Genomic DNA, 55489 nt, shown 5'->3' with positions numbered 1-55489 from the left:
CTTGTGCAGGCGCTTGACCAGCCAGGACAGCGCGTAGCAGAGGATGAAATAGACCACGGCCGCGGCCAGGTAGGCCTCGATCGGGCGGCCATAGTTCTTGCCCGCGATCTCGAAGCCCTTGAGCATGTCGTAGGCACCGATGGCGTACACCAGCGACGTGTCCTGGAACAGGATGATGGTCTGCGTGAGCAGCACCGGCAGCATGTTGCGGAAGGCCTGCGGCAGCACCACTAGGCGCATGTTCTGCCCGTAGGTCATGCCCAGCGCCTGCCCCGCGAACACCTGGCCGCGCGGGATGGACTGGATGCCTGCGCGCATGATCTCGCTGAAGTAGGCGGCTTCGAAGGCGATGAAGGTCACCACGGCCGACACCTCGGCGCCGATGGGGCGACCGATGATCATGGGCACCAGCAGGAAGAACCACAGGATCACCATCACCAGGGGAATCGAGCGCATGCCGTTGACATAGATGGTGGCCGGCACGTCCAGCCACTTCTTGCCCGACAGGCGCATGAGCGCCAGCACCGTGCCCAGCAGGATGCCGCCCACGGTGGCGATCACCGTCAGCACCAGGCTGAAGTACAGCCCCTTGATCACGAAGTTGCTGAACAGCTCCCAGGTGAAGAAGGACCAATCGATATTCAGATTCATATCAGTGTCCTCCCCCGCCTGCGGCAATCAGGCCCGGCACCCGCGTGCGCTTTTCGATGAACGCCATGATGCGGTTGATGGCAAAGGCCGAGATGATGTACAGCGCCGTGACGGCCAGGTACACCTCGATGCCGCGTGAAGTCTCTTCCTGCGCCTGCATGGCAAACATGGTCAGCTCGGCCACCGAAACGGCAAACGCCACCGACGAGTTCTTGAACACGTTCATGGTCTCGCTGGTGAGCGGCGGGATGATGATGCGAAACGCCATCGGCAGCAGCACGTAGCGGTAGTACTGGAACGTGGTGAAGCCCAGCGCCATGCCCGCATAGCGCTGGCCGCGCGGCAGCGCCTGAATGCCCGAGCGCACCTGCTCGGCGATACGCGCCGAGGTGAAAAAGCCCAGCGCAAACACCACCAGCACGAAGCCCGGCAGCGACTTCATGGCCGGGAAAATCGACGGCACCACGTGGTACCACACAAAGATGTGCACCAGCAGCGGAATGTTGCGAAACAGCTCGACCCAGGCGTTGCCCAGGCGCACCGTCCATGGACGGCCTTCCAGCGTGCGCAGCGTGCCGACCAGCGAACCGACCACCAGCGCAACGGCCAGCGACAGCAAGGAAACGGATACCGTCCAGCCCCAGGCTGACAGCATCCAGTCGAGGTAGGTGATGTCGCCGTTCTTGCCGAAGCAGCTTTGACCGACCTCTTGGGTAATGGTGTCCTGGCAGAACACCTGCCAATCCCAATTCATAGGAGCACCCCTTCTATTCTTCGATCCGTGTTGCCGCGGCGGCACATGGCGGCGCTGGCGCAACAACAAAAAACGCCCCTTCGGGCCCAGAGGCCGAAGGGGCGATGCAATGCAAGCCGATTACTTGACTTCGTACGACTCCATGGGCTTGTCGTTGGGGTGGGCCCATGCGTTCTTCGTAGCTTCGGACAGCGGCAGGCCGATCTTCACGTTGGCCGGCGGGATGGGTTGCATGAACCACTTGTCGTACAGCTTGGCCAGGCTGCCATCTGCGATCTGGCGCTTGATGGAATCGTCCACGGCCTTCTTGAAGGCGGGGTCGTCCTTGCGCAGCATGCAGGCAATGGGCTCCACCGACAGCACTTCACCCACGATCTTGAAATCGGCAGGGTTCTTGGACTTGGAGATGTTGGCCGCCAGGATGGAGCCGTCCATGATGAAGGCGTCGGCACGGCCCGTCTCCAGCATCAGGAAGCTGTCGGCGTGGTCCTTGCCCATGACTTCCTTGAAAGTCAGGCCATCGGCGCGCTTGTTCTTGCGCAGCGTCTGCACCGACGTCGTGCCGGTGGTGGTGACGATGGTCTTGCCGTTCAGGTCCTTGATGCCGGTAATGCCCGACTTGGCGTTCACGGCGATGCGCACTTCTTCCACGTAGGTGGTCACGGCGAAGGCCACGTCCTTCTGGCGTGCGGTGTTGTTGGTGGTGGAGCCGCACTCGATGTCCACCGTGCCGTTGGTCACCAGCGGAATGCGGTTCTGCGAGGTCACCGGCTGGTACTTGATCTCCATGTTGGCCAGGCCCAGCTGCTTCTGGATGTCGGCCAGGATGCGCTCACCCATCTCGGTGTGGAAGCCCACGTACTTGCCGTTGCCCAGGGTGTAGCCCAGGCCCGAGGACTCGCGCACGCCCAGCGTCACGGCACCCGTAGATTTGATCTTGGCCAGGGTGTCGTTGGCCTGTGCGAACGCGCTACCAGCGGCCAGGACGGTAATGGCTGCGGCCAGCAAATGCTTCTTCATGAATATCTCCTTGTGGGTGAAGCGAAAAGCGAAGTGTATTGAAATCGAACGACCGTTCTGAGGAACCGATGGCGGTCAAGCCACACCCTGCGGCACGTTCAAGACAGGGGCGTATTGTGGGTTCAGAAGGGGACCTGATCGGTAGGGTATTTCCAGAAGTCCCGCAGCAGGTAGCTCACGGGCAGGTTCAGCGCACGGTGGGTAGGCGCAATGGGCTGCATGAACCACTTGTCGTAGATGGCGTTGATCTCATTGCTCACGATCAGGCGGCGCATCTCCTCGTCCACCAACTTCTTGAACTCGGGATCGTTCTTGGGAAGCATGATCGCCAGCGGCTCAGTGGTGACGAAGCGGCCCACCACCTTCAGCGCCTTGGGGTCGGGGCGGTTGGCCGCCAGGCCATACAACAGCACATCGTCCATCACGAAGGCGTCGGCTTGGCCCTTCTCCACCATGACCACCGCGGCCTCATGGTCGGGCGCCTCCACCAGCTGGATGCGCATCAGCCGTTCGCGGTTGGCCTGCTCGGCCGCTTTGTAGGGCGTCGTGCCTTTGGTGGACACGAGCTTCTTGCCTTCCAGATCCTCCATGCGCGTCACCGTGCTGGCCGCGGGCACCAGCAGGCGCGCACCCGTGATGAAGTGCGGAATGGTGAAGGCCACATCCTTGCGGCGCTCGGCGTTGTTGGTGGTGGAGCCGCATTCCATATCGGCCTTGCCGGTCTTCACCATCTCAATGCGATTGGCGGGTGTCACCTGCACCAACTGCACCGGCATGTTCTTCATGCCGGTCTTCTTGCGCACCACTTCGGCGATATGCAGGCACAGGTCCAGGGCGTAGCCCATGGGCTTGCCCTCGTGCACGTACGAAAACGGCACCGACGATTCACGGTGCGCCAGCACCAGCGGTCCGCCGCCGCGCACACGCTCCAGCACCCCTTGGGCTTGCGCGCCCACGGCGCAGCACAGCGCCACCGCGGCGCCCAGCGCCTTCCATCCTTGCTTGCAATTCATTCAGAGAATCTCCCTTGTGCATGGCTTAGCAATCTCCGCACCAGGTGCGCACCATGTTTCGGTGCGACCGTGCGTTGCCACATTTAGTTTCAAAGACTGTAATGTCGCGTGACCACGCAATCCAATGCCAGGGATGTGGGTTTGCATGCAAGACTCGCATGCCAAGTGTGGTGCGCTCGCGTCAGATGGGGTTCTGTCCGGCGCGCGTCTGCAGGTACGTCCACAGGGACTGGGCCAGGCCCTTGGCCGGCTCCTTGCGCGAGGGCTTTTCGCGGTAGGCGCGCACTTCCATCACCATCTGCAGGTCCTGCGCGTCGGGCGGCGCCGCGCTCAGGAGCTTGCGCGAACGCAGTTCCTTCTTCACCGCGCTATAGGGCAAGAAGGCGACGCCGTGTCCTTCCAGCGCCATGGCCTTCAGGCCTTCGGCCATATCCGTTTCGTACACGCGGTCCAAGTGGATGGCCGTCCCCGCCTGCTTGAGGATCAGCTCCGTCACGCGCCCCAAGTAGGCCCCTGGCGCATACCCCAGGTAGGGCAGCGGCTCGCCAGGCCGGCCCGGCAGGCAAAACAGCGGCTGACCATCCGCGCCCGCCTTGGCGTAGGGGGCCAGGACCTCCTGCCCCAGCGTCACCATCTCGTAGCGGTCCGGGTCCAGTTGCAGGGGCTGCGATGGATGGTGGTAGGAGATGAGCAGATCGCAGCCGCCCTCCACGAGGCGCATCACCGCGTCGTGCACGTTCAGGGCGATCAGTCGGCTTTTGAGCGGGCCGAAGTCCGCCCGCAGCGCCGACACCCAGGCCGGGAAAAAAGTGAACGCCAGCGTATGCGGCACGGCGAACTCGATCATGTCGGTGCCCGCGCTGGTGTGCGCGCGCAGCATGGCGCGCGTGTTCTGCAGCGCCTGCAGCACCTCCAGCGCCTGGTCGTACAGCGTGTTGCCCGCGGCCGTCAGCCGCGTGGGGTAGGAACTGCGGTCCACCAGATCGGTGCCGGCCCAGGCCTCCAGCGCCTGGATGCGCCGCGAAAAAGCGGGCTGTGTCACATGGCGCAATTGCGCCGAGCGGCTGAAGCTGCGCGTTTCTGCCAGGCTGACGAAGTCTTCGAGCCATTTGGTTTCCATGGCCCGCATTATCGATGCGCCCAGGCAGGCCTTCTCCCCCTGTTGAGCGCGACTGGGCCGCCCCAGCACCCTCCTGGGGAACACCCTGCGGCGGAGCACCGTACGTTTGATTGCAAAATAGGCCCTCTCGCGCCCACAGCGCAATCCTTCGACCAGGCCCCTGGTGCACAACACCGGAGGGCAGAGCGGCCAGCCTTTCATGTTCGACTTTTCTGTTCTCTGCCCCCATGTCCTCCCTACCTACCCCCGGGCCGGCCGACGATGCCGCCCCGGATGGCGCGCGCGTCTCTAGCGCCCCCGCCTCCAGCGAACCCCGTTCCCTGCGCATCGAGGACTGGCTCACCGTCATCGTCATGGCGCTGCTGGCGCTGATCACGTTTGCCAACGTGCTCGTGCGCTATTTCACCAATTCGTCCTTTGCCTGGACCGAGGAGCTCTCGGTCTTCCTGATGATCGTGCTGGCCCTGGTGGCTGGCTCTGCCGCCGTGGCGCGCGACCGCCACATCCGCATCGAATTCTTCTGCGACAGCGGCTCCGCAGCCCGCCGCCGCCGGTTGGCGCAACTTGGCGCACTGCTGGTGGCCGTGCTGTTCGCGGTGATCGCCGTGCTCAGCGTGCGCGTGGTCTGGGACGACTACCGCTTTGAAGAAACCTCGCCCGGCATCGGCGTGCCGCAGTGGTGGTACTCGGTCTGGCTGCCCATCCTCTCGCTGCTCATCACCTGGCGCGCCATTGGCCTGCTGATCCGCCGCACGCGCCAGCCGGACGTGGAGTTTCTCGGCAATGACGCAGACGACAACGGAGAGCGCCAGCCATGATCGCCACGCTGCTCTTCGTCGCCTTCCTGGTGCTGATGTTTGTGGGTGTGCCCATCGGTGCCGCCCTGGGGTTGGCCGGCGCCGCCGCCATTGCGCTGGCCAATGCCGAGACGCAATGGTTTGGCCTGCTCGCCGTGCCGCAAAACTTCTACGCAGGGCTGGGCAAGTACCCGCTGCTGGCGATTCCCATGTTCGTGCTGGTGGGCTCGATCTTCGACCGTTCGGGAGTGGCGCTGCGCCTGGTGAACTTTGCTGTGTCCATGGTCGGGCGCGGACCGGGCATGCTGCCGCTGGTGGCGATTGCCGTGGCCATGTTCCTGGGCGGCATCTCCGGCTCGGGACCGGCCAACGCGGCCGCCGTGGGCGGGGTGATGATCGCGGCCATGAGCCGCGCGGGCTACCCCGGCAGCTTCTCGGCGAGTGTGGTGGGGGCGGCCGCAGCCACGGACATCCTCATCCCGCCTTCGGTGGCGTTCATCATCTATTCGGTGCTGGTGCCCGGGGCCTCGGTGCCGGCCTTGTTCGCGGCGGGCATGGTGCCGGGCGTGCTGGCGGGCATTGCGCTCATCGTGCCGGCCGTGTGGATGGCGCGCCGCCACCGCATGGGCCACCTGGAAGCCGACATGCCCCGCCCGCCGTTCTGGCGCAGCCTGCGCGAAGCCTCCTGGGGCCTGGCCGCGCCGGTGCTGATCCTGGGCGGCATGCGCGCGGGCTGGTTCACACCCACCGAGGCCGCCGTGGTGGCCGTGTTCTACGGCCTGTTCGTGGGCATGGTGATCCACCGCACCATTCAGGTGCGCGACCTGTTCACCATCCTGCGCGAAGCGGGCGAGCTGTCGGCCGTGATCCTGATCGTGGTGTCGCTGGCGGGCATCTTCGCGTTCTCACTGTCCACACTGGGCGTGATCGACCCGGTGGCCAACGCCATCGTGAACTCCGGCCTGGGCGAATACGGCGTGCTGGCGCTTTTGATCCTGCTGCTCATCACCGTGGGCATGTTCCTGGACGGCATCTCGATCTTCCTGATCTTCGTGCCGCTCTTGCTGCCCATCATGCAGCACTACCAGTGGAACCCGGTGTGGTTCGGCGTGATCCTCACCCTGAAGGTCGCACTGGGCCAGTTCACGCCGCCGCTGGCCGTGAACCTGATGGTCAGCTGCCGCATCGCAGGCGTGCGCATGGAGTCCACCGTGCGCTGGGTCGGCCCCATGCTGCTGGCCATGTTCCTGGTGATGGTGGCCGTGATCGCCTTCCCGCAGCTGGCCCTGTGGCTGCCTGCCCAGCTGGGCTATTGATTCGTTCGCATTTTTTCCAAGGAGACCTGTCCCATGAAACTTCGCACTTTCCTCACTTCCGCCGTCGCCGCTGCTGCGGCCCTTGCCTTCGGCACACCCGCGCTGGCGCAGAACTACAAGAGCGAATACCGCATGTCGCTGGTACTGGGCACCGCCTTCCCGTGGGGCAAGGGCGGCGAGATCTGGGCACAGAAGGTCAAGGAGAAAACCCAGGGCCGCATCAACATCAAGCTCTACCCGGGCGTGTCGCTGATCCAGGGCGACCAGACACGTGAGTTTTCCGCGCTGCGCCAGGGCGTGATCGACATGGCCGTGGGGTCCACCATCAACTGGTCGCCCCAGGTGAAGGCGCTGAACCTGTTCTCGCTGCCCTTCCTGTTTCCCGACTACGCGGCTGTCGATGCGGTCACGCAGGGCGAAGTCGGCAAGAGCATCTTCCAGACGCTGGAAAAGGCCGGCGTGGTGCCACTGGCCTGGGGTGAGAACGGCTACCGCGAGATCAGCAACTCCAAGCACGCCATCAAGAGCCCCGCCGACCTCAAGGGTCTGAAGATCCGCGTGGTGGGCTCGCCCCTGTTCCTCGACACCTTCACCGCGCTGGGCGCCAACCCCACGCAGATGAGCTGGGCCGACGCGCAGCCCGCCATGGCCAGCGGCGCCGTGGACGGCCAGGAGAATCCCATCGCCGTGTACCAGGCCGCCAAGCTGCACACCGTGGCACAGAAGCACGTGACCATGTGGGGCTACATGAACGACCCGCTGATCTTCGTGGTGAACAAGGATGTGTGGAACAGCTGGACGCCCGCCGACCGCGAAGCCGTCAAGCAGGCCGCCATCGAAGCCGGCAAGGAAGAAATTGCCATCGCGCGCAAAGGCATGATCGAGGCCGACAAGCCCCTGCTCAAGGACATCGCCGCCAATGGCGTGACCGTGACGCAGCTGAGCCCCGCCGAGCGCGACGCCTTCGTGAAGGCCACGCGCCCCGTGTTCGAGAAGTGGAAGGGCCAGATCGGCGCCGACTTGGTAAGCGCAGCCGAGAAGGCGATTGCGGCGCGCAAGCAGTAATGGGGCAGTAATGGGGCGCCTTGCCCCCTAGCGCAGGCTCTGCCAGCGCTATCAAATCAAAAGCGGCTAGCGCCCTAACCACGGGCGCTAGCCGCTTTTTTACGCCTCACGCATCAGGGAACGGGATGCTTGACGGCATTCTTGGCCAGCTTGCGCCGCACGGCAACTTCCAGGTCCACGCCCGCGTGGTCCGCCAGCTGCAGCAGGTACAGCAGCACATCGGCCATCTCGTCGCCCACGCGCTCGTGAGCCGTGGCGTCCTGCGTGAAGGTGCGCGACTGCTCCGGCGTGAGCCACTGGAACAGTTCCTGCAGCTCGGCCGTCTCCACCATCAGCGCCATGGCCAGGTTCTTGGGCGTGTGAAAGGGCTGCCAGTCACGCGCGGCGGCGAAAGCGCGCAGCTCACGCTGCAGGGCGGCGATATCCATGCTCAACGCTCCATGCTTCCATCTTGATAGCTGTTTGCGCTTGCCACATAAGCGCTACAGCCCATTTTGACCATCATTTTTCTGCAGCGCCCACATGCGCGCGTAGTGCCCGCCGTGGGCCAGCAGCTGCGCGTGCGTGCCACGCTCGACGATACGGCCGGCCTCTATGACCAGGATCTCGTGCGCGTCCACCACGGTGGACAGGCGGTGGGCGATCACCAGGGTCGTCTTGTTCTGCGCGGCGCTGGCCAGCTCGGCCTGAATGGCACGCTCGTTGGCAGAGTCCAGGGCGCTGGTGGCCTCGTCGAAGATCAGGATGGGCGGGTTCTTGAGCAGCGTGCGCGCAATGGCCACGCGCTGTTTCTCGCCACCGCTGAGCTTCAGCCCGCGCTCGCCCACCATGGTGTCGTAGCCCTGGGGCTGGGCTGCGATGAAGGCATGGATATGCGCGGCACGCGCTGCCTGCTCGACCTCAGCCTGGCTGGCGCCGGTGCGGCCGTAGGCGATGTTGTAGGCCACGGTGTCGTTGAACAGCACCGTGTCCTGCGGCACGATGCCGATGGCGCGGCGCAGGCTGTCCTGCGTGACCGTCCGGATGTCCTGCCCCGCGATGGTGATGCGCCCGCCCTGCAGGTCATAGAAACGGTACAGCAGGCGGCTCAGGGTGCTCTTGCCTGCGCCCGAGGGGCCGACCACGGCAACAGTCTTGCCGGCGGGAATCGTGAAGCTCACCCCCTGCAATACGGGCCGTGCGGGGTCGTAGGCGAAGTGCACATCCTCGAAACGCACGGTAGGCGTGTGCAGGTCCGTCAGCGGCTGGGCGCCGGGCGCATCGGCCACCTCCTGCTCCCTGTCCATCAGCGTGAACATCTTGTCCAGGTCGGTCAGGTTCTGCCGGATTTCGCGGTAGATCACGCCCAGGAAGTTCAGCGGGATGTAGATCTGGATCATGAAGGCGTTGACCATGACCAGGTCGCCCAGCGTCATGCGCCCCGCGGCCACGCCCTCGGTGGCGCGCCACAGCATGGCCACCAGCCCCACAGCGATGATGAGCTGCTGCCCGCTGTTGAGCAGCCCCAGGGTACTGCGGCTCTTGAGCTGGGCCTGCCGCAATTGCTCCAGGCTTTCGTCGTAGCGGCGCGCCTCGAACTGCTCGTTGTTGAAGTACTTGACGGTCTCGTAGTTCAGCAGCGAATCGATGGCCTTGCTGTGCGCGGCCGAGTCGAATTGGTTCGCCTGGCGCCGGAACTGGATGCGCCACTGCGTCACGCCCACGGTGAAGGCGACGTACAGCACCAGCGCGGTGAGCGTGATGACGGCAAACCAGACGTCGAACTGGCGCGCCAGGATGAACAGCACCAGCAGTACCTCGACCAGCGTGGCGGCCAGGTTGAACAGCGCGAACGACACCAGCGACTCGATGCCGCGCACGCCGCGCTCGATGTCGCGCGTCATGCCGCCGGTCTGGCGCTCCAGGTGAAAGCGCAGGGACAGCGCATGCAGGTGCTCGAAGGTCTTGAGCGCGATGGCGCGCGCCGCGCCATGCGTGGCCTTGGCGAACACCAGCTCGCGCAACTCGTTGAACACCGAGTTGGCCAGGCGCAGCGCCCCGTAGGCCAGCAGCAGCCCCATGGGCACCACCAGCAGCGCCGTGGTGCTGCCGGCGGGCAGCGTCATGGCATCGACGAGCCTCTTGAGCAGTAGCGGCACCCCCACGTTGGCCAGCTTGGCGCCGACCATGAAGGCCATGGCCGCGACCACGCGCCATTTGTACTGCCACAGATAGGGCAGCAGGCGCTGCAGGGTGGCCCGGTCGGAACGAACGCGTGGGCTGTCGGAGGCGATGGCTTCGCCGTAGCGGCGCATGATGGACAATCCGTGGAGTCAAGCAAAACCAAAGATTGTGCCCATGTCCCAGGATCGCCCCGCCTCCCACAGCCAGTTGCCCGCCGACAAGGAACTGGTACTCAAGGTGATACCCATGCCCGCCGACACCAACGGCAATGGCGACATCTTCGGCGGCTGGGTCATGGCGCAGGTGGATCTGGCCGGCTCCGTGCTGCCCGCGCGGTACATCCGCGGCCGCATGGCCACGGTGGCGGTGAACGAATTCATCTTCAAACAGCCCGTGCGCGTGGGCGACCTGCTGTCGTTCTTTGCCGAAGTCACGCGCATCGGCAACACCTCCATGACCGTGCAGGTGGAGGTCTATGCCGAGCACATCCGCACCCAGGGCAGCTACGTGAAGGTGACCGAGGCGTCGCTGACCTATGTGGCCATCGACGAGAACGGCCGCCCGCGCCCCATTCAGAAGCCGGGCGACGAAAGCGTCGCACCGTAAAAAAAACGGGAGCGCCTCACGGCCTCCCGCTGGCGGCGATGGGTGTGCCGGCGTCAGGCCGCGGCCAGCGCGGCCGAGGATGCGGCAGACGACGAACCCGAGGCCGCGCTCATGCGCGCGCCACCACCCAGGCCCACCTCGATCTCGCCGGAGAGCTGGCCACCCTCTTCGATCACCACCTTGCCGTAGCGGATCTTGCCGCTCACCTTGCCGGTGCTGAAGATCACCAGCTTCTGGCGCACGGTGAGCGTGCCGTCGAACTCGCCGTGGATTTCGGCAATGTCGATCTCGGCGGAGCCGCGGAACGCGCCCTGCTCGGTGATCTGGATCACGCGCGAATCCATGGTGGCCTCCACCGTGCCTTCCACGACGAGGGTGTCGCAATCGGTGATCTCCACACCCTTGAGCTTGATGTTGGGGCCCACGGTCAGCTTGCTGCCGCTGCCCTCGGCCGTGGCGCTGGAGGCCGTGGACACAGCAGTTCTGGTTGCGGGAGCGGCGGTTGGGGTGCTTGTGGTGGTGGTGGTGCCGCCTAGCGCTGACGAAGGCTGGCGGGATTGGAAAGTGTCGGGTTCGCGTTTGCCAAAGAAGGGGTTTTGCACGGCCATCGGATCGGATCTCCTAGAAAAGACCCGCAGATGCTAGGAGTTGCCACAGATCAAAACCGCCCCTGTTACGCAAGAACGGTAACCAAACCGTTCGATGGTTGCATGCACTTGCAGGGCTTGCAGCAGCACACAGCGCGTATCCCCCAAACGGCGCGTGCCCGGCGCGGCCGTCTTCGCACGGTCGCGCTAAGAGACGATGTACGCCGCGGCTCCCGCGGACATCAGCTCGCCCTGCGGGCCGAGGAACTCCATGCGCGTGGTGGCAACGCGCGAGCCCAGGCGCAGCACCTCGGCCCGCAGCTCGAAGTGGCTGCCGATGCCGGGGCGCAGATAGTCGATGCGCAGGTCGATGGTGCCCAGCTTGGCAAAGCGGTGCAGGCGGTCCATGGGCACCTCGTCCATGTGCTTGGCGCCGATGGCCGCCATCACGGCCAGACCGCCCATGGCATCCAGCCCCGCGCTGATGACGCCGCCGTGCAGCCGGTTGTAGGCAAAGTGCCCCACCAGATCGGGACGCATGTCGATGCGCGCCGCGACGGCCGCGGGCTCCAAGCGCGTGATCTTCAGCCCCAACAGGTGGTTGAAGGGAATCTTCTCCTCAAAGATCTGGCGCAGGCCGGCGATGAACTCGGGCTCGAAGGCCACCGGCAGGCTGGCAGGTTTGCTCATGGAATTTTTGCTCTCTTATCAGGAGCTGTTAGCGCTTACTGGATAAGCGCTAGAGCCATTTTTCATTCAAACGCCCGGCCACCCGGTCCAGCAGACACGGTGATCACCGGCGCGTAGGGCGAACACGGCATGGATGCCGGCGTCGCCCTGCCCCGCCCTGTTCGGTGGCGGGGCGGATGTCAGCAGGCGCTGAAATCCGGGCGGCGTTTGTCCATGAACGCGGTGAAGGCCTCGCGGGCGGCGGGCTCGCGCAGCATGCGGCCAAAGCTCTGGCCCTCCTCGGCCATGCGCTCCAGCACGGCGGCGGTCTGGCTCTTCTTGAGCAGGCGCTTGGTCTCGATCAGGGCCGACAGCGGCTTGGCCGCGAGCTTGCGCGCCTGGGCCTGGGCCACCATGTTGCATTCGGTCGGCGGCACCACGCGGTTGACGAAGCCGACTTCCAACGCCGCTTCGGCCATGAAGGGCTCGCCCAGCAGCAGCGCCTCGGCCGCGCGGTGGTAGCCCAGCATCTGCGGCGCGAACAGGCTGGAGGCGGCCTCGGGGCACAGCCCCAGGTTCACGAAGGGCATCGAGAACGCCGCATTGTCCCCCGCGTACACCAGGTCGCAGTGGAACAGCAGGGTCGTGCCGATGCCCACTGCCGGGCCGCACACCGCAGCCAGCACGGGCTTGGGAAAGGTGGCGATGGCGCGCAGGAAGCGGAACACGGGCGCGTCCTGCGTGGCGGGCGGCTGCTGCAAAAAGTCGCCGATGTCGTTGCCCGCACTGAAGATGGCCACGTCGCCCTGCAGCACGACCACACGCACCGAAGCGTCCTGCGCCGCGGCCTCGAACGCATCGGCCAGCTGCGCGTACATGGCCGTGGTGATGGAATTTTTCTTCTCCACGCGGTTGAAGGTGATGGTGGTCACGCCCTCTTCGGCGTGGACCAGGATGTCTGCGTTCGTTGTACTCATGGGTGTTGCTCCGGGGTCATTCCTTGTAATAAACGATCTGGTGGCTGGTGGCCAGCATGGCGCCGGCCTCATTCCACAGCTGCACGGTCTGGTCGAAAAAGCCGTTGCGAAACTCCTGCGCGCGCGCCTGGCCCAGCAGGTAGCCCGTGCCGGTCTGCGCCAGCAGGTCCGCGCCCGCATGGAAGTACACGGTGATGGACACGGTGCCCGCGGGCACCTGGCGCGCGCGGCGCAGCCACACGCGAGGGAAGAACACATCGGCCAGCGCCGCCAGCGCGCAGAAGTCCAGCGCCCGCGCGGGCGCGTCGCGCATCCACAGCTGCGACAGGCTGGTGTCGCCGCTGTCGTCCCACTGTTCGGGCAGCGCGCCGGTCACCGGGCGCATCTCGTAGCGCTGCAGCCATTCCGAGCGGAACGCCGGCTGCACGGGTTTGCACTGCGCCGGCGCGGGGACCTGCGGCATGGGCGTGTCGGCGGCGCCCCAAGTCTCGCGCCGCGCGGCCGTGACCACGGTGGCCGTGGTGGTGACCACGGGCGCGCCGTCCGCCCCCGCCTGCAGGATGGACAGCGTCCAGTGCTGGGTGGAGCGATTGGTGCGCACCGGTGTGGCCTGCAGCGTGAACGGCCCCTCGGCCAGCGCGCCCGCGTAGTTCACCGTGAGCGACAGGGGCTCGCCCAGGCGGTCGGGGTGCTGCATCACGGCCTGCAGCAGCGTGGCCGCGGTGATTCCGCCAAACGGCCCGACCATGTTCCAGTAAGCCGGCGAGGTGTGGCCGGTGTACTGCCCGGCCCCTTCGGAATGGCTGGACGAGAGCGCCAGCGCCGCGTCCAAGGGATGAATGCTGTGGTGCGTAGTCATGGGTGCGAGTGTGCCGTGATTCGGCTCAGCCTGCGGTGGCGGTGGCACCTGCGGTGCCCTGCGGCTGCGCCTGGGCCAACGCCTCCAGCTGCTGCAAGGCGCGGGGCCACAGCGTGTCGCGGAACTGTTCGCGGAAAAATCCAAAGTGCCCGATGCGCCGCGCCTGCGCCTCGTGCGGCGCGATGCGCTCCACGCTGCACGGCGCGTTCGCATACAGCGCCAACAGGCTTTGCGTGCCGCGCCAGGTCATGAGCTCATCGTCCTGCATGGACCAGGCGTGTACCGGAAAGCGCACCGCCGCGTAGCTGCGCTGGGCGGATTCTCCCTCCGCCCCCACGCTGTAGCGCGGGTGCAGGCACCAGCGGCGCCACTGCAGCATCACCCCCGCGGGCAGGTCGCCCACGGCGCGCAGGCGCCGCCCGGGGAAGTAGCCGCACAGCCGCACCGACAACGGCACCAGCACATGCCAGAACGCGGGCATGGCGCGGCGGATGCGGGGTGCGTTGTCGCGCCAGTAGCCGCTGCCCGCGGCGACGCTCAGCAGGCCGCTCACGCGCGCATGCTCGCCCAGCAGCCCGGGCAGCTGCGCGCCCAGGCTGTGCCCCAGCAGCAGCAGCGGCTGGCCAGGCAGCGCCTGGGCTGCATGGGCGATCACCGCGTCGTAGTCGCGCGCCCAGTCGAACAGGTTGGCCCGCACCTCGCGCATGCCACCGTTCAGCGACTCGCCCTGCCCCCGGTAGTCGAAGGTGGTGACCCGCAGGCCCTGCTGCGCCAGCCAGGCGGCGAACGGCCCATAGAAGGCCTGGCGCACGCCCATGGCGCCGCCAATGACGACGCTGGCGCGCGCGGGGCCGGGCCGTGGCACGTACACGCGCAGCGCCAGCGGCACTGCGCCATCGACCATCAGGGTTTCACTCTGCATGGCTTGTCTCCATGAAGGCGGCCGGTCTGCGCCGGCTCGGCTGCAATCCCCGCGCGCTGCCGCGCGGCAGTGGCGCTTACTTACACGCGCTCGAAGATACCCGCCGCGCCCTGGCCCATGCCCACGCACATGGTGACCATGCCGTACTTGAGCTGCTTGCGGCGCAGCGCATGCACCACGGTGGCCGAGCGGATGGCGCCCGTCGCGCCCAGCGGGTGGCCCAGCGCGATGGCGCCGCCCATGGGGTTGACCTTGGCCGTGTCCAGCCCCAGCGTGTTGATGACGGCCAGCGACTGGGCGGCGAAGGCTTCGTTGAGCTCGTACCAGCCGATGTCGTCCTGCTTCAGACCGGCATAGCGCAGCGCGGCGGGGATGGCTTCGATCGGGCCGATGCCCATGATGGACGGCGGCACGCCCTTGCTGGCGAAGCTGACGAAGCGCGCCAGCGGCGTGAGGCCGAAGCGCTTGACGGCGGCTTCGCTGGCCAGGATCAGCGCGCCGGCGCCGTCGCTGGTCTGCGAGCTGTTGCCGGCCGTAACCGTGCCGCGCGCGGCAAACACGGTGCGCAGCTTGGCCAGGCCTTCCAGGCTGGTGTCGGGGCGGGCGCCCTCGTCCAGGCTCACGGTGCGGGTGCCGGCAATGACTTCGCCCGTCTCCAGGTGGGCCGTGCGGTCGGTCACCTCGATGGGCGTGATCTCGTCGGCAAACTCGCCGGCCTGCTGCGCGGCGATGGCGCGGCGGTGCGACTCCAGCGCGAAGGCGTCCTGCGCCTCGCGGCTCACCTTCCACTGCTGGGCCACCTTCTCGGCGGTGAGGCCCATGCCGTAGGCGATGCCCACGTCGCCGTCACGCTCGAAGATGCTGGGCGACAGGCTGGGCGCGTTGCCCATCATAGGCACCATGCTCATGCTCTCCACGCCGGCGGCGATCATCACCTCGGCCTCGCCCACGCGGATGCGGTCGGCCGCCATGGCCACGGCCGACAGGCCCGAAGCGCAGAAGCGGTTCACCGTGATGCCGCCCACGCTGGTGGGCAGGCCCGCCAGCACGGCGCCGATGCGCGCCACGTTCAGGCCCTGCTGCGCCTCAGGGATGGCGCAGCCGCAGATGATGTCCTCGATCGAGGCGGGGTCCAGCCCCGGCACCTGGGCCAGCGCGCTCTTGAGCGTGGTGGCCAGCAGGTCGTCCGGGCGGTAGTTGCGGAAAAAGCCCTTGTGCGAACGGCCGATGGGCGTGCGCGTGGCGGCAACGATGTAGGCGTCTTGGATCTGTTTCATGGTTTCTCTCCTCGGGCGGCCTCAGTTACGCACCGGCTTGCCAGTGTTGAGCATGCCCAGGATGCGCTCCTGGGTCTTGGGGTGCTCGATCAGGGCGCAGAACGCCTTGCGCTCCAGCGCCATCAGGTATTCCTCGCTCACCAGCGTGCCGGCGTCCACGTCGCCGCCGCACACCACTTCGGCGATCAGCGTGGCGATGTGCTGGTCATGCTCGCTGATGAAGCCGCCGTCGCGCATATTGACCAGCGAGCCGCGGATGGTGGCAATGCCGCTGCGCCCCGCCACGGGGAACAGGCGCTTGTGCGGCGCGCGCCAGCCGCCGGCGGCCATGGCCTTGGCTTCGTTGATGGCGACGAACAGCACCTCGTCCTTGTGCGGCACGATGAGGTCGCTGTCGAGCAGGTAGCCGAGCTTCTTCGACTCAAGGGCGCTGGTGCCTACCTTGGCCATGGCCGCGGCGGTGAAGCCTTCGGTCAGGAAGGGCAAAAGGTCCTTGCCGGTGCTGGCGGCGGCGTTCTCGGCCGCGCGGCGGGCGATGTAGGTCAGGCCGCCGGCGCCGGGCACCAGGCCCACGCCCACTTCCACCAGGCCGATGTAGCTTTCCATGTGGGCCACGCGGCGTGCGCTGTGCACGGCCAGCTCGCAGCCGCCGCCCAGCGCCATGCCATGGATGGCCGAGACCACCGGCACCTGGGCGTAGCGCAGGCGCAGCATCAGGTTCTGCAGCTCATGCTCCACGCCCTCGATGGCGGCAATGCCGGCCACCACGTAGGCAGGCATGGTGGCCTGCAGGTCGGCGCCCACGCTGAACGGCGCGTCGCCCGACCAGATGACCATGCCGTCGTACTCGCGCTCGGCCAGGTCCACGGCCTCCATCAGGCCTTCCATCACGTCGGGGCTGATCGCGTGCATCTTGCTCTGGATGGAGGCGATCAATACCTTGCCATCGAGCGTCCAGGTGCGCAGCGCATCGGTCTCGCTGATGGTGGTGCCGGCCTTGCGCCAGTCGGGCAGGTTGTCCTCGCCCAGCAGTTTCTCGGGGAAGTACTGGCGCTCGTACACCGGCAACTGGCGGCGCGGCACGAACTTGCCTTGGCGCGCGCTCCACGAACCCTGCGCCGTGTGCACGCCGCCGGCATCCGCCACCGGGCCCTTGAACACCCACTCGGGCAGCGGCGCCTTGGACAGTGCCTTGCCGGCGTCAATGTCCTCCTGGACCATCCTGGCCACCTCCAGCCAGCCCGCCTCCTGCCACAGCTCGAACGGCCCCTGGCTCATGCCGAAGCCCCAGCGCATGGCCTGGTCCACGTCGCGCGCGGTGTCGGCAATCGTGGCCAGATGCACCGCAGCGTAGTGGAAGCTGTTGCGCAGGATCGCCCACAGGAACCGGCCCTGCGCGCCCTCGGCGTTGCGCAGCAGCTTCAGGCGCTCGGCAGCGGGCTTCTTGAGCATGCGGCCGTACACCTCGTCGGCCTTGGCGCCGGCGGGCACATATTCCTCGCTCTCCAGCTCGAAGCGCAGGATGTCGCGCCCCACCTTCTTGTAGAAGCCCGCCTTGGCCTTCTGGCCCAGGTTGCCCAGCTCGATCAGCTTTTGCAGCACGGCGGGCGTGCCGAAGCTGCCGTAGAACGGGTCGGTCTGCTCGTTCAGGTTGTCCTGCAGCGTCTTGATGACGTGGGCCATGGTGTCCAGGCCCACCACGTCGGCGGTGCGGAAGGTGCCGCTGGAGGCACGGCCCAGCTTCTTGCCGGTGAGGTCGTCCACCACGTCGAAGGTCAGGCCGAAGTTCTCCACCTCCTTCATCGTGGAAAGCATGCCGGCGATGCCCACGCGGTTGGCGATGAAGTTGGGGGTGTCGTGCGCGCGCACCACGCCCTTGCCCAGGCCGCTGGTCACGAAGGCTTCGAGCTGGTCGAGCACCTCGGGGCGGGTGGTGGGGGTGTTGATCAGCTCCACCAGCACCATGTAGCGCGGCGGGTTGAAGAAGTGGATGCCGCAAAAGCGCGGCTTGATGGCGTCGGGCAGGGCTTCGGACAGCTGGGTGATCGACAGGCCCGAGGTGTTGGACGCCACGATGGCGTGCGGTGCGACGTGCGGCGCGATCTTCTTGTACAGATCGAGCTTCCAGTCCATGCGCTCGGCGATGGCCTCGATGATGAGGTCGCACTCGCCCAGCAGCGCCATGTTCTCCTCGTAGTTCGCCTGCTGGATCAGCGCGGCGTCGTCCGCCACGCCCAGGGGCGAGGGCTTGAGCTTCTTGAGGTTCTCCACCGCGCGGGTGACGATGCCGTTCTTCGGACCTTCCTTGGCGGGGAGATCGAACAGCACCACCGGCACCTTCACATTGACGAGGTGGGCCGCGATCTGCGCGCCCATCACGCCCGCGCCGAGCACGGCGACTTTCTTCACTTGGAATCGGGACATTTGCTTGTTCCTTGGATGGTGGGATGCGCACGGGGCCGCGCGCCAGGCCCCGTGCCACGCGGGCGGGCCGGCTGCGGCGCCGTGGCGCTCACTGCTTTGCTTACTGCACGCGCTGCCAGGTCTGGGTGCGCCAGAACGGGCCCAGGAAGCCGCGCACCTCCAGCCGCTTGCCGCCCTCGATGGGGGTCAGGCTGGCGCGGTATTCCTTGCCGTTTTCGGGGTCGAGGATCTTGCCGCCCTCCCAGACCTCGCGGTCATCGGCCTTCTTGACGCCGCGGATGATCTCCAGACCCGCGATCGCCTTGCCCTTGCGGTCGTCCTTGCACTCGGTGCAGGTGGCAGCAGGGTCGGCGTCCTTTTTGAGGGACTTCTCGATGCGGCCGTTCAGCACGCCGCTGGTTTCGGCAATACGGATCTCGGCCTTGGCCTCGCCCGTCTTGTCGTCCACGCTGCGCCACAGGCCCACGGGGGACATCTGGGCCCATGCAGGGGCCGCGATTGCTGCAAAAATAATAGCTGCTAGCGCTTGTCTCATAAGGCCTCCAGTGCAATAACGTTCAAAATTGGCAATGCGTGCAATTGCTGGCTCAGGCCAGGGCGGCGTCGGTGTCCATGAGCACCTTGCTGCCGGCGCGGGCGGTGCGCATCAGCGTGTGGACTTCAGGGAACAGCTTGGCGAAGTAAAAACGCGCCGTCTGCAGCTTGGCCTGGTAGAACGGGTCGGTGTTGCCGGCGGCAATCTCGCGCAGCGCCACCTGGGCCATGCGGGCGAACATATAGCCGAACACCAGGTGGCCGGCCACCCGCAGGTAGTCCACGGCGGCGGCGCCCACCTCATCGGGGTTCTGGAAGCCGCGGAAGCCGATCTCGGTGGTGAACTTGGTCATCTGGTCGCCCAGGTAAGCGATGGGGTTGATGAACTCGGCCATCTTCTCGTTGACGCCTTCTTCGGCCACCAGCTGCCCGACCAACTTGCCGAACTTCTTCAGCGTGGCGCCGTTGTTGCCCAGCACCTTGCGGCCCAGCAGATCCAGCGACTGCACGGTGTTCGTGCCTTCGTAGATCATGTTGATGCGGTTGTCGCGCACGAACTGCTCCATACCCCATTCCTTGATGAAGCCGTGGCCGCCAAAGACCTGCATGCAGGCGTTGGTGGCAATGTGCCCGTTGTCGGTGATGAAGGCCTTGACGATGGGGGTCAGCAACGCCACCAGCTCGTCGCTGTCCTTGCGCACCTTCTCGTCGGGGTGGCTGTGGGCCTTGTCCAGCAGCAGCGTGCAGAAAATCTGCAGCGCGCGCGCGCCCTCGGCGTAGGCCTTGGCGGTGAGCAGCATCTTGCGCACGTCGGGGTGCACGATGATGGGATCGGCCTCCTTGTCCTTGGCCTTGGTGCCCGACAGGCTGCGCATCTGGATGCGGTCCTTGGCGTAGGCCAGCGCGTTCTGGAAGGCCACTTCGGTCAGGCCCAGCGACTGGTTGCCCACGCCCAGGCGGGCGGCGTTCATCATCACGAACATCGCGGCCAGGCCCTTGTTGGGCTCGCCCACCAGGGTGCCGATGGCGCCGTCGATGGCAATCTGCGCCGTGGCGTTGCCGTGGATGCCCATCTTGTGCTCCAGGCCCGTGCAGTAGATGGGGTTGCGCTCGCCCAGCGAGCCGTCGGCGTTCACCTTGAACTTGGGCACCACGAACAGGCTGATGCCCTTGCTGCCCTTGGGCGCGTCGGGTAGGCGGGCCAGCACCAGATGCACGATGTTGGAGGTGAAGTTGTGCTCGCCGGCGCTGATGAAGATTTTGTTGCCGGTGATCTTGTAGGTGCCATCGGCCTGGGGCTCGGCCTTGGTGCGCAGCAGGCCCAGGTCGGTGCCGCAGTGCGGTTCGGTCAGGCACATGGTGCCGGTCCACTCACCGCTCGTGAGCTTGGGCAGGTACAGCTTCTTCTGCTCGTCGGTGCCGTGGGCGTGCAGCGCCTCATAGGCGCCGTGCGACAGGCCGGGGTACATGGTCCAGGCCTGGTTGGCGCTGTTGAGCATCTCGTACAGGCACTGGTTCATCACGAAGGGCAGGCCTTGGCCGCCATAGGCGGTGTCGCACGACAGCGCCGCCCAGCCACCTTCCACGTACTGCGCATAGGCCTCCTTGAAGCCCTTGGGCGTGGTCACCTCATGCGTCTGCTGGTTCAGCGTGCAGCCCTCGGTGTCGCCGCTGATGTTCAGCGGGAACGCCACGCCGGCGGCGAACTTGCCGGCTTCTTCCAGCACGGCGTTGATCGTGTCGGCATCCACTTCAGCATGCGCGGGCATGGCCTTGAATTCGTCGGTGACCTTGAAGACTTCATGCAGGACGAATTGCATGTCGCGCAGCGGAGGCGTGTAAGTAGGCATGTGGAGACTCCTGGGAAGAAGGAAGGGTGGAAAAGAAGAAAAACCGAAATACGGGTGGCAGGACTCAACCGCGGTGGCCGGGCAGCGCGCTGTAGCGCGCCAGGATGTTGTCAAAGCCCGTGTTGGCCCGGTCGATGGAGCCGGGCGTGTGCAGGAAGCGCGCTTCGTAGTGCAGCGCCAGGATCAGGCCGTGGATCTCGAACAGCATCTGGTCTTCGCTGACGTCGTCGCGGATCTCGCCGCACTCCTTGCACTGCTGGATGGCGCGCTTCATCGCGGCCTGCCAGGTCATCACCGAGTTGGCCAGCGCATCGCGCACCGGGCCGGTGCGATCGTCGAACTCCACCGCGCCGCTGATGTAGATGCAGCCGGAGTCGATCTCGATGGAGGTGCGCTTCATCCAGTTGGCGAACAGCGCACGCAGGCGCGGCACGCCGCGAGGGGCCTGCATCGCGGGGTAGAACACTTCCTGCTCGAATCGCGTGTGGTACTCGCGGATCACCGAGATCTGCAGCTCCTCACGCGAGCCGAAGTGCGCGAACACGCCTGACTTGCTCATGCCCGTCACGTCGGCCAGCGCACCGATGGACAGCCCCTCCAGGCCGATGTGCGTAGCCAGGCCCAGGGCAGCATCGATGATGACGGCCTTGGTGTGTTGCCCCTTGTGCAGCGCCCGGCCCTCGCGGCGTGGCGCGCGAACCGTCTTGGTGGGGGAAGGAGAAAGAGACATGAAGCAAAATAAAACGAACGATCGTTCTATTTTGCATAAAACAGGCAGGTAACGCCAGTATTTCCAGGCGCGCAGAACGCGCTTCGGGGTAAACCCCTAAGTGGGTGATTTATCGAGCCCCACCATCGCGGGGGACCGTGTCAAGGGCGAAATGCTTACCGCGCCTTTCGCGGGTGGTCATGCCATCGCGCTTGCCTGCGCCGGCGTTACAGCCACAGTGCCAGAGTGGCGTCCAGGTGTTCCGTCGGCATGCGGCGAAAGCCCGTGCGTGCGTAGCGCTGCAGGCGTCCGCGGATCAGGTCGGACAGTGCGGCCGCCCGCACCTGTGTCTGCACCGTGGGTGTCGCCGAGCCGTCCGCGTCGGCCACGGGCCGTAGGCACTGGCGCAGCGTGGCCTCCACCTTGTCGAAGAACAGGTTCATGCGCTGCTGCAGGCGCTCGTTTTCGAAAACCAGCGCATCCCCCACCATCACGCGCACCATGCCGGGGTTGCGCTCGCCGAACTGCAGCACCATGGCCGTGATGCGCGCCGCGCGTTGCGCGCCCTCAGACTCGCCACCGCGCTCCATGATCTGGTGCACAAGGGTAAAGACGCTCTGCTCGATGAAATCGATGAGCGCCTCGAACATCTGTGCTTTGCTGGCAAAGTGGCGGTACAGCGCCGCCTCGCTCACCTGCAGGCGCGCCGCAAGCGCTGCCGTGGTGATGCGCTCGGCCCCGGGCTGCTCCAGCATGGCCGCCAGGGTCTGCAGGATCTGCTCACGCCGCTCGCCCGGCCGCGGCCGGCGGCGCGCGGCGGGCGCGTCGTCGGTGGAGGCTGGCGCGTCAGTAGCAGGCGTGAATTCAGTCATGGGGCATGGATCGGAGGGAGAGCAACAAGTGTGTGCAATTGATTCTCGCACACCACGACTCCAGCGTCGTGACGGCTGCTCGCTGTGCAGCGACCCTTGGATCCGCTTCCAAAAAAAATAGCTGCTAACGCTTGCTGGACAAGCGCTGCAGCCATTTTTGACTCCAATATACCCGGGCCATGCCCGAAAAGAGCCTAGTGACTCCGGATCATGGTGCCGTAGGCCTGGTCGGTCAGAATTTCCAACAACATCGAATGCGGTACGCGGCCATCAATGATGTGCACGGCATTCACGCCAGCCTTTGCCGCATCCAACGCCCCGCTGATCTTGGGCAGCATGCCGCCGGAGATGGTGCCATCAGCGAACAATGCATCAATTTCGCGCGCCGTCAGGTCGGTGAGCAGCTTGCCTTCCTTGTCCAGCACACCGGGGGTGTTGGTGAGCAGCACCAGTTTCTCCGCCTGCAGCACCGTAGCTAATTTACTCGCCACCACGTCGGCGTTGATGTTGTAGCTTTCGTTTTCCTCGCCAAACCCGATCGGGCTGATGACGGGAATGAAGGCATCGTCCTGCAGCGCCTTGACTACGCTCGGGTCGATCGCCACGATGTCACCGACCTGCCCCACGTCATGTTCGACGCTCGGGTCCTTGTTGTCCACCATCTTGAGCTTCTTGGCGCGGATCATGCCGCCATCGCGCCCCGTGAGGCCCACAGCCTTGCCGCCCGCCTGGTGAATCAGGCCCACGATGTCCTGCTGCACCTCGCCGGCCAGCACCCATTCCACGACTTCCATGGTTTCGGCATCGGTCACGCGCATGCCCTGAATGAACTCGCCCTTCTTGCCCAGACGGTTCAGGGCTTGCTCGATCTGCGGGCCTCCGCCGTGCACCACCACCGGGTTCATGCCTACCAGCTTGAGCAGCACCACGTCTTCCGCAAAGTCGGCCTGCAGGGCCGGGTCGGTCATGGCGTTGCCGCCATATTTGATGACCATGGTCTTGCCATGGAACTTGCGGATGTACGGCAGCGCCTGGGCCAGGATTTCGGCCTTGTCGCGGGGGGCAATGCCCAAGAGGTCAGGTTGAATATTAGGAGGCATAGGCGAAGTCTGCAGGAAAACCGCAGGATTCTAGAAGACGTAACGCTCAACGCCGCAACCAGCCAGGCACCTTAAACCGGACAATGGCTAGATAAGCCGCCACGTAGGTCACGACGAACAAGCCGCAAAACGCCATCAACACCGGCGTGTTGTCCCAAAACACCACCGCTGGTACCACCGTCAATAACGTAAACCCCCATAGGTAAGGGGAGGTGCGATTGTTGCGCATTAACACGCGGCGGGCCTCGTCGTCATTGAACACGCTACGCACAATCCTCCGGTATATCAACTGATGAAAATGCAACGCGTCTGCCACGCTGGGCGAGATACCACGCGCGAACTTGCGGTAGCTTGAAAAAAAAGTCTCCCATATCGGGTAGATCAACAACAGCGGAGGGAACCAAGGCGACACTTGTGGGTGGCGTTGTACCAACAAAATCACCCCGATGGCAATCACAACCCCCCACAGATATGCCCCGCCATCACCAGCGAAAAGCAACCCCTTGGGGAAATTCCATACCAGGAACCCGGCCGTGGCACCGGCCAAGCACAGCACCATGGCAGCCAGTTGACGATCACCGACTTGCAGGGCCACATGCGCCACAGCAAAGCAAACCAACAGTGCTACGACGCCCGCCAAGCCATTGTAACCATCGATGATGTTGAAGGCGTGGGGCAGCCCGCAAATTGCCAAAGCCGCCACGACCACACCCAACCATGGAAGGACAAGCATCGCCTCATCCACCCAGGGCAAACCCAGCCGGGGAACAGATAGTCCAAGCCACCAACATGCGAGTACTGCTGACAGCAATGTCAGCCAAAGCCGCAATCGGACTGATAGTTTTTGTGTCAGGTCTTCGCTAATCCCACCCAGCGTCGCCGGCAGTATCGCTCCAACACAAGCCAACATGCTGGACCAACTCCAGGGGATATTTGCACTGGTCAATGCGGCCGCAATCCATACCCACCCCACCAGCATGCCAAAGAGTACACTCCCCCCCCCAAGGCGAGGCACATCGCCGACATGAAAGCGCTGCGGCATATCAGGGCGATAACGTGACGCATGGTCATGCGCCCATCGAATCAACACCATACCTGCCATTGCAGCCACGACAAAACTAAGAAACAAGACGACGATCATGGGGGCGAAAGCTTACCGCATCACAGTCCCATACCCGCCATCATTGCGGCAACAGGTCACATCCCCCCGCAGGGTATTTGGCAACTTTTCCTTTCATCAGAGATAGGCGCCATCCCAAGAATCATGAAAGCTTCAACACTAAAATCACTGCTGCTCATTCAATATCATCCATGCACCTAGTCTCTGTTGTCCTCTCGGGAGGATCGGGCACCCGCCTGTGGCCTGTGTCCCGTCAGTCATATCCCAAACCATTCATGCAACTAGGTGGCTCCACCCTCCTCGGACAAGCCATCGGCCGGGGTCAGGATTGCGGCACCGACGACCTCATCATCGTTACCAATCAGGACTATTTTTTCCTGAGCCGCAACGTAGTTAACGAGCTCAGCGATGTGCCACACACCCAATATTTATTGGAGCCCAAAGGCCGCAATACCGCGCCAGCCATTGCGCTAGCCGCCCTAGCTTGCGCCCGACTGCATGGCCCCGAGGCAGTTATGCTGGTTTTGCCAGCCGATCACCTCATCCCCGACACCGAAGCCTTCGTAGCTTGTGCGCTGGAAGCGGCACGCCATGCGCAGCAGGGCCAACTGGTAGTGTTCGGCATCTCCCCCACAGGACCCGAAACGGGCTTTGGTTACATCGAGGTGGAGAAACCCAGCCGCCATACACAACAAGCCCTGCGCTTCGTCGAAAAGCCTGACCTGCCTACAGCCCAGCGCTACTTGGCCTCCGGTCGTTACTACTGGAACAGCGGCATGTTCTGCTTTACCGCCGGCGCCATTCTGCAAGCCATGAAAGAGCATGCCCCCGAGGTGCTTCACGCCACCGAAAACGCTTGGGCTGCCAGCCACACGCAAGACGGCGCCACGAAGTTCGATGCCCGCACCTTCGGCCTGCTCCCTGACATTAGCATTGACTACGCCGTCATGGAACGCGCCAGGAACGTAACCCTGGTGCCTGCCAAGTTCGGCTGGAGCGACGTCGGAAGCTGGCCCGCCGTAGCCCAGGCCCACCCAGCCGACACCAGCGGCAACACCTTCGTGGACGGTCAGCGCACAGAATTCGTCGCGGTGGGCACTACGGGAACCCACGTGCAGGTGGAAAGCCACGGCCCTAAGGTGGTGGCCACCGTGGGCGTGCAAGACCTGGTGATTGTGGACACCCCCGACGCTCTCCTAGTCGCCCATAAGAGCGTGGCGCAAAAAGTAAAAACCGTGGTGGACACACTGCGAGACCGTCGCCACGACAGCACCCAATTGCCGGCCGCCGTGCACCGCCCTTGGGGCACCTATGCAACGCTGAAGGAAGAGGATGGCTATAAAGTCAAGCGCATCACGGTGAATCCCGGCCAGGCTCTCAGCCTCCAGTACCACCACCAGCGCGCAGAACACTGGGTGGTGGTGCAAGGCACAGCCATGGTGCAAATTGGCGAGGACGAGCACCACACGCTACCAGGCCAGTACCGCTATATCCCGCTGAAGGAAAAGCACCGCCTAACAAACATTGGCCAGGACGAACTGGTGCTGATTGAGGTGCAATGCGGCGATTACTTGGGCGAGGACGACATTGTGCGCCTGGCCGACACCTACGGGCGCGCCTGATGACCATACTTAAAGCCCTTTGGGCCTACCGCGGATTCATCCTCGGTAGCGTCAAGCGAGAGTTCCAATCTAAGTACCGCAATTCATTGCTTGGTGCGGCTTGGACTGTCATTAATCCGTTGGCCATGATTGTTGTGTATACGGTCATCTTTGCCGAAATCATGCGCGCCAAGTTACCTGGCGTGGACAAGGCGTTTGCATACAGCATCTATCTTTGCGCTGGCATCCTAACCTGGGGGCTGATGACAGAGATCATCAGTCGCGCTCAAAACACTTTCATTGAGAACGCAAATCTGCTCAAGAAACTGAGCTTTCCACGTCTATGCCTTCCAGTAATCGTTGTGGCTAACGCTGGGCTCAATTTCGCCATTATCTTCAGCCTCTTCACCGCCTTTTTGTTGATTTCCGGGAATTTCCCAGGCTGGCCATTTATCGCGCTACTGCCGCTAATAGTGGTGTTGGTGGTGTTCGCCATCGGTTTGGGAGTCACGTTAGGCGTGCTAAATGTCTTCTTCCGCGACGTGGGCCAATTCTTCGGCATTTTCCTGTCTTTCTGGTTTTGGCTCACGCCCATTGTCTACACCCCCAGCATCTTGCCGGAAGAGTTGCGCCCCTACATGACCCTGAATCCGATCGCCAGTTTAATAGCTGCCTTTCAAGACGTACTGGTAGCCGGCCAATGGCCGCAGTGGGAAACCTTGTGGCCAGTGACCATGCTGGCTGTCTTTTTTTGCATGCTCGGCCTCTGGCTGTTCCGCCGGCACGCCGGCGAAATGGCGGATGAACTCTGATGGGCACTATTTCCGTATCCAACCTTGGCAAGGCCTACAAGCAATATCCGCACCGCTGGTCACGCCTGGCGGAATGGATTCTGCCCGGCAGCAAACCGCGTCACACACTCAAATGGGTGCTGCAAGACATCTCATTCACTGTCAACCCGGGTGAGGCCGTTGGCATCATCGGCATGAACGGCGCGGGCAAGAGCACGCTGCTCAAGATGATCACCGGCACTACCCAGCCCACCACAGGCAGCGTACGCATGACGGGCCGGGTGGCCGCTCTGCTGGAGTTGGGCATGGGCTTCCACCCCGACTTCACCGGCCGGCAAAACGTCTTCATGGCGGGGCAGTTGCTCGGCTATTCGGTAGCTGAAATCGAGCTGCTGATGCCCGAGATCGAAGCCTTTGCCGAAATCGGCGACTACATCGACCAACCCGTGCGCGTGTACAGCAGCGGCATGCAGGTGCGCCTGGCCTTCAGCGTGGCCACGGCGCGCCGGCCCGACGTGCTGATCGTGGACGAAGCCCTATCGGTGGGCGATGTTTATTTCCAGCACAAGAGCTTCGAACGCATCCGCCAATTCCGCACGGAAGGCACCACGCTACTGATCGTCAGCCATGACAAGCAGGCCATCCAATCCATCTGCGATCGCGCCATCCTGCTCAACGGCGGCCGGCTTGCCATGGAAGGCGAGCCCGAGGCTGTGATGGACTACTACAACGCCCTGTTGGCTGACCATCAGAACCAGGTGGTGAAGCAGGAGACCCGTGAAGATGGAAAGCTCCGAACCATTTCCGGCACCGGCGAGGCGACGATCAGCGATGCGTGGATCGCCGATGTCAATGGGCAACGCGTGGAAGTGGTGGGTGTTGGGCAGCGGGTTACCCTGGGTGTGACAGCTCATTGCCGCTCGGAGCTACCTGAGCTGGTTATCGGCTACATGATCAAGGACCGGTTGGGACAACCCGTATTCGGGACCAACACACACCACCTGAACCATAAACTGCATCGGCTTGCAGCGGGAACAAACATCCAGTTCGAGTTTTCCTTCGATGTCAACATTGGCCCCGGGACCTATTCCGTGGCACTGGCGTTGCATGCCGAACAAACACATCTCGGCAAAAACTATGAATGGCGCGACCTGGCGGTGATGTTCAATGTTGTGAATATAAACAAGTCCGAATTCGTCGGACTGGCGTGGATCCCCCCGGATGTCAGGTGCTCGGCATAAGCGAAGATTTTTATCGTGCCTTCGAAGGCAGATATTGCGGATCACGAGACCTGATCAAGTCCCCGTCTTCATACTAGGGTGTACCCGCACGCAAAATCAAAAATCCATTAGCGAAGGACCACAGTGACATCAGACTTTTATCGCACCTTCGAGGATAAGCACCGAGGCACCCGTGATCTCATCACGTCCCGCCTTCGGATTTATCTTCCGTTCGTTGAACCGTTGCTTGCGTATTACCCAAAAGGAAATGCCATTGATCTGGGTTGCGGGCGAGGCGAATGGCTGGAGCTGGCCCTTGCCGCCGGTTTCGATGCGATAGGCATTGATCTGGACGTGGGCATGCTGGCGCAATGCCATGCGCGCCAGTTGCCTGTGCGTCAGGCGGATGCCCTTGAGGTCCTGCGCACGCTACCCGCAGATAGCCACGCGCTCATATCAGCCTTCCACGTCGCGGAGCACCTCAGCTTCGTGCAGTTGGAGTTGCTCGTGAACGAATCCTTGCGCGTCTTGCAGCCCGGTGGGCTGCTGATCCTCGAGTCACCCAATTCCGAGAATCTGATGGTGGGCACCTCGTCGTTCTACCTCGACCCGACGCATAACCGCCCGGTGCATCCGCAGCTGCTTTCGTTTCTGATGGAGTACGCAGGCTTCGCTCGCTCGCAAGTGCTGCGACTTAACGAAGACCCCGGGCTGCTCAGCAAACGGGCAATACGCCTGTACGATGTACTGGCAGGTGCCAGCCCAGATTTCGCGGTGATCGCCCAGAAATCGGCTCCGACGGAAATACTCGCCACCTTTGACCGCGAGTTCAATGCGCAGCACGGTCTCCCGATACATCGACTGGCGAATCACTACGACGAACTCCTTGATCGACGTCTTGAGCGACTAGACAGCAGGGCCCAGATTCAGTTGAAGGCACTTTCTGCCGAAATTGACGGCCTCCGTGGGCACGTCGTGTATTTAGAGTCCCTACTGAACCAAAGTCACGGAACTACGCGCACGCAGCGAGTGCTCACGCACGTTCGCTCGCTTGCAGGTCGAATCCTGCGCCGCAGTATGCCGATGTTGCGCACCGCAGTCGTCCGCGTACCATGGGCTAAACACGCTGCCTTAGCGGTGCTGCGCTCGTCACCCCGGCTAGCCAACTTCATTGGCCGGTTCCTGCCACCGGGGCAGGCGCCAGTGCCATCCACCCTCAGCGCACCACAGCACTTCGAAGACCTGCGCTCAGTGCGCATCATGCGCGCCGTTTCGGCCTTGCCCAGCAGCGCGCAATCTGTGACTTTCCTGGAGATCGGCGACCATGCCAAGTAAAGCACGCACGCCCATCGCGATCATCATCCTCACCTGGAACGGGCTGGCGCTTACGCGGTGCTGCATCGAAACGCTCCACCTCGACAACCTGCCTGACCACGTCAGCGTCATCGTGGTCGACAATGGAAGCACCGATGGCAGCGTCGAATACTTGCGCAGTCTGCCAAGGCTGACTCTGATCGAGAACGGCCAGAACCTTGGCTACGCACGCGCCGTCAACATCGGAATCCGGGCAGCTGCTCCCAATGCCGACATCGTGCTCCTGAACAACGACGTTGAGTTGATTGAGCCGGACTGGCTCGATCGCCTCTCGGAAGTGGCCGCCAGCGACCCTGCGATTGGCGTCATAGGAGTGAAGATCCTGCGAGAGAACGGCACCCTCCAACATTGCGGCGCCTACCTGCCGCTGGACACGATGTGGGGCCAGCAACTGGGCGGCGGTGAAGTAGACATCGGCCAGTATGCCGGTGTACGAGACGCAGAGAGTGTCGTATTTGCCTGCGCCCTCATCAAGCGAGCGGTAATCGAGAAAGTTGGACTGCTCAGCGAGGACTTCTTTGCCTATTTCGAGGATACTGACTACTGCCTGCGCACGGAACTCGAGGGCTTCCGCGTCGTGGTCTGCGGCGATATCCGTGTGCGCCACGCCGAAAATTCAAGTACCAAGATCAACGGTGTCAGTCACAGCGCAATCTTCCTGAAAAGCCAGGACACCTTCAAGCGCAAGTGGGGCGAATACCTTGGCCACACGCGCTACACATCCGAGATGGACTGGCATTCGATTGTCAACTTCCCGTCGGGGTATGCCGGCTCATCGCGCAGCTTTATATTGGCACTGGACCAGCTTGGTGTCTCGGTCGCCTACAAATATGTGTACGGACCCGGCACCGTCTTCCCTACCTCGGAACCCGAGCACTCAGATTCATACGTCGTGAACATGATACGCAGCCGCGAGTTCGGCCGTGCCGACGTACAGGTGGTGTACGCGCAGGGCGACGTGTTCGCTCGCAATACCGGAAAATACCGGATAGGCTTCACCATGCTGGAAGTCGATGGGCTGCCCCCCGAGTGGGTGCGCCAAGCCAACATGATGGACGAGGTGTGGGTACCATCGACCTTCAACGAGCGCACGTTTCGCGACTCCGGTGTCAAGGTACCGATTCGCGTCGTGCCTCTGGGGGTCGACACCGCATACTTCTCGCCGCAAATTCGCTCGGTCAAACAACCCGATGTCTACACGTTCCTGTCCGTGTTCGAGTGGGGCGAGCGCAAGGCGCCCGAAGTACTGCTGCAAGCCTTCTCCGACGAGTTCAGTGCCGATGAGCCGGTGCGCCTCGTATGCAAGGCAAACAACTTCGACCCGTCGTTCCGCATTTTCGACAAGGTCGCTGAGCTGGCGCTGCGCTCCAACGGGGGACGTATCGTCATGGCCGAGAACCAGATCCTGCAGCAGTACGAACTAGCCGTTCTGTACCGGTCCGCGGATTGCTTTGTTCTGCCCACCCGGGGCGAAGGTTGGGGAATGCCGATCCTCGAAGCGATGGCGTGCGGCCTCCCCGTCATCGCGACCAACTGGAGTTCCCAGACCGACTTCATGACAGAGCAGAACTCGTTACCACTCGAAGTCGAGCGGCTGGTCCCGGCCGAAGCCAAGTGCCCCTACTACGAGGGTTTCCGCTGGGCTCAGCCGTCCTACGAACATCTGCGCAAGCTGATGCGATGGACGTTCGAACACCAGGACGAGGCTCGCGCGATTGGCCTACGAGCCGCCGCTGACGCGGCGCAGCGCTGGACATGGAACGCGTCGGCGCGCCACATGATTAATCTCATCTCGGCATAGGAAGTACGAACGGAAGCAACATGCAGTCCCGCATCGCAGTGGTCAATCCCTGCTACCGTGTAGCTCGCCACACCCGATCCTCATCTCGGACATGGGGTCGGAAGTCTGGCACATCTACATCGAGATGACTGCTGCTCGGACAAGTCGGGCGACTTCACACGCGACAATCAGCCCCCTTTGACCAACCTACCGGCACCCTAGCGGCTGTCCTTAGCAATCATGAATAACAAGCAAGCAATCATCACTGGCATCACCGGCCAAGACGGCGCTTACCTCACCCAGCTCCTGCTCGACAAGGGCTACACCGTCTACGGTACCTACCGCCGCACCAGCTCCGTCAACTTCTGGCGCATCGAAGAGCTCGGCATCCAGAACCATTCCAAACTGCATCTGATCGAGTACGACCTGACTGACCTTGGCGCCAGTATCGCGCTGGTGCAGAAGGTCCAGCCGGACGAGATTTACAATCTGGCGGCGCAGAGCTTTGTCGGCGTGAGCTTCGACCAGCCCAGCACCACGGCACAGATTACCGGCATCGGTGCGCTGAACCTGCTGGAGGCGATTCGCCTGGTCAACCGCAAGATTCGCTTCTACCAGGCCAGCACGTCGGAGATGTTCGGCAAGGTGCAGGCCATTCCGCAGGTGGAAGATACGCCGTTCTACCCGCGCAGCCCCTACGGCGTGGCCAAGCTTTATGCGCACTGGATGACGGTGAACTACCGCGAGAGCTACGACATCTTCGGTTCCAGCGGCATCCTGTTCAACCATGAGAGCCCGCTGCGCGGCCGCGAGTTCGTGACGCGCAAGATCACCGACAGCGTGGCCAAAATCAAGCTGGGCAAACTCGATGTGCTGGAGTTGGGCAACCTGGACGCTAAGCGCGATTGGGGCTTTGCTAAGGAGTATGTCGAAGGCATGTGGCGCATGCTGCAAGCCGACGAGCCAGACACCTTCGTGCTGGCAACCAACCGCACCGAAACCGTGCGCGATTTCGTGCGCATGGCGTTCAAGGGCGCCGGCATCACGGTGGACTTCAAGGGTTCAGCCGAGAGCGAGACAGCCGTGGACACCACTAGTGGCAAGACCGTCGTGCGTGTTAACCCAAAGTTCTATCGCCCCGCAGAAGTTGACCTGCTTATCGGCAACCCCGCTAAGGCCAAGGCCAAGCTGGGGTGGGAACCTAAAACCACGCTGGAACAGTTGTGCCAGATGATGGTGGAGGCGGATTTGCGGCGCAACCAGGCGGGGTTTTCGTTTTGAGAATCCTGCTTACCGGCGCCAATGGCTTTACGGGGCGCCCTTTTGCCGAGGCGGCACGCGCCGCAGGGCGCGTTGTTGTCCCGCTGAAGGCCAACCTGGCCGACCGCGACGCACTGCGGCATGAGGTGCTGGAGACGCGGCCGGATGCCGTTGTGCACCTGGCGGCCATCAGCTTCGTGGGGCACGCCGATGACGGCGCGTTCTATGCGGTGAATACGGTGGGCACTTGCAACCTGCTCGTGGCTCTCGCCGCTCTGCCGAATCGCCCCCAGAAGGTGCTGCTGGCAAGCAGCGCCAATGTGTATGGCAACTGCGACGCCTCGCCGATCGACGAGACCCAGCCCCCCGCGCCGGTGAACCACTACGCCATGAGCAAGCTGGCCATGGAGCACATGGCGCGCACTTATGCGAACCGCCTGCCGCTGGTTATCACCCGCCCGTTCAACTACACCGGGCCCGGCCAGAACGTGAATTTTGTAATCCCCAAACTGGTGGATCACTTTGCGCGCAAGGCGGCTTCGATTGCCCTAGGCAACCTGCATGTGGAGCGCGAGTTCAACGATGTGCAGATGGTGTGCAACGCCTATCTGCAGTTGCTGGAGCACGGTGAGCCGGGTGAGGCATACAACGTGTGTTCGGGCCAGCCATACACGCTGCAGCATGTGATTGACACCTTGTCGCGCATCACCGGCCATGCCATGCATGTGGAGGTGAACCCCGCATTCGTACGCGCCAACGAGGTGCACCGCCTGTGCGGGAGCCCGGCGAAGTTGCAGGCGCTGCTGGTCAAGCAAGGCTATGCGTCAACCAACCCGCCGCTGGAGGACACCCTGCAGCGCATGCTGAGCGCCGCGGGCGCCTGAGTCGTCCTCCCTGTGACGAGCCATTCACCGACCTCTCCCCGGCTGACACCCTCACGGGCTGGTGCCCAGATTCTGCAGGCCCATCTGGGAACGGGGGGCGATATTTTTTATCTCAGCCCACGGTCTCCAGTGGGCTCTGTGCCCATACGTGGCGGCGTGCCCGTGCTCTTTCCGCAGTTTGCTGATCGCGGGCCATTGCCCAAGCATGGCCTCGCCCGTACGGCGCTGTGGGCATTGGTTCAGGAGTCGAAATCGGACGAGGCGCACAGCGCGGTCTTTGAGCTGGCACTGGCTCCCCGTCCATTGGGCGTTTGGCCGCACGCCGCCCACCTGATTTTGCAGGCCGAGGCCTCTTTGCATGGTCTGCGCCTGTGCTTGCAGATCACCAACACCGGCAGCAGCGCATTTTCATGGACGGGCGGCCTGCACCCCTATTTTGCGGTGGATGATGTGCAGACCTGCTCCTTGACAGGCCTTGCGGGTCTGCGCGTTCAGGATCGTTACGACCCCTGCCTGAGCACCGAACCCGGTGGCGCGCCCAACTGGAACGGCCAGCCCGTGGAACGGCTTTATGGCGCCTGCCCACCCCTCACGCTCTTTACCGGCTCCCGCGCTCTGGCAATCACCGCCAACGGCTTTGAGCAATGGATGGTCTGGAACCCTGGCCACGACGGTGGCGATGCCCTGCCAGACTTGCCGACCGGCGATTGGCGGCGCTTTGTGTGCATCGAGCCTGTGTGCGTTTCCCACCCGGTATCGCTTTTGCCGGGTCAAGTTTTTACAGGGACGCTCGACATACGTGTGCTGCCCTACGCTCCCACAAGTGGGGAAAGCGCTTGATACGCGTCGCCTTCAATGCCACATCCCTGCTGTCCCCGCTGACCGGCATAGGGCAATACAGCCGTCAGCTGGCTTTGGGCTTGGCGTACCACGAAGGCATTGATGCCGATTTTTTCTATGGTGCCGCCTGGAGCAAGAAGGTACGCGGCGCACCGCTGCCTGGGCCTGCGGGCCTGGTTCCGTGGTTGCGCAGCCATGTGCCTTATTCGTATGCGCTACGCCGCCTGGTGCAGAACAACCGGTTCGCTCAATACGCCAGCACACGGGCTTTTGACCTTTACCACGAGCCCAATATCCTGCCGCTGCCATTTGATGGCCCGACGGTAATCACGGTGCACGATCTCTCGTGGATACGCTACCCCGAAGCCCACCCGCCCGAGCGTGTACGAGCCATGCACAAATACTTCCAGCCTGGGCTTGAACGTGCATCGTTGGTGCTGACCGATTCTGAATTCGTCAAGCGCGAGTTGATGGATGTGTTTGGTGTGAAGCCCGCACGAATTTGCCCCGTGCTCTTGGGTGTTGAAGCAGCATTTCATCCCCGGTCCGCTGGCGAGACGCAAGCGGTGCTGGACACCCACCGATTGGTACACGGGCAATACCTTCTGGCAGTGGGCACGCTGGAGCCTCGGAAGAATCTGGCGGTGGCGCTGCAGGCCTTCATGCAACTGCCTTCCCCGCTCAGACAGCGCTTCCCGCTGGTGCTGGTGGGCATGAAAGGGTGGCACACCTCGGCACTGGAGCAGCAACTGGTCCATCTGCTTGCGGCAGGCGAGGTTCGCCAACTGGGATACTTGCCCAGGGCAGATTTGGCGGCCATCATCGCCGGAGCCACAACGCTGATCTACCCCTCCGTCTATGAAGGGTTTGGCTTGCCGCCCCTAGAGGCCATGGCGTGCGGCGTGCCGGTGATCACGTCGAATGTGTCATCCATCCCGGAAGTGGTGGGCGACGGCGGCTTCATGCTGGCCCCGCAGGATGTGGATGGCTTCGCAACAGCCATGGAAACCCTGCTCTCGGCGCCTGATGTACGCGACAGAATGGCCCACAGGGCGCTTGCACGCAGTGCCCATTTCACCTGGGATCGCTGTATCAGCCAGACCGTGGAAGCCTACTATCGGGTGCTTAGCAGTTCCTCATAAAGCTTGATATGGCTTGCCGTCATGGCGGACACTGAGTACAGTTCGGTACGGTGCAGGCCCTGTGCACCCAATATCTGACACAAGGTCTTATCTCTCAGCAACCTTGCCAGGCAATGGCCCAAGGCCACGGGATCTCCCACGGGCACGGCAAAACCGGTTTGCCCATGCACGTTGACCACGTTGACGCCGTTGCCCAGCTGGGTACACACAACAGGTTTGCCGCAGGCCATCGCCTCAAGTTGTACCAGGCCGAACGCCTCTGAGGGCTCTACCGATGGCAAACAAAACACGTCGCAGGCATGAAAGTAGGCCGACAGATCTTCTTCCGGGATACGGCCGCTGAAATACACCCGGTCAGACAGGCCCATTGCAGCAACCTGTTGCTCCAATGACGTCCGCAAGGGGCCATTTCCCCCAAGGACGAGAAACGCGTCGGTGAGCTCCAATGCCCTTATGAGCACATCAAAGCCTTTGTAATAGACATGCCGCCCCATGGCGAACACGAGCCCACGCCCGCCTGCTCGGCTACGCAGTTCGTCACGCAAGGCCATGGTGCGGGCATTGAGTTGCAGTGGCGCGTAGTCAAGCCCGTAGGGAATGACATGCCGCCTCGCCAGCGGGACACAATCCGGAATTTGCGTAGAGGAATCAAAGTGCGCCTGGGTCGCGGCAACTAGTGCGTCCGCCTGACAAACAAGGCGGCTCAAAGACGGCTTGTACAGTTTGAGCAAACGCTTTTGTCGGACGATGTCGCTATGCCAGGAAATCACGCGCGGAACGTTGCTCGGCAGCAGTATCGACGCAAGGTGCGATAAAGGATCGGGCAAGTGCAGGTGAAACAGATCGAAGGGCTGTTCGCGATGCAAAGCCAGCGCCTTGAGCGGCAAGGCAGGTGATAACGCCGTACCGTAGGCCATGCCAAACGAGGGGGCACGCACCAATCGATACAGCCCGCGGGTCTCATCAGAGCTCACGAGGCCCGAGGCCGCCACCAAGTTCACAACCTCCACCCCCTGCCCCGCAAGCCCCTGCCCGAGTAGCGTCACATGTCGCTCCAGGCCACCGTGCTCCACGTTCCAGAAACGGCCAAATTGAAGCACCCTCATCTCGTTATCGGTCTTACTTGAATACTTCTGCGTCGCACAGTGCCGCTCCCAATTGGTCTTTGGCAGATAGGATAGGTGTAATGCTTACAGGCCATGAAATGGTCAATGCTTCGTCGTTCCAGGCAATGCACCGCTCATGCTCGGGTGCGTAGTAGTCCGTCGTCTTGTACAGGAAGTCCGCGCTTTCGCTGAGCACCACAAAGCCATGCGCGAAGCCCGGCGGTACCCACAACTGGTGCTGGTTGTCCTCGGACAGCTCTGCCCCCACCCATTGCCCGAAGGTCGGTGAGCTCTTGCGGATGTCCACTGCCACATCCCACACCTTGCCCCGCGCCACACGCACCAGTTTGCCCTGTGGCTGCTGGATCTGGTAGTGCAGGCCACGCAGCACGCCCTGGCTGGAGCGGCTGTGGTTGTCTTGCACGAACTGGTGGTTTGTGCCTGTGGCCTCGTTGAAGGTCTTCTGGTTGAAGCTCTCGAAGAAGAATCCCCGTGCGTCACCGAACACTTGGGGTTCGATCAGCACCACTTCGGGGATGGCCAGTCGCGTCGCTTTCATCAGTACACCGTCTCTTTCAGCAGTCGTTGCAGGTACTGGCCGTAGCCGTTCTTGGCCAGCGGCTGGGCCAGTCGCTCCAGCCGGGCGGCATCGATCCAGCCGCTGCGCCAGGCGATTTCCTCGGGGCAGGCAATCTTCAAGCCCTGGCGCTGCTCCAGCGTGGCGATGAATTGGCTGGCGTCCAGCAGGCTGTCGTGCGTGCCGGTGTCTAGCCAGGCGTAGCCGCGGCCCATGATCTCGACGCTCAATTGGCCTTGCTCCAGGTACAGGCGGTTGAGGTCGGTGATTTCCAGTTCGCCGCGCGGGCTGGGTTGGAGCCCCTTGGCCAGTTCGACCACCTGGCTGTCATAGAAGTACAGGCCCGTGACGGCGTAGCTGGACTTAGGCTTCTGGGGTTTCTCCTCCAGGCTCAGCACTTTGCCGCTGGCATCGAATTCGGCCACGCCATAGCGCTCGGGATCGTGCACGTGGTAGGCAAAGACGCTGGCCCCTTGCGGGCGGGCCATGGCATTGGCCAGCAGTTCGTGGAAGTCGTGGCCGTAGAAGATGTTGTCGCCCAGCACCAGCGCGCTGGGGCTTCCGGCCAGGAAGTCTTCACCGATCAGGAAGGCCTGGGCCAGCCCGTCGGGGCTCGGCTGCACGGCGTATTGCAATTGCAGGCCCCACTGGCTGCCGTCCCCCAGCAGTTGCTCAAAGCGGGGCGTGTCCTGCGGGGTGCTGATGATGAGGATCTCGCGGATGCCCGCCAGCATCAGCGTGCTCAGCGGGTAGTAGATCATGGGCTTGTCATACACCGGCAGCAGTTGCTTGCTGATGGCAAGCGTTGCCGGGTGCAGGCGGGTGCCGGAGCCGCCGGCCAGGATGATGCCCTTGCGCGTGGGTGTCGTCATTGCAATGGGGGGGTGTTCGGTCAGAGGATTTCGGTGAGCATGCGCGCCACGCCCTGCTGCCAAGGCGGCAGCACCAGGCCGAAGGTGGTTTGCAGCCGGGTGGTGTCCAAGCGCGAGTTGTGCGGGCGCCGCGCCGGCGTAGGAAAGGCGCTGGTGGGCACGGGCGCCACCTCGGTTGCTTTCAATTCAATAGCTGGTTGCGCTTGCCTGGCATGCTCCAGAACGTATTTCGCATAGGAGTGCCAGTTCGTCTCGCCGCTCGCCACGCAGTGGTACAGGCCGCCGTCCCCGGGGCGGCTTTGCAGATGGCGGACGGCATGTGCCGTCACGTCGGCCAGCAGGTCAGCCCCCGTGGGCGCACCCCACTGGTCGTCGATGACGGTGAGGCGCTCGCGCTCGCTGCCTAAGCGGAGCATGGTCTTGGCAAAGTTGCCGCCGCGTGCGGCATAGACCCAGCTGGTGCGCAGGATGAGGTGGCGGCACCCTGTCTGCTGGATGCGCTGCTCGCCCTCCAGCTTGGTGGCGCCATAGACTGACAGCGGAGCCGGCGCATCGGTTTCCACCCAAGGCCGCGTGCCGCTGCCGTCGAACACGTAGTCGGTGCTGTAGTGAACGAGCCAGGTACCCAGGCGCGCAGCTTCTTCTGCCAGCACGCCGGGAGTGGTGGCATTGAGCAGCCGGGCAATCTCGGGTTCGCTCTCGGCCTTGTCCACGGCAGTGTGGGCGGCGGCGTTGACGATGACGTCAGGCCGCAGGGCGCGCACGGTCTCGCGCACGCCTTCCGGGTTGGCAAAGTCGCCGCAGTGCTCGGTGCTGTCGTGGTCCAGCGCGGTGACCCGGCCCAGCACGGCCAGGCTGCGCTGCAGTTCCCAGCCCACCTGGCCGCTCTTGCCCAGCAAGAGGATGTTCATGCCGCAGCACCTTCGTATTGCTTTTGCACCCACTCGCGGTAGGCACCGCTTTGCACCTGGGCCACCCATTCGGGGTGGTCCAGGTACCACTGCACGGTCTTGCGGATGCCGGTCTCAAAGGTTTCCGCGGGCTTCCAGCCCAGTTCGCGCTCGAGCTTGCGCGCGTCGATGGCGTAGCGCCGGTCGTGGCCAGGGCGGTCGGTCACGTAGGTGATCTGCGTCGTGTAGCTCTGGCCGTCGCTGCGCGGGCGCAACTCGTCCAGCAGGGCGCACACGGTGTTGACGATGTCGATGTTGGGCTTTTCGTTCCAGCCGCCTACGTTGTAGGTCTCGCCCAGCCGGCCCGCCTGCAGCACGCGCCGGATGGCGCTGCAATGGTCCTTGACGTACAGCCAGTCCCGGATCTGCATGCCGTCGCCATACACGGGCAGGCTCTTGCCTGCCAGGGCGTTGACGATCATCAGCGGGATGAGCTTTTCCGGAAAGTGCAGCGGGCCGTAGTTGTTGCTGCAGTTGGTGGTGAGTACCGGCAGGCCGTAGGTGTGATGCCAGGCGCGCACCAGGTGGTCACTGGCCGCCTTGCTGGCGGAGTACGGGCTGTTGGGCTCGTAGTTGTGCTCTTCGGTGAAGGCCGCAGCAGCCGGCGCCAGACTGCCATAGACCTCGTCGGTGCTCACGTGCAGGAAGCGGAATGCTTCTTTTTGTGTAGCTGGCAGCGCTTGCCAGTAGTGCCTTACGGCCTCCAAAAGCCTGAAGGTGCCGACAACGTTGGTCTGGATGAAGTCCTCGGGGCCGTGGATGGAGCGGTCTACGTGGGATTCGGCGGCGAAGTTGATCACGGCGCGTGGCTGGTGCTCGGCCAGCAGGCGATCCAACAGCGTGCGGTCACCGATGTCGCCCTGCACGAACACGTGGCTGGCATCGCCCTGCAGGCTGTCCAGGTTGTGCAGGTTGCCCGCGTAGGTGAGCTTGTCCAGGTTCACCACCGGCTCGTCACCGACAGCCAGCCAGTCGAGCACAAAGTTGGCGCCAATGAAGCCTGCGCCGCCTGTTACCAGAATCATGGGGTGAAAATCCTTCGCAGTTTCTGCCTGCAGCGTGCCTGCGGGCCAAAACCTTGGATTATCCCATTTGCTTACACCCGCATGTAACAAACTCCCATGGCGCGATTTAGGGCGCTGCACCTACATGCGCACGCTGGAGGGCGCCCACAATCACCACTCCGGCCAATGCACAAGGAGCCCCCTATGCCCCGCGTTCCTCCCGATGACGACACCGACCCCGCGCGCGAATTCCCACGCATGGCCCGGGAGTCCGCACAGCAAATCTGGCTGGCTGGCCTGGGCGCCTTTGCCAAGGCCCAGGCCGAGGGCGGCAAGGTCTTTGAGGCCCTGGTGCGCGAGGGCATGGCACTGCAGCGCAAAACGCAGGACACCGCCCAGGAGCATTGGGGCGAGGCCGCGCAGCGCATGGGGCAGATGGCCTCGGGACTGGGCGAGCGTGCCGCCGGCCAGTGGGACCGGCTGGAGGGCATCTTCGAGGAGCGCGTGTCCAAAGCCCTGCAGCGCCTCGGCGTACCCACCGCGCAGGAAGTGCAGGCCCTGCACGAGCGTATCGACGCCCTCACGCAGGAATTGCAAGCGTTGCAGGAGCGCCAAGCCGACCGCGATGGCATGACAACTGCGCCGCCGCCGTCGCGCCCATCCACCCACGAGGGTTGAACGACCCTCCGCATCAACCCGGCTGTGCACCCGCGGGCGACTGGAGTAGATTTCCGGAGCACGACAACGCCCCCGATGGGAGGAGACAGCCCATGGCGAAGAAAGCTCCCCGCCGCACCGCCGAGCGCATCCTGGAGTCCAGCCTGGCGCTGTTCAACCGCTTTGGCGAGCCCAACGTCTCCACCACGGCCATCGCCGCGGACCTGCACATCAGCGCAGGCAACCTCTATTACCACTACCCTGCCAAGGACGAGATCGTCAACGCGCTCTTCGCGCGCTACGACGAGGCGCTGAGCGGCCTGCTGCACGCGGGTGCGGACGTGCAGGACGTGGAGGACGCGTGGTTCTTCATGCACACGCTGTTCGAGCTGATCTGGCAGTACCGCTTCTTCTACCGCGACCTGAACAACCTGCTGTCGTGCAACCGCCGGCTGGAAGAGCAATTCCCCGTGCTGCTACAGGCCAAGACTGCCGCCATGCACGATCTGCTGCAGGCACTGCGGCGCCGTGGCGCCTTGCAGATGGAACCGGCGGACGCCATGCAGCCTACCGCGACCAGCATGGTGGTGGTGCTGACCTACTGGCTCAGCTTCGAGTATGTACGCGCCCCGCGCCAGGCGCTGGAACCCGAGAGCGCGCAGGCTGCGCTGCTGCACGGCGCGCGGCATGTGCTGGGGCTGCTCATGCCCTACCTGGAGCCCACCCAGCGTGCGCACCTGGCGCGGCTGGTCGGGGCCTACGACCAGGCCGCTTAACACCCGCGCTGGCGGGCCGTGTCAGGCCGGCAGCTCGGCAAACCGGCGCGCCGCGATCTCCAGCAGGCCGTCAAAGATCAGGTTTTCCACCAACTCGAACGGGCGCGTCATGCTTGGCGCCATCTTCCAGCCCGCACCGCCGGTCATCATGCAGGCGGGTTCCTGCCCGCAGTGCTGCCGCAGGTGCTGGTACATGCGCTCCACCGCGCCGGCAATGGCATAGGTGCCGCCGCTGGTCAGCGCATCGCTGGTGTTGGATGGGAACAGGCGCACCTCGCCTGTGGGCACGTGCAGCCCCGCGGTGCCTGACTCCAGTGCGCGCAGCATGATGCCGTGGCCGGGCAGGATCAGGCCGCCCAGGAAGCGACCCTCCGCGTCCAGGGCCTCCACCGTCACGGCGGTGCCCACCATCACCACGATCAGCGGCCGCGCGGGCCCCTGGGCCAGCAGGCGGTGGCGCGCACCGATCATGGCCACCCAGCGGTCCGCGCCCAGGCGGGTGGGATGGTCGTAGCCGTTGATGACGCCGGCTTCCTGCGCGGACGGCACCACCCAGCGCGCGGGCACGTCCCACAGCTCCATCTGCTCGGCCACGCGGCGCTTGACCGCGTCGCCCGCCACCACGCAACCCAGCATATGCCGGGGCGCAGGCAGGTGGGACCACGGGCCCTCGGCCAGGCGTTCGATATGGTCCAGGAATTCAGCGCCATGGGCCAGCAGGCCGGCACCGGGCTGCGCTGCGTCGAACAACGCCCACTTGAGACGGGTGTTGCCCACGTCGATGGCCAGGAAAGTCATGGCGCGGATTATCCGTTTTTTGCCTTTGCCTCCCGCAGAGCGCCGCAAATGCACGCGCTGCCGCCGGCGCGGGCGTTTTTCCGACATGGCGGTGCCGGACAGTACGGCTATAGTGGTCCCGACCGTTTCTGCAACCCCCAAGAAGGAGAGAAAGCCATGGGTCTTTTCAGTTTCATCAAGGAAGCCGGCGAGAAGCTGTTTGGCGGCAAGGACGCGCAGGCTTCCACAGCCACCGCGCCCACGCAGGCCGAGCTTAACGACAAGGCGGGCAAGGCGATCGAGGCCTACATCGCGTCGCAGAACCTGGGCGTGAGCGACGTGCAAGTCCACTTCGAAGGCCCCGAGGGCAAGGTGACGGTGAAGGGCACCGCACCTACGCAGGCGGCTAAGGAAAAGGTCACCCTGTGCTGCGGCAACGTGGCCAGCGTGACCAGCGTGGACAACCAGATGAGCGTGACCAACCCCGAGCCCGAAGCGCAGTACCACGATGTGGTGCGCGGCGACACGCTGAGCGCCATCGCCAAGAAGTTCTATGGCGACGCCAACAAGTACCCGGTGATCTTCGAGGCCAACAAGCCCATGCTGACCCACCCCGACAAGATCTACCCCGGCCAGAAGCTGCGCATTCCGCCGCTGGCCAAGTAAGCCCCGTCAATCTCAAGCCAAAACGGCTGCCAGCGCTTGCACATCATGCGCTGGCAGCTATTTTTTTGAGAGCGTCACAAATGGCAGGCAACCCGCTCAGCCCTGCCGCCACGGCAGGCCGCGAAAGCGCCAGCCGCTGCGCCGGTTGCGCTGGCCGTTCTCGTCCGGCTCACCCTCGAAGCCTTCCAGGATGTTGTAGGCCTTGATGCCCAGCTCGGTCGCGCGCCGCGCCGCGGCCACCGAGCGCACGCCGCTGCGGCACAGCAGCACCGCCGTGCCGCCGGGCGGCACTGCCGCGCGCAGCTGTGCGTCGAAATCGGCATTGGGTTGCATGCCGGGCCATTGCTTCCAGGCCGCGGCCACGGCGCCGGGCACGAAGCCCACCCAGTCGCGCTCGGCATCGGTGCGCACGTCCACCAGCACCGCCTGGCCGGCGCGCACCCATTGCCACGCCAGCGGCGGGCTCACGTCGCCGGCGTAGCCCTCGGCGGGCAGAGGTTGCTCAGAAGCGTGGAGGTCGGGCGTGGGTGTGTTCATGGCGGCCATTCTGGCAGACCATGGCCGCCGCGCGCCCATCAGTCCCAGGGCGGCGCGGGCTGCTCGCGCAGGCTGCGGCGCAGCGCGGCGTAGTCGGGCACCACGGTGGCCACGGTGTCCCAGAAGCGCGGGCTGTGGTCCATCACGCGCAGGTGCGACAGCTCGTGCGCGACCACGTAGTCGATGATGGCCGGGCGGTAGTGCATGAGCCGCCAGTTCAGCCGGATGGAGCCGTCGGCCCGCGCGCTGCCCCAGCGGGTGTTGGCGCTGGACAGGCGCAGCCGCGTCCAGCGCACATCCAGCAGCGGCGCGAAGTGGTGCAGCCGCTCGGTGAAGCAGCGGCGCGCATCGCGCATCAGCCAGGCCTGCACCGCGTCGCGCACCTGGGCGGGCGCGGCGCTGCGCGCCAGGGCGATGCGCAGCGCGCGACCGGTTGCGCCGCCCTGCTCCTCGAGCGCTCCACCGCGCGCGGCGAAGCCGTGCGTGGGGTCCAGCACCACGGTGAGCGGCTCGCCCAGGTAGGGCAGCACGGCGCCGTCGCCCCAGACGATGCGCGCGCGCTCTTCCTGCTGGCGGCGCGCCTGCTGCTCGCCAAGCTTGCGCAGGATCCACGGCGCCTTGTCGCGCAGCGCGGCATCCACGCCCGCCAGCGTGACCCAGGAGGGCGCGCGCACGGACAGGCCTTCGGGCCCCACGGTAAAGCCGATGGAGCGCCGGCGCGCACGCTGCAGCGCATAGGCCACCACCGCGTCGCCCAGCAGCACCTCGCGGCTGGCCGCCGGGTGGCGGAACACGGCAGGCGTGAGCAGATCGCCCAGCGGCGGCGCTGGCGCTACTAATAAAGGAGCTTCTGGCGCTTGCTGGACGGGCGCCATCGCCCGTTTCGGCTGTGGCACCCCGGAATCCGGGCTGCTCCCGCCGCCCAGGAAGTCCAGCGCCAGCTGCACCAGCCGCTGCATGTCAGCCGGCGGTGGGGGGGTAGGCGTCGGGGTCCAGGCGGCGCATCTCGCCCTCGATCCAGGCCTCGACCTCGCGCATCAGCTCGTCAGGCTTGCGCCCCTCGGTGGGGATGGGCCGGCCGACGGACACGTGCACCACCCCCGGACGCTTGATGAAGGCCTTGCGCGGCCAGACCGTGGCCGAGGTCACGGCGATCGGCACCACGGGCACGCCGGCGTCGATGGCCAGGCGCGTGCCGCCGCTCTTGTAGTCGCCCTTGGCGCCGCGTTCCGTGCGCGTGCCCTCGGGAAACATGATGACCCAGGTGCCCTTGGCCAACAGGCGGCGGCCTTGCTGCAGCACCTTGGCGAAGGCGCGGGCGCGCTGGCCGCGGTCGATGTGGATCATGTCCAGGCTGCCGATGGACCAGCCGAAAAACGGCACCGAGAGCAGTTCCTTCTTGAACACGTAGGCCAGCGGGTGCGGCATGATCGCCGGCATCAGGAAGGTCTCGTAGGTGGACTGGTGCTTGACCAGCAGCACCGCGCCCTGCTGCTCGCCCTGGGGCAGGTGCTCCATGCCGGTGATCTGCGTGCGGATGCCCAGCAGCCAGCGCGCCGAGTCGATGCACAGCTTCAGCCAGGCGCGCGCCACGCGGTAGCGCGCCGCCGGGCTGCCGCCCAGCACACGCACCAGCAAGATGCCCAGGGTGTAGGGGACTACGGTGACGACCATCACCAACAAATGAAGAATGGAGCGGATCAGTGCCATGAAGCAATTTTCAGTGTTTTTGGCCTCTAGCGCCCATGCAGTAAGCGCGAGCAGCTATCAATTCAATAGTCTTCGCATCACAGGGCCACGGGCAGGCTGGCACCGTTCTGCGGGGCGATGAAATCCGCCAGCGCGCCCAGGCTGGCATGGGCGCGCGTGCCGGCGGGCCAGCCGGGCGGCAGGCTCTGGCGCGGGTCCAGGTGGGCCGAGCGACCGGTGCAGACCATGTGCAGTTGCGCGCCCAGCTCGCTCGCCGCCTGCAGGTGGGCCGCACTGCTGCCCGCCACCAGAATTTCCTGCCCCTCCGCGCCGTAGCGATCGCGGATCTGCTCCATCAGGCCCGGAGCGGGCTTGCGGCAGTGGCATTGCTCGCTCTCGGTGTGGGGGCAGTAGAACACCGCGTCGATGCGCCCACCCAGCGTGGCCAGCTGCCGGTGCATCTTTGCGTGGATGGCCACCAGGGTCTGCGCATCGAAGAGGCCGCGGCCCAGGCCCGGCTGGTTGGTGGCCACCACCACATGCCAGCCCGCGTGGTTCAGCCGCGCCACGGCCTCCAGCGCGCCAGGCACCGGCACCCATTCGTCGGGCGAGGCGATGAAGCCATCGCCCAGCGCGTTGAGCGTTCCGTCTCGGTCCAGGATGGCGAGTTTCATGGCGCGATTATCAAAGCAACGCTGCCGCGCCGCCCGCGTCCGCCGTCACCGGCGTAACGGTCCAGGCCCCACAGCCGCGCACGGTCACACCGCCAGGCGCGAGAGGTCGGCCACGCGGTTCATCGCCATGTGCAGCTTCTTGAGCAGGCCCTGGCGGTTCAGGCGCAACGCCAGCTCCTCGGCATTGACCATCACGTCGTCGAAGAACGCGTCCACGGGCGCGCGCAGCACGGCCAGGGTTTGCAGGCTGGCGGTGTAGTCGCCGCTGTCGAACTGGGCGTTGGCCTCGGGCACGAAGCGCTGCAGCGCGGCGTACAGGTCCTTCTCGGCGGGCTCTTGCAGCAGTTCCTCATTCACGTGCGGATCCACTTCGCCGGCCTTCTTGAGGATGTTGGTCACGCGCTTGTTGGCCGCGGCCAGCGCGGGCGCCTGCTCCAGCGTGGCGAATGCACGCACGGCCTCGATCTGCCGGGGCACCAGCGCCAGGCGCTGCGGACGCAGGGCAATCACGGCGTCCACCTCCTGGGCGCTGTAGCCCTGCTCGCGCAGGGAGCCAGCCAGGCGGTCGTAGATGAAGTCGGCCAACTGGGCGCTGGTGTCCTCGATCTTGTCGCCGAAAGCCGGCACCGCGCTGGCCAGCAGCGCATCCAGATCCAGCGGCAGCTCCTTCTCGACCAGCATGCGGATCACGCCCAGCGCATGGCGGCGCAGCGCAAACGGGTCGCGGTCGCCCGTGGGCAGGTTGCCAATGCCGAACATGCCCACCAGCGTCTCCAGCTTGTCGGCCAGCGCAACGACCACGCCCACGTTCTCGCGCGGCAGCGCGTCGCCGGCAAAGCGCGGCTTGTAATGGTCCTCGATGGCATGCGCCACCTCGTCGGGCAGGCCGTCGCTCACCGCGTAGTAGCCGCCCATGATGCCCTGCAGCTCGGGGAACTCGCCCACCATGTCGGTGACCAGGTCGGTCTTGGCCAGCAGCGCGGCGTTGTCCACGCAGGTCAGCAGATAGTCCTGCGCGATCTCGCCTTCCTGAGAGTCCAGCGCCGCGTTGCCTTGCGCAAGCGCCGTGAACAGCTGCGTGGCGATGGCCTTGGCGATATGGCGCACCCGCTCCACGCGTTCGCCCTGCGTGCCCAGCTTGTTGTGGTAGACCACCTTGGCCAGCTGGTCCACGCGGCTGACCAGGGTCTTCTTGCGGTCCTGATCGAAGAAGAACTTGGCATCCGCCAGGCGCGGGCGCACCACGCGCTCGTTGCCCTGGATGACGGCGCTGGCGTCCTGCGGGCTGATGTTGCTCACCACCAGGAACTGGTGGGTGAGCTTGCCCTCGGCATCCAGCAGCGGGAAGTACTTCTGGTTGGCCTTCATGGTGAGGATCAGGCACTCCTGCGGCACGGCGAGGAAGTCCTTCTCGAATTCGCAGACCAGCACGTTCGGACGCTCGACCAGCGCCGTCACCTCGTCGAGTAACGCATCGTCGTCGATGGGGCGCACACCGCCGCCTACACGGTCGGCGGCCGCCTGCAGCTGGCGCGCGATCTCGGCGCGGCGCTCGGCAAAGCTAGCAATCACCGCGCCTTCGCTGCGCAGTTGCTCGGCGTAGCTGTCGGCGCTCTGGATCACGACCGGGTCCACGGAGGCCTCGAAGCGGTGGCCGTGCGTGGTGTTGCCGGCCGTCAGGCCCAGGGCCTGCACGCCCACCAGCACCTCGCTGCCATGCAGCGCCACCAGGCCGTGCGCCGGGCGCACGAAATGCACGCTGGTCCAACCGTCCTGCAACTGGTAGCGCATCACCTTCGGGATCGGCAGCTTGGCAATGGCCTCGTCCAGCGCCTTCTGCAGGCCATCGGCCAGCAGCGCGCCCTTGGCCATGCTTTCAAAGAACAGCACCTCGGCCTTGCCATCGTGCACGCGCTTGAGCTGCGGCACGCTGGCGGCGTCGGCGCCCAGCGCAGCCAACTTCTTGAGCAGCGCCGGCGTGGGCTGGCCGCTCGCATCCAGACCCACGGCCACGGGCATGAGCTTTTGCGACACCGCCTTGTCGGCCGCGGCGGGCAGCACTTCGGTGATGTGCGCCGCCAGCCGGCGCGGCGAGGCAAAGGCGGTGAGCTGCGAATGTGCCGAGGTCAGGCCTTGCGCCTGCAATTGCTCCAGCAGCACGCCCGCGAAGGCATCGCCGAGCTTTTGCAGGGCCTTCGGGGGCAGTTCTTCGACAAACAGTTCGACAAGAAGATTCTGGTGATTCATGGTGTGTTTCTCGCTGCGCGGCGCGTGCGCTCAGGCGGCCTTCTTGTTCTGTTGTTCCGCGGCCTTGGCCAGTTCGGCCAGCACTTCGTCGGCATGCGCCTTGGGCGCCATGGGGAAGCCCAGGCGCGCACGGCTGTCCAGGTAGGCCTTGGCCACGGCGCGCGCCAGGTTGCGGATGCGGCCGATGTAGGCGGCGCGCTCGGTCACGGAGATCGCCCCGCGCGCATCCAGCAGGTTGAACGTGTGCGCCGCCTTGAGCACCTGCTCGTAGGCCGGCAGCGCGAGCTGCTCGCCCATCAGGTGGTTGGCCTGCTTTTCATGGGCGCCGAAGGCGGTGAAGAGGAACTCGGCGTCGGAATGCTCGAAGTTGTAGGTGGACTGCTCCACCTCGTTCTGGTGGTACACGTCGCCATAGGTCAATTTCGCGCCATTCGGGCCCTCGGTCCAGGTCAGGTTGTAGACGTTGTCCACGCCCTGCAGGTACATGGCCAGGCGCTCCAGGCCATAGGTGATCTCGCCCGTGGCGGGCTTGCAGTCGATGCCGCCGACCTGCTGGAAATAGGTGAACTGCGTCACCTCCATGCCGTTGAGCCACACCTCCCAGCCCAGGCCCCAGGCGCCCAGCGTGGGGTTCTCCCAGTCATCTTCCACGAAGCGGATGTCGTTCTTCTTGAGGTCAAAGCCCAGGGCTTCGAGCGAGCCCAGGTACAGCTCCAGGATGTTGTCGGGCGCGGGCTTGAGCACCACTTGGTACTGGTAGTAATGCTGCAGGCGGTTGGGGTTCTCGCCATAGCGGCCGTCCTTGGGGCGGCGGCTGGGCTGCACGTAGGCGGCCTTCCAGGGCTCCGGGCCCAGAGCTCTCAAAAACGTAGCTGTATGCGACGTACCGGCGCCCACTTCCATGTCATAGGGCTGCAAGAGTGCGCAACCCTGGTCGGCCCAGTAGGACTGCAGTTTGAGGATGATTTGTTGGAATGTCAGCATGGCTGTGTGTCTGAGAGAGCGGGCGCGCTCGCACGCGCGAACCGGCAATTTTAGGCGTCCAAGCAAAACGGGGGCCGCAGCCCCCGTCGTACCTGGCCCGAGGCCGTCACTGGCCTTGCCAGCGGCGCAGCACCAGGCTGGCGTTGGTGCCGCCAAAGCCGAAGCTGTTGGACAGCACGTGGGTCAACTGCGCGTCGCGCGTCTGGGTCACCAGCGGCATGGAGCCGAGCAGCGGGTCCGGCGTCTCCACGTTGGCCGAACCGGCGATGAAGCCCTTGTTCAGCATGATCAGGCAGTAGATCGCTTCCTGCACGCCGGTGGCGCCCAGCGAATGGCCGGTGAGCGACTTGGTGCTGGAGAACGGCGGCACGGCCTCGCCGAACACCGCCTGCATCGCACGCACTTCCTGCATGTCGCCCACAGGCGTGGAGGTGCCGTGGGTGTTGATGTAGTCGATGGGCGCGCCCAGTCCTTCCATGGCCTGCTGCATGCAGGCGATGGCGCCGTCGCCCGACGGGGCCACCATGTCCTCACCGTCGCTCGTAGCGCCAAAGCCCACGACCTCACCCAGGATGGTGGCGCCGCGCGCCAGTGCATGCTCCAGGCTTTCCAGCACCACGGCACCGCCGCCGCCGGCGATCACGAAGCCGTCGCGGTTGGCGTCATAGGCGCGCGAGGCCTTCTCGGGCGTGGCGTTGTACTTGCTGGACATGGCGCCCATGCCGTCGAACAGCAGCGACATGCCCCAGGACAGCTCTTCGCCGCCGCCGGCGAACATCACGTCTTGCAGGCCCCAGGCGATCTGCTGCGCAGCGGCGCCGATGCAGTGCGCCGACGTGGAGCAGGCCGAGGTAATGGAATAGTTGATGCCCTTGACCTTGAAGTTGGTCGCGAGGCACGCCGAGACGGTGGAGCTCATGCAGCGCGTGACCTGGTAGGGTCCCACGCGGCGGATGCCTTTTTCGCGCAGCGTGTCGGCCGCCTCGATCTGGTTGGCGGGAGAGCCGCCGCCCGAGCCCATGATGAGGCCGGTGCGCGGGTGGCTGACCTGTTCGGGGGTGAGGCCGGCCTGCTGGATGGCGTCTTCCAGGGCAATCTGCGCATAGGCCGCGGCGTCGCCCATGAAGCGCAGCTGCTTGCGGTCGATGCGCGCCTCGACGTCGATCTCAGGCACGCCCGCCACCTGGCTGCGCAGGCCCAGCTCGGTGAACTGGGGCACGGCCTTGATGCCGGAGCGGCTGGCGCGCAGCGCCTCCTCCACGGTCTGCAGATCGTTGCCAATGCACGAGACGATGCCCGCGCCCGTGATCACCACCCGTTTCTTGGTCATGCTGCGCTTCCCTGTGCGTCGCCTTCGCGCAGGAACAGACCCACGCGCAGGTCGTTGGCCACGTAGATTTCCTTGCCGTCGGCCAGCAGGCGTGCATCGCCGATGGCCATGTTGAGTTTGCGCTTGATGACGCGCTTGATGTCGATTTCGTAGGTCACGAGCTTCACGTCCGGGCCCACCTCGCCGGTGAACTTGACCTCGCCCGCGCCCAGCGCGCGGCCACGGCCCGGCAGGCGCAGCCAGGTGAGATAGAAGCCGATGAGCTGCCACATGGCATCCAACCCCAGGCAGCCGGGCATGACCGGGTCACCCTGGAAATGGCAGGCGAAGAACCACAGGTCGGGCTTGACGTCGAGTTCGGCCACGATCTTTCCCAGGCCATGCGCGCCGCCGTCGGTGTCGATGTGCGTGATGCGATCGAACATCAGCATGGGGGGCAGGGGCAGGCGCCCGCTGTCCGGACCGAACAACCGGCCCTCGCCCGAGGCGATGAGTTGTTCGTACGAGAAGGAATCAGCCATTGTCAATCGTGCTCCAGACGGCCCGTGCCGTCGCGGTAGGTGGTTGTCGTTGATGCAAAAAAATCAGCGCGCGGCCCGCGGCCACGGGCGGCGAAGGCCCTCTATTATCCAGGCTCGCGCGCGCTCTGGCCTGTAACCGTGCCCCGGGAAAGCCCGCTGGCTACCGCGCCGGGATGATCTGGATCAATTTCCAGCCCGCGCCCGCCCTGTGCGCCCGCGCAGGCACCAGGCCAGCCCCGCCACTGCAAACCCGAGCGCCCACAGGGGCCAAAGCCCCCAGCGCGCCACCCACCGGGCGTACGGCGTGGCGGCGCCACCACGCCCCTGCACCTGGGCGCGCAGCACGCCGCGCTGATAAGCCGGCATGCGGTGCGTGACCTGCCCGCGGTGGTCGATCACCGCCGTGGCGCCGGTGTTGGTGGCACGCACCATGGGACGCTCGAACTCCAGCGCGCGCAGACGGCTGATGGCCAAGTGCTGGTCCACCGCCACGGTGTTGCCGAACCAGCCGATGTTGCTCAGGTTCACGAGGATGGTGGGGCTGCTCGCCGGGTCGAGAAAGCGCACGCCGATCTCCTCGCCGAACAAGTCCTCGTAGCAGATATTGGGCGCTATGCGCTCGCCGGCCCACGCCAGCGACGGCTGACCCACCGCGCCGCGGTTGAAGTCGCCCAGGGGGATGTTCATCATCTCGGTGAACCAGCGGAAGAACGGCGGGATGAACTCGCCGAACGGCACCAGGTGGTGCTTGTCGTAGCGGTAGGGCTGCGACTGCTCGGGCGCAAAGCCCAGCACCGAGTTGGTATAGCCCTCTTCCAGGCTGCCCAGCGGGATGCCCAGCAGCAGCGCCTGGCCGCCTGCGGCATAGCGCTCGGCCATGCCCTCCAAATAGCCGGGCACCAGTTGCTGCGGCAACAGGGGGATGGCCGTCTCGGGCGCCACCACCAGGCTGGCCTTGGCCGCGTGGATCTGGTCGTAATACCACTGCAGCGCCATCGGCACGCCACTGCCGGGCTGGAACTTCTCGTCCTGCGGGATGTTGCCCTGCAGCAGCGCCAGCGACAGCGGCGCATGCACGGGCGGCGGGGCACCGCAGCCCTCGACGGCGCAGTGGCGCTGCCAGGCGGCCCCTGCCCCCACGGCCGTGAGCGCGAGGACCAGCGCCCAGGCACGTGCGTTGCGCAGGTCGGCGCGGCGCGCCTGCGCCAGCAACATGGCCAAGAGCGCCGCCGCAGCACCGATGCCGTACACGCCCACGCTGCGCGCCAGCGCGGCCAGGGGCCCCTGCACATGCGCGTAGCCGCCTGCGCCCCACGGAAAGCCGGTCCACCATTGGCCGCGTGCCAATTCCGCCAACAACCACAGCGCAGCAAAAACGATAGCTGCCAACGCTCTATGGACGGGCGCTAGGGCCCAAAAACATGCAGAAACCGCTGCGTAATAACTGCCGAGGAACGCCGCCAGCCCCAGCACCGCCAGCACGGCCAGCGGCGCGGCCAGTCCCCCATACGTGTGCATGGAGATGAACAGCCACCAGAACGTGCCCGCGAGCCACGCCGTGGCGAACACCCAGCCCAGCAGGCCGGCCCGGCGTGTACCGCCGGCGCCCAGCAGCACATGCGCCCACAAGCCCAGCGACAGGATCTGCAGCCACCACAGCGGCTGTCCGCCCCAGGGCCAGGCCAGCGATGCGGCCTGCGCCAGCCCGGCCACCAGTGCCAGCACCCAGGGCAACGGGCCGCGGCGCGGTGCGTGCGCGGCCAAGGGCGGTGCGACGGCCATCAGCGTTCGGACTCGGGCGTGCCCGCCGCCGGTGCGACCTTGAACCAGCGCACCGACCCGCCCTTGGTGTGCATCACCACAAACTGCAGGCCGCCGAGCACCACGGACTCTCCCTTGCGCGGCATGCGGCCCAGCTCATGCGCGATCAGGCCGCCGATGGTGTCAAAGCTCTCATCGGGGTCGCTGCCCTGCAGCGCCACGCCGAAGGCCTCGGCCACGCGCTCCACGGGCGTGTCGCCGCTCACGCGGAAGGTGCGGTCGGCCAGGCCGAAGATGTCGCCCTCGTCCTCGGGGATATCGAACTCGTCCTCGATCTCGCCCACGATCTGCTCGATCACGTCCTCGAACGTCACCAGACCGGCGATGCGGCCGAACTCGTCGATGGCGATGGCCATGTGGTTGCGCGTGTTGCGAAACTCACGCCCCAGGTCATGCAGGCCCTTGCTCTCGGGCACGAACAGCGCCGGGCGCACCAGCGTGCGCACGTTCAGCCCCGGCGAGCGCCAGAGCTTGAGCAGATCCTTGGCCAGCAGGATGCCGATGATGTTGTCGCGCTCGCCCTGGTACACCGGAAAGCGCGAGTGCGCGGTATGCAGCACCTGGTGCATGAGCTCATCCACCGGCGCGTCGATGTCCAGCATGTCCATGCGTGGCGCGGGCACCAGCACGTCGCCCGCGGTCATCTCGGCCATGCGCAGCACGCGCTCCAGCATCACCCGCGCATCGGCGTTGATGACGTCGTTGTCCTCGGCCTCGGCCAGCGTGGCGATGAGCTCGGCCGTCGAGTCCGGCCCGGGGTTGATGAACTCGACGAGGCGCTGCAGGAACGTGCGCTTGTCCTCCTTGTCGGAGGCGCGCGCAGGGTGGGGGTCGGACACGGGAACGGGTGCAGGTTGTGCAGGGAGTGGATCAGCCCCCAAGGATAGCGGATCGCCCCGCGCACCCGCGGGGCACGCCTGCCTACTCGGCGGCCTGGTGGCGGCCGTCGCGCACGCCCTGGCGGATTTCCTGCAGGTCGGCCAGGAAGCGCCAGAACTGCCGCGCCTGCTTCTTGAGCTGGTAGTCCACTTCGCCGAAATGCTCGGCCATGATCTCGGACACGCGCGTGTCGAAGCGCGCGGGCGGCAGCTGCAAGTACGCCTCGGACTCGGATCCGTCGCGGCGCACCGTGGCGCCGGCATTGCGCGCGATCTTGAGCATGGCCGTGTTCTCGGTGAGCGCGTGGATGAACATCATGCTCACGCCGCGGTTGCGCGCCAGCATCACCGCGCGCTCGAACAGCCGCGCGCCGTAGCCGCGCCCGCGCGCCGTGGCCGAGACCGAGACGCCGAACTCGGCGCAGCTTTCGTACTCGCCCGATGGCGCAAACGCCACATGGGCCATGGCGATCAACTCCAGGCGGCGGTTGAAGATGCCGAACACCTCGTCGCGCGAGAAGTCCAGCAACTCGGCGTAGCGGCGCACCTGGTCGTCGTTGGCGGCGTAGCCAAAGCGCAGGTAGCGGTCGCGCGGCTCCAGGCGCAGCAGGTGGGCGGCAATGCGCTCGCGGTGCTGCGGGCCGAGCGAACGGATGGGCACCATCACAGTGTTCATGGCAAAACCTCGGTGGAAGCGTCCCCCGGCGGTGGGGCGCAGCATTTGTCGCCCTGCGTTCCAGGAAGCGCGAAGCCAGTCTTTGGTTGAAAGCATGATGCGGCCGATTCTAGGGTTTTCCCTAGGAATCTGGGGCGCATATGCTGCAATGCAACAAAAAAGTGGGGGAAATCAGATTCAAGAGAAAAATGGCCTCTAACCCTTACCCAGTAAGCGTAAGCAGCTATCAATACAGGACTGCCTCTGTCCACCACGCGACTGCCGTGCCTTTTTTATCTACACCGGCAGGGCGGTAGTGGCCTTGACCCGGTCCAGCACGAAGCTGGTCTTGCAGTCCTGCACGCTGGGGTGCTTGAGCAGCGTGTCCATGATGAAGCGGCTGTAGTGCGCCATGTCGGCCACCACCACGCGCAGCAGGTAGTCCATCTCGCCGGTGAGCGACGCGCACTCCACCACCTCGGGCCAAGTCTGCACGCTGGCGCGGAACAGGTCCATCGGGTTGCGCTTGTGGCTCTCGGTGTGCTTTTCCAGGCGCACGTTCAGGTAGGCGGTCAGTCCCAGGCCCACGCGCTCGGGGCGTACCAGAGCCACGTAGCGGTCAATCACGCCCTCTTCCTCCAGCCGCTTGGCGCGGCGCAACACGGCGCTGGGCGACAGGCCCACCTGTTCGCCGATCACGTCATAGGTCTCGCGGCCGTTGTCCTGCAGGCGGCGCAGGATGGCACGGTCCAGCTTGTCGAGGGCGGGGGTGCGTTCGCTCATGGCGGCGGATTCTAGGCAAGCGCCGCATGAGACGCACCCGCGTGTTCCCTAACGCGAAATGACTGCACATCGCATTGACGTTGCGCAACATTCCTGCATATCCACACTCAAACCCGTGCGCATTCGCCAGAAACATGAGCCCCGCCCCTCCTACAGTGAAGCGACACACCCTAAGGAGACTGCCGATGACTGCCGCCCTGCCCCTTCGCGCCACCCACGACGCCGACGCCTGGGAGAACCCCATGGGCCTGATGGGCTTCGAGTTCGTGGAGTTCACCTCGCCCACCCCGGGGCTGCTGGAAGCGGTCTTCGAGAAGCTGGGATTCACGCTGGTGGCGCGCCACCGGTCCAAGGACGTGCTGCTGTACCGGCAGAACCAGATCAACTTCATCCTGAACCGCGAGCCGGCCAGCCAGGCCGCGTACTTTGGCGCCGAACACGGCCCCTCAGCCTGCGGACTGGCCTTTCGCGTGAAGGATTCGCACCAGGCCTACCGGCGTGCGCTGGAGCTGGGCGCCCAGCCGATCGAGATCCCCACCGGCCCCATGGAACTGCGCCTGCCGGCCATCAAGTGCATTGGCGGCGCGCCGCTGTACCTGATCGACCGCTTCGAGGACGGCAAGTCCATCTACGACATCGACTTCGACTTCCTGCCCGGCGTGGACCGACGCCCGGTGGGGCACGGCCT

55 protein-coding genes (2 of these 55 running past the window's edge) are annotated in these 55489 nt (G+C 64.8%); 17 read left to right on the top strand and 38 right to left on the bottom strand.

Annotation, left to right across the window (positions count from 1 at the left end):
• The 5 genes from DTPSY_RS02920 to DTPSY_RS02900 form a co-directional block, all read right to left on the bottom strand.
• Positions 1-651: the 5' portion of an amino acid ABC transporter permease gene (locus DTPSY_RS02920; protein ID WP_011804065.1), read on the bottom strand. 21 nt of this gene lie to the left of the window's left edge; 651 of the gene's 672 nt are visible here — the first part of the coding sequence; its start codon is at positions 649-651; the stop codon falls past the left edge of the window.
• 1 nt (position 652) lies between these two features.
• A complete protein-coding gene (locus tag DTPSY_RS02915; protein WP_011804064.1) occupies positions 653-1405 on the bottom strand; it encodes an amino acid ABC transporter permease in 753 nt (250 codons plus the stop codon).
• A 120-nt stretch (positions 1406-1525) separates the two neighbouring features.
• Positions 1526-2425, bottom strand: coding sequence for a transporter substrate-binding domain-containing protein (locus DTPSY_RS02910; protein ID WP_012655608.1), 900 nt, complete (start codon positions 2423-2425; stop codon positions 1526-1528).
• Positions 2426-2547: 122 nt separating this feature from the next.
• Positions 2548-3438, bottom strand: coding sequence for an amino acid ABC transporter substrate-binding protein (locus DTPSY_RS02905; protein ID WP_012655607.1), 891 nt, complete (start codon positions 3436-3438; stop codon positions 2548-2550).
• Positions 3439-3619: 181 nt separating this feature from the next.
• Positions 3620-4558: a LysR family transcriptional regulator gene (locus DTPSY_RS02900; RefSeq protein WP_011804061.1), complete on the bottom strand. Its 939-nt coding sequence runs from the start codon at positions 4556-4558 to the stop codon at positions 3620-3622.
• A 227-nt stretch (positions 4559-4785) separates the two neighbouring features.
• Here DTPSY_RS02900 and DTPSY_RS02895 point away from each other — a divergent pair, with 227 nt between their 5' ends.
• Genes DTPSY_RS02895 through DTPSY_RS02885 form a run of 3 tightly spaced genes read left to right on the top strand, consistent with a single transcriptional unit; the run spans position 4786 to position 7736 of the window.
• The gene (locus tag DTPSY_RS02895; protein ID WP_012655605.1) at positions 4786-5376 is read left to right on the top strand and encodes a TRAP transporter small permease; all 591 of its coding nucleotides are present in this window, start codon (positions 4786-4788) and stop codon (positions 5374-5376) included.
• Positions 5373-6671: a TRAP transporter large permease gene (locus DTPSY_RS02890; RefSeq protein WP_012655604.1), complete on the top strand. Its 1299-nt coding sequence runs from the start codon at positions 5373-5375 to the stop codon at positions 6669-6671. The genes DTPSY_RS02895 and DTPSY_RS02890 overlap by 4 nt, the downstream gene beginning before the upstream one ends.
• A 33-nt stretch (positions 6672-6704) precedes the next feature.
• Positions 6705-7736: a DctP family TRAP transporter solute-binding subunit gene (locus DTPSY_RS02885; RefSeq protein ID WP_012655603.1), complete on the top strand. Its 1032-nt coding sequence runs from the start codon at positions 6705-6707 to the stop codon at positions 7734-7736.
• A 113-nt stretch (positions 7737-7849) separates the two neighbouring features.
• On the opposite strand, the gene DTPSY_RS02880 is transcribed toward DTPSY_RS02885, so the two are convergent.
• Complete coding sequence (locus DTPSY_RS02880) at positions 7850-8164, bottom strand: nucleotide pyrophosphohydrolase (protein ID WP_012655602.1); 315 nt, start codon at positions 8162-8164, stop codon at positions 7850-7852.
• A 54-nt stretch (positions 8165-8218) separates the two neighbouring features.
• Complete coding sequence (locus DTPSY_RS02875) at positions 8219-10030, bottom strand: ABCB family ABC transporter ATP-binding protein/permease (RefSeq protein WP_012655601.1); 1812 nt, start codon at positions 10028-10030, stop codon at positions 8219-8221.
• A gap of 43 nt (positions 10031-10073) precedes the next feature.
• Here DTPSY_RS02875 and DTPSY_RS02870 point away from each other — a divergent pair, with 43 nt between their 5' ends.
• Positions 10074-10505: an acyl-CoA thioesterase gene (locus DTPSY_RS02870; RefSeq protein ID WP_041838784.1), complete on the top strand. Its 432-nt coding sequence runs from the start codon at positions 10074-10076 to the stop codon at positions 10503-10505.
• Between the two features lie 53 nt (positions 10506-10558).
• Here the strand turns inward: DTPSY_RS02870 and DTPSY_RS02865 are convergent, their stop codons facing one another.
• The 13 genes from DTPSY_RS02865 to DTPSY_RS02805 form a co-directional block, all read right to left on the bottom strand.
• On the bottom strand, positions 10559-11113 hold the full coding sequence (locus DTPSY_RS02865) for a bactofilin family protein (protein WP_012655599.1): 555 nt from the start codon (positions 11111-11113) through the stop codon (positions 10559-10561).
• 186 nt (positions 11114-11299) lie between these two features.
• Positions 11300-11782 (bottom strand): thioesterase family protein, encoded by a 483-nt coding sequence (locus tag DTPSY_RS02860; protein WP_012655598.1) that lies wholly within the window; start codon positions 11780-11782, stop codon positions 11300-11302.
• 179 nt (positions 11783-11961) lie between these two features.
• Positions 11962-12738, bottom strand: a complete 777-nt coding sequence (locus DTPSY_RS02855; RefSeq protein ID WP_012655597.1) for an enoyl-CoA hydratase — start codon at positions 12736-12738, stop codon at positions 11962-11964.
• Between the two features lie 16 nt (positions 12739-12754).
• On the bottom strand, positions 12755-13597 hold the full coding sequence (locus DTPSY_RS02850; protein WP_011804051.1) for an acyl-CoA thioesterase: 843 nt from the start codon (positions 13595-13597) through the stop codon (positions 12755-12757).
• A 25-nt stretch (positions 13598-13622) separates the two neighbouring features.
• Positions 13623-14519: an alpha/beta hydrolase family protein gene (locus DTPSY_RS02845; protein ID WP_012655596.1), complete on the bottom strand. Its 897-nt coding sequence runs from the start codon at positions 14517-14519 to the stop codon at positions 13623-13625.
• An 80-nt stretch (positions 14520-14599) separates the two neighbouring features.
• A complete protein-coding gene (locus tag DTPSY_RS02840) occupies positions 14600-15796 on the bottom strand; it encodes an acetyl-CoA C-acyltransferase (protein ID WP_012655595.1) in 1197 nt (398 codons plus the stop codon).
• Between the two features lie 21 nt (positions 15797-15817).
• On the bottom strand, positions 15818-18220 hold the full coding sequence (locus DTPSY_RS02835) for a 3-hydroxyacyl-CoA dehydrogenase/enoyl-CoA hydratase family protein (RefSeq protein ID WP_012655594.1): 2403 nt from the start codon (positions 18218-18220) through the stop codon (positions 15818-15820).
• 100 nt (positions 18221-18320) lie between these two features.
• The gene (locus DTPSY_RS02830; RefSeq protein ID WP_011804047.1) at positions 18321-18755 is read right to left on the bottom strand and encodes a DUF2147 domain-containing protein; all 435 of its coding nucleotides are present in this window, start codon (positions 18753-18755) and stop codon (positions 18321-18323) included.
• 52 nt (positions 18756-18807) lie between these two features.
• Complete coding sequence (locus DTPSY_RS02825; RefSeq protein WP_012655593.1) at positions 18808-20604, bottom strand: acyl-CoA dehydrogenase C-terminal domain-containing protein; 1797 nt, start codon at positions 20602-20604, stop codon at positions 18808-18810.
• Between the two features lie 64 nt (positions 20605-20668).
• Positions 20669-21334: a TetR/AcrR family transcriptional regulator gene (locus DTPSY_RS02820; RefSeq protein WP_012655592.1), complete on the bottom strand. Its 666-nt coding sequence runs from the start codon at positions 21332-21334 to the stop codon at positions 20669-20671.
• A 206-nt stretch (positions 21335-21540) separates the two neighbouring features.
• Positions 21541-22185 (bottom strand): nucleoid occlusion factor SlmA, encoded by a 645-nt coding sequence (gene slmA, locus DTPSY_RS02815; RefSeq protein WP_012655591.1) that lies wholly within the window; start codon positions 22183-22185, stop codon positions 21541-21543.
• Positions 22186-22379: 194 nt separating this feature from the next.
• Positions 22380-23285, bottom strand: a complete 906-nt coding sequence (argB, locus tag DTPSY_RS02810) for an acetylglutamate kinase (RefSeq protein ID WP_012655590.1) — start codon at positions 23283-23285, stop codon at positions 22380-22382.
• A gap of 46 nt (positions 23286-23331) precedes the next feature.
• Positions 23332-24426 (bottom strand): glycosyltransferase family 4 protein, encoded by a 1095-nt coding sequence (locus tag DTPSY_RS02805; RefSeq protein WP_012655589.1) that lies wholly within the window; start codon positions 24424-24426, stop codon positions 23332-23334.
• A gap of 170 nt (positions 24427-24596) precedes the next feature.
• On the opposite strand from DTPSY_RS02805, the gene DTPSY_RS02800 reads away from it, so the two are divergent.
• The 9 genes from DTPSY_RS02800 to DTPSY_RS02760 all read left to right on the top strand — a co-directional run bounded on the left by DTPSY_RS02800 (position 24597) and on the right by DTPSY_RS02760 (position 35297).
• The gene (locus DTPSY_RS02800; RefSeq protein WP_012655588.1) at positions 24597-26027 is read left to right on the top strand and encodes a mannose-1-phosphate guanylyltransferase/mannose-6-phosphate isomerase; all 1431 of its coding nucleotides are present in this window, start codon (positions 24597-24599) and stop codon (positions 26025-26027) included.
• Entirely contained in the window at positions 26027-26818 is a 792-nt protein-coding gene (locus DTPSY_RS02795) for an ABC transporter permease (RefSeq protein ID WP_012655587.1), read from the top strand. The genes DTPSY_RS02800 and DTPSY_RS02795 overlap by 1 nt, the downstream gene beginning before the upstream one ends.
• Positions 26818-28038, top strand: a complete 1221-nt coding sequence (locus DTPSY_RS02790; protein ID WP_012655586.1) for an ABC transporter ATP-binding protein — start codon at positions 26818-26820, stop codon at positions 28036-28038. Before DTPSY_RS02795 ends, DTPSY_RS02790 begins: the two co-directional genes overlap by 1 nt.
• 123 nt (positions 28039-28161) lie before the next feature.
• The gene (locus DTPSY_RS17830) at positions 28162-29352 is read left to right on the top strand and encodes a class I SAM-dependent methyltransferase (RefSeq protein WP_012655585.1); all 1191 of its coding nucleotides are present in this window, start codon (positions 28162-28164) and stop codon (positions 29350-29352) included.
• Positions 29342-31192, top strand: coding sequence for a glycosyltransferase (locus tag DTPSY_RS02780; RefSeq protein WP_012655584.1), 1851 nt, complete (start codon positions 29342-29344; stop codon positions 31190-31192). The genes DTPSY_RS17830 and DTPSY_RS02780 overlap by 11 nt, the downstream gene beginning before the upstream one ends.
• A gap of 219 nt (positions 31193-31411) precedes the next feature.
• Positions 31412-32452, top strand: coding sequence for a GDP-mannose 4,6-dehydratase (gene gmd, locus DTPSY_RS02775; protein WP_012655583.1), 1041 nt, complete (start codon positions 31412-31414; stop codon positions 32450-32452).
• On the top strand, positions 32449-33315 hold the full coding sequence (locus DTPSY_RS02770) for a GDP-mannose 4,6-dehydratase (protein WP_012655582.1): 867 nt from the start codon (positions 32449-32451) through the stop codon (positions 33313-33315). Before gmd ends, DTPSY_RS02770 begins: the two co-directional genes overlap by 4 nt.
• Positions 33316-33327: 12 nt before the next feature.
• Complete coding sequence (locus tag DTPSY_RS02765) at positions 33328-34155, top strand: D-hexose-6-phosphate mutarotase (protein WP_012655581.1); 828 nt, start codon at positions 33328-33330, stop codon at positions 34153-34155.
• Positions 34152-35297 carry a glycosyltransferase family 4 protein gene (locus DTPSY_RS02760; RefSeq protein WP_012655580.1) on the top strand — a complete coding sequence of 382 codons (1146 nt, stop codon included), beginning with the start codon at positions 34152-34154 and terminating at the stop codon, positions 35295-35297. The genes DTPSY_RS02765 and DTPSY_RS02760 overlap by 4 nt, the downstream gene beginning before the upstream one ends.
• Here DTPSY_RS02760 and DTPSY_RS02755 read toward each other — a convergent pair.
• Genes DTPSY_RS02755 through rfbB form a run of 5 tightly spaced genes read right to left on the bottom strand, consistent with a single transcriptional unit; the run spans position 35270 to position 39827 of the window.
• Positions 35270-36403 carry a glycosyltransferase gene (locus DTPSY_RS02755; protein WP_012655579.1) on the bottom strand — a complete coding sequence of 378 codons (1134 nt, stop codon included), beginning with the start codon at positions 36401-36403 and terminating at the stop codon, positions 35270-35272. The genes DTPSY_RS02760 and DTPSY_RS02755 overlap by 28 nt on opposite strands.
• Positions 36404-36416: 13 nt before the next feature.
• Positions 36417-36962, bottom strand: coding sequence for a dTDP-4-dehydrorhamnose 3,5-epimerase (gene rfbC / locus DTPSY_RS02750; protein WP_012655578.1), 546 nt, complete (start codon positions 36960-36962; stop codon positions 36417-36419).
• Complete coding sequence (gene rfbA / locus DTPSY_RS02745; protein ID WP_012655577.1) at positions 36962-37852, bottom strand: glucose-1-phosphate thymidylyltransferase RfbA; 891 nt, start codon at positions 37850-37852, stop codon at positions 36962-36964. The genes rfbC and rfbA overlap by 1 nt, the downstream gene beginning before the upstream one ends.
• Before the next feature lie 20 nt (positions 37853-37872).
• Positions 37873-38763 carry a dTDP-4-dehydrorhamnose reductase gene (gene rfbD / locus DTPSY_RS02740; RefSeq protein ID WP_012655576.1) on the bottom strand — a complete coding sequence of 297 codons (891 nt, stop codon included), beginning with the start codon at positions 38761-38763 and terminating at the stop codon, positions 37873-37875.
• Positions 38760-39827 (bottom strand): dTDP-glucose 4,6-dehydratase, encoded by a 1068-nt coding sequence (gene rfbB / locus DTPSY_RS02735; protein WP_012655575.1) that lies wholly within the window; start codon positions 39825-39827, stop codon positions 38760-38762. The genes rfbD and rfbB overlap by 4 nt, the downstream gene beginning before the upstream one ends.
• A gap of 183 nt (positions 39828-40010) precedes the next feature.
• On the opposite strand from rfbB, the gene DTPSY_RS02730 reads away from it, so the two are divergent.
• Entirely contained in the window at positions 40011-40484 is a 474-nt protein-coding gene (locus DTPSY_RS02730; RefSeq protein WP_012655574.1) for a phasin family protein, read from the top strand.
• A 92-nt stretch (positions 40485-40576) separates the two neighbouring features.
• Entirely contained in the window at positions 40577-41239 is a 663-nt protein-coding gene (locus DTPSY_RS02725) for a TetR/AcrR family transcriptional regulator (protein ID WP_012655573.1), read from the top strand.
• 21 nt (positions 41240-41260) lie between these two features.
• On the opposite strand, the gene DTPSY_RS02720 is transcribed toward DTPSY_RS02725, so the two are convergent.
• Positions 41261-42037 carry a type III pantothenate kinase gene (locus DTPSY_RS02720; protein WP_011803993.1) on the bottom strand — a complete coding sequence of 259 codons (777 nt, stop codon included), beginning with the start codon at positions 42035-42037 and terminating at the stop codon, positions 41261-41263.
• 156 nt (positions 42038-42193) lie between these two features.
• Between DTPSY_RS02720 and lysM the strand changes: the two genes are divergently transcribed.
• The gene (gene lysM / locus DTPSY_RS02715) at positions 42194-42682 is read left to right on the top strand and encodes a peptidoglycan-binding protein LysM (RefSeq protein ID WP_012655572.1); all 489 of its coding nucleotides are present in this window, start codon (positions 42194-42196) and stop codon (positions 42680-42682) included.
• Between the two features lie 96 nt (positions 42683-42778).
• Here lysM and DTPSY_RS02710 read toward each other — a convergent pair whose 3' ends face one another.
• The 12 genes from DTPSY_RS02710 to DTPSY_RS02655 form a co-directional block, all read right to left on the bottom strand.
• Complete coding sequence (locus DTPSY_RS02710) at positions 42779-43228, bottom strand: rhodanese-like domain-containing protein (RefSeq protein WP_012655571.1); 450 nt, start codon at positions 43226-43228, stop codon at positions 42779-42781.
• Positions 43229-43257: 29 nt separating this feature from the next.
• The gene (locus DTPSY_RS02705) at positions 43258-44178 is read right to left on the bottom strand and encodes a M48 family metallopeptidase (protein ID WP_012655570.1); all 921 of its coding nucleotides are present in this window, start codon (positions 44176-44178) and stop codon (positions 43258-43260) included.
• Position 44179: 1 nt separating this feature from the next.
• Complete coding sequence (locus DTPSY_RS02700; RefSeq protein WP_012655569.1) at positions 44180-44929, bottom strand: lysophospholipid acyltransferase family protein; 750 nt, start codon at positions 44927-44929, stop codon at positions 44180-44182.
• Between the two features lie 77 nt (positions 44930-45006).
• On the bottom strand, positions 45007-45582 hold the full coding sequence (gmhB, locus tag DTPSY_RS02695; RefSeq protein WP_012655568.1) for a D-glycero-beta-D-manno-heptose 1,7-bisphosphate 7-phosphatase: 576 nt from the start codon (positions 45580-45582) through the stop codon (positions 45007-45009).
• Between the two features lie 84 nt (positions 45583-45666).
• Entirely contained in the window at positions 45667-47829 is a 2163-nt protein-coding gene (glyS, locus tag DTPSY_RS02690) for a glycine--tRNA ligase subunit beta (RefSeq protein ID WP_012655567.1), read from the bottom strand.
• Positions 47830-47859: 30 nt separating this feature from the next.
• Positions 47860-48813, bottom strand: coding sequence for a glycine--tRNA ligase subunit alpha (gene glyQ, locus DTPSY_RS02685; RefSeq protein ID WP_011803986.1), 954 nt, complete (start codon positions 48811-48813; stop codon positions 47860-47862).
• A gap of 106 nt (positions 48814-48919) precedes the next feature.
• Complete coding sequence (fabB, locus tag DTPSY_RS02680) at positions 48920-50143, bottom strand: beta-ketoacyl-ACP synthase I (protein WP_011803985.1); 1224 nt, start codon at positions 50141-50143, stop codon at positions 48920-48922.
• Positions 50140-50664 carry a bifunctional 3-hydroxydecanoyl-ACP dehydratase/trans-2-decenoyl-ACP isomerase gene (gene fabA, locus DTPSY_RS02675; RefSeq protein WP_012655566.1) on the bottom strand — a complete coding sequence of 175 codons (525 nt, stop codon included), beginning with the start codon at positions 50662-50664 and terminating at the stop codon, positions 50140-50142. Before fabA ends, fabB begins: the two co-directional genes overlap by 4 nt.
• Positions 50665-50847: 183 nt before the next feature.
• Positions 50848-52446: an apolipoprotein N-acyltransferase gene (gene lnt, locus DTPSY_RS02670; protein WP_012655565.1), complete on the bottom strand. Its 1599-nt coding sequence runs from the start codon at positions 52444-52446 to the stop codon at positions 50848-50850.
• Entirely contained in the window at positions 52446-53324 is an 879-nt protein-coding gene (locus DTPSY_RS02665; protein ID WP_012655564.1) for a CorC family transporter, read from the bottom strand. The genes lnt and DTPSY_RS02665 overlap by 1 nt, the downstream gene beginning before the upstream one ends.
• Positions 53325-53406: 82 nt before the next feature.
• Positions 53407-54135 carry a GNAT family N-acetyltransferase gene (locus tag DTPSY_RS02660; RefSeq protein ID WP_041838783.1) on the bottom strand — a complete coding sequence of 243 codons (729 nt, stop codon included), beginning with the start codon at positions 54133-54135 and terminating at the stop codon, positions 53407-53409.
• Positions 54136-54315: 180 nt separating this feature from the next.
• Positions 54316-54801, bottom strand: a complete 486-nt coding sequence (locus DTPSY_RS02655) for an Lrp/AsnC family transcriptional regulator (RefSeq protein WP_011803980.1) — start codon at positions 54799-54801, stop codon at positions 54316-54318.
• Positions 54802-54986: 185 nt separating this feature from the next.
• Between DTPSY_RS02655 and hppD the strand changes: the two genes are divergently transcribed.
• Positions 54987-55489, top strand: partial view of a 4-hydroxyphenylpyruvate dioxygenase gene (hppD, locus tag DTPSY_RS02650; RefSeq protein WP_012655562.1) — the start only. Its footprint extends 616 nt past the window's final position; the window shows 503 of its 1119 coding nt (coding positions 1-503); the start codon lies at positions 54987-54989; its stop codon lies beyond the right edge, outside the window.

Origin of the sequence: [Acidovorax] ebreus TPSY (assembly GCF_000022305.1) — a bacterium.
GTDB lineage: Bacteria > Pseudomonadota > Gammaproteobacteria > Burkholderiales > Burkholderiaceae_C > Diaphorobacter > Diaphorobacter nitroreducens.
Note: the sequence above shows the minus strand (reverse complement) of the source record. Positions and strands in the feature narration are given on the sequence as shown.

What these genes read in the sequence shown, in the direction of transcription:
- DTPSY_RS02915 (WP_011804064.1), bottom strand. Translation starts at nt 1,405, where the DNA reads ATGAATTGGGATTGGCAGGTGTTCTGCCAGGACACCATTACCCAAGAG.
- DTPSY_RS02910 (WP_012655608.1), bottom strand. Translation starts at nt 2,425, where the DNA reads ATGAAGAAGCATTTGCTGGCCGCAGCCATTACCGTCCTGGCCGCTGGT.
- DTPSY_RS02905 (WP_012655607.1), bottom strand. Translation starts at nt 3,438, where the DNA reads ATGAATTGCAAGCAAGGATGGAAGGCGCTGGGCGCCGCGGTGGCGCTG.
- DTPSY_RS02900 (WP_011804061.1), bottom strand. Translation starts at nt 4,558, where the DNA reads ATGGAAACCAAATGGCTCGAAGACTTCGTCAGCCTGGCAGAAACGCGC.
- DTPSY_RS02895 (WP_012655605.1), top strand. Translation starts at nt 4,786, where the DNA reads ATGTCCTCCCTACCTACCCCCGGGCCGGCCGACGATGCCGCCCCGGAT.
- DTPSY_RS02890 (WP_012655604.1), top strand. Translation starts at nt 5,373, where the DNA reads ATGATCGCCACGCTGCTCTTCGTCGCCTTCCTGGTGCTGATGTTTGTG.
- DTPSY_RS02885 (WP_012655603.1), top strand. Translation starts at nt 6,705, where the DNA reads ATGAAACTTCGCACTTTCCTCACTTCCGCCGTCGCCGCTGCTGCGGCC.
- DTPSY_RS02880 (WP_012655602.1), bottom strand. Translation starts at nt 8,164, where the DNA reads ATGGATATCGCCGCCCTGCAGCGTGAGCTGCGCGCTTTCGCCGCCGCG.
- DTPSY_RS02875 (WP_012655601.1), bottom strand. Translation starts at nt 10,030, where the DNA reads ATGCGCCGCTACGGCGAAGCCATCGCCTCCGACAGCCCACGCGTTCGT.
- DTPSY_RS02870 (WP_041838784.1), top strand. Translation starts at nt 10,074, where the DNA reads ATGTCCCAGGATCGCCCCGCCTCCCACAGCCAGTTGCCCGCCGACAAG.
- DTPSY_RS02865 (WP_012655599.1), bottom strand. Translation starts at nt 11,113, where the DNA reads ATGGCCGTGCAAAACCCCTTCTTTGGCAAACGCGAACCCGACACTTTC.
- DTPSY_RS02860 (WP_012655598.1), bottom strand. Translation starts at nt 11,782, where the DNA reads ATGAGCAAACCTGCCAGCCTGCCGGTGGCCTTCGAGCCCGAGTTCATC.
- DTPSY_RS02855 (WP_012655597.1), bottom strand. Translation starts at nt 12,738, where the DNA reads ATGAGTACAACGAACGCAGACATCCTGGTCCACGCCGAAGAGGGCGTG.
- DTPSY_RS02850 (WP_011804051.1), bottom strand. Translation starts at nt 13,597, where the DNA reads ATGACTACGCACCACAGCATTCATCCCTTGGACGCGGCGCTGGCGCTC.
- DTPSY_RS02845 (WP_012655596.1), bottom strand. Translation starts at nt 14,519, where the DNA reads ATGCAGAGTGAAACCCTGATGGTCGATGGCGCAGTGCCGCTGGCGCTG.
- DTPSY_RS02840 (WP_012655595.1), bottom strand. Translation starts at nt 15,796, where the DNA reads ATGAAACAGATCCAAGACGCCTACATCGTTGCCGCCACGCGCACGCCC.
- DTPSY_RS02835 (WP_012655594.1), bottom strand. Translation starts at nt 18,220, where the DNA reads ATGTCCCGATTCCAAGTGAAGAAAGTCGCCGTGCTCGGCGCGGGCGTG.
- DTPSY_RS02830 (WP_011804047.1), bottom strand. Translation starts at nt 18,755, where the DNA reads ATGAGACAAGCGCTAGCAGCTATTATTTTTGCAGCAATCGCGGCCCCT.
- DTPSY_RS02825 (WP_012655593.1), bottom strand. Translation starts at nt 20,604, where the DNA reads ATGCCTACTTACACGCCTCCGCTGCGCGACATGCAATTCGTCCTGCAT.
- DTPSY_RS02820 (WP_012655592.1), bottom strand. Translation starts at nt 21,334, where the DNA reads ATGTCTCTTTCTCCTTCCCCCACCAAGACGGTTCGCGCGCCACGCCGC.
- slmA (WP_012655591.1), bottom strand. Translation starts at nt 22,185, where the DNA reads ATGACTGAATTCACGCCTGCTACTGACGCGCCAGCCTCCACCGACGAC.
- argB (WP_012655590.1), bottom strand. Translation starts at nt 23,285, where the DNA reads ATGCCTCCTAATATTCAACCTGACCTCTTGGGCATTGCCCCCCGCGAC.
- DTPSY_RS02805 (WP_012655589.1), bottom strand. Translation starts at nt 24,426, where the DNA reads ATGATCGTCGTCTTGTTTCTTAGTTTTGTCGTGGCTGCAATGGCAGGT.
- DTPSY_RS02800 (WP_012655588.1), top strand. Translation starts at nt 24,597, where the DNA reads ATGCACCTAGTCTCTGTTGTCCTCTCGGGAGGATCGGGCACCCGCCTG.
- DTPSY_RS02795 (WP_012655587.1), top strand. Translation starts at nt 26,027, where the DNA reads ATGACCATACTTAAAGCCCTTTGGGCCTACCGCGGATTCATCCTCGGT.
- DTPSY_RS02790 (WP_012655586.1), top strand. Translation starts at nt 26,818, where the DNA reads ATGGGCACTATTTCCGTATCCAACCTTGGCAAGGCCTACAAGCAATAT.
- DTPSY_RS02780 (WP_012655584.1), top strand. Translation starts at nt 29,342, where the DNA reads ATGCCAAGTAAAGCACGCACGCCCATCGCGATCATCATCCTCACCTGG.
- gmd (WP_012655583.1), top strand. Translation starts at nt 31,412, where the DNA reads ATGAATAACAAGCAAGCAATCATCACTGGCATCACCGGCCAAGACGGC.
- DTPSY_RS02755 (WP_012655579.1), bottom strand. Translation starts at nt 36,403, where the DNA reads ATGAGGGTGCTTCAATTTGGCCGTTTCTGGAACGTGGAGCACGGTGGC.
- rfbC (WP_012655578.1), bottom strand. Translation starts at nt 36,962, where the DNA reads ATGAAAGCGACGCGACTGGCCATCCCCGAAGTGGTGCTGATCGAACCC.
- rfbA (WP_012655577.1), bottom strand. Translation starts at nt 37,852, where the DNA reads ATGACGACACCCACGCGCAAGGGCATCATCCTGGCCGGCGGCTCCGGC.
- rfbD (WP_012655576.1), bottom strand. Translation starts at nt 38,763, where the DNA reads ATGAACATCCTCTTGCTGGGCAAGAGCGGCCAGGTGGGCTGGGAACTG.
- rfbB (WP_012655575.1), bottom strand. Translation starts at nt 39,827, where the DNA reads ATGATTCTGGTAACAGGCGGCGCAGGCTTCATTGGCGCCAACTTTGTG.
- DTPSY_RS02730 (WP_012655574.1), top strand. Translation starts at nt 40,011, where the DNA reads ATGCCCCGCGTTCCTCCCGATGACGACACCGACCCCGCGCGCGAATTC.
- DTPSY_RS02725 (WP_012655573.1), top strand. Translation starts at nt 40,577, where the DNA reads ATGGCGAAGAAAGCTCCCCGCCGCACCGCCGAGCGCATCCTGGAGTCC.
- DTPSY_RS02720 (WP_011803993.1), bottom strand. Translation starts at nt 42,037, where the DNA reads ATGACTTTCCTGGCCATCGACGTGGGCAACACCCGTCTCAAGTGGGCG.
- lysM (WP_012655572.1), top strand. Translation starts at nt 42,194, where the DNA reads ATGGGTCTTTTCAGTTTCATCAAGGAAGCCGGCGAGAAGCTGTTTGGC.
- DTPSY_RS02710 (WP_012655571.1), bottom strand. Translation starts at nt 43,228, where the DNA reads ATGGCCGCCATGAACACACCCACGCCCGACCTCCACGCTTCTGAGCAA.
- DTPSY_RS02705 (WP_012655570.1), bottom strand. Translation starts at nt 44,178, where the DNA reads ATGCAGCGGCTGGTGCAGCTGGCGCTGGACTTCCTGGGCGGCGGGAGC.
- DTPSY_RS02700 (WP_012655569.1), bottom strand. Translation starts at nt 44,929, where the DNA reads ATGGCACTGATCCGCTCCATTCTTCATTTGTTGGTGATGGTCGTCACC.
- gmhB (WP_012655568.1), bottom strand. Translation starts at nt 45,582, where the DNA reads ATGAAACTCGCCATCCTGGACCGAGACGGAACGCTCAACGCGCTGGGC.
- glyS (WP_012655567.1), bottom strand. Translation starts at nt 47,829, where the DNA reads ATGAATCACCAGAATCTTCTTGTCGAACTGTTTGTCGAAGAACTGCCC.
- glyQ (WP_011803986.1), bottom strand. Translation starts at nt 48,813, where the DNA reads ATGCTGACATTCCAACAAATCATCCTCAAACTGCAGTCCTACTGGGCC.
- fabB (WP_011803985.1), bottom strand. Translation starts at nt 50,143, where the DNA reads ATGACCAAGAAACGGGTGGTGATCACGGGCGCGGGCATCGTCTCGTGC.
- fabA (WP_012655566.1), bottom strand. Translation starts at nt 50,664, where the DNA reads ATGGCTGATTCCTTCTCGTACGAACAACTCATCGCCTCGGGCGAGGGC.
- lnt (WP_012655565.1), bottom strand. Translation starts at nt 52,446, where the DNA reads ATGGCCGTCGCACCGCCCTTGGCCGCGCACGCACCGCGCCGCGGCCCG.
- DTPSY_RS02660 (WP_041838783.1), bottom strand. Translation starts at nt 54,135, where the DNA reads ATGCTTTCAACCAAAGACTGGCTTCGCGCTTCCTGGAACGCAGGGCGA.
- DTPSY_RS02655 (WP_011803980.1), bottom strand. Translation starts at nt 54,801, where the DNA reads ATGAGCGAACGCACCCCCGCCCTCGACAAGCTGGACCGTGCCATCCTG.